Source organism: Ruegeria sp. AP7 (assembly GCF_056539905.1).
The window spans coordinates 281915-337589 of sequence record NZ_JBQFVT010000004.1 but is presented as its reverse complement, the minus strand read 5'-3'; the positions used below and the strand labels follow the sequence as shown (position 1 = coordinate 337589).

The window sequence follows — 55675 nt, the reverse complement described above, 5'->3', positions numbered from 1 at the left end:
AATGGATCGATGATCGTGGTCGAAACCCGGAACACATATCGGCCGCCATTCTATATCGCATTTGAATTTGCCGAATTTGACATGAACAACCTTGTGTTCACTCATCCGCGCGTATTCGATAATATCGTCAATACTGATCCGTCCTGCGTCGTCTAGCTACGACCTTTCGGCAAGCAGTCCGGTCAGTATCTCGGACATGAATTTGGTTTCGGCGGCGGCCGTCATTCCGCCGATACCAATGCGGCGCCCGACACGCCACCAAAGGCCTGGAAACCAGTCAAACGATCCTGCCGTGCGGGTTTTGACAATAAATCCATTCGATGGCTTGAACGCAAATACACCCCGGTCGACGGTCTCAACCTCTTCCACTTTGCAAATCACCTGCCCCGAGCTGGTGCGTAAATCGGTAGAGGTCAGTTCGATCCTGCCCTGAGTCGAATGCCACATGTGATGCGACAGCCAGAAAGCCCCAATTCCCACAACAAACAGGAATATCTGCCAACCAAGATCCGGAGGCGATGCTATCGCGACATAAATCACCAACGCTCCGACAGTGGCCAACATCCCTACTCCGGTCCATCGGCGCCCGGATGAGGCCTGAATAGAGGCCAGAACTTCGTCTTGCATGTCACTCTCCCCGTTACTCGTCTGCTCTAGCTGGTTTGATATGCAAAGAACAACACCCATGTCGCTGGTCTGAGCGTGATTGCACAGACTGCGTGTTCCTGCGCAAATTGATTACGCCGGGACTGGCCATAAATTGCGGCTAAGCAATCAGGAGGCTAGAATGTCCCTCAGACCGATCCTTGAGACGCGCACTTCGGTTCCAACAATGGAAGGCGCGGGTGTCAAACTTCATCGCGCATTCGGGTTTCAAGACCCCTCGGAACTGGACCCTTATCTGTTGTTTGATGACTTTCGGAACGACAATCCGCAAGATTTTGTGGCCGGTTTTCCATGGCATCCACATCGCGGCATCGAAACGATCACCTATGTCCTGTCTGGTTCAGTAGAACACAGTGACTCGCTGGGTAATAGCGGCACTTTAGGTGCTGGAGACGTTCAATGGATGACGGCCGGGTCCGGTATTCTGCATCAGGAAATGCCCAAAGGCTCGGACAGCGGCCAGATGCATGGTTTTCAACTATGGGGCAATCTTCCATCGGATCAAAAGATGACTGCCCCGCGCTATCAGGACGTCCAAAGTACCGATATTCCCGAGATTATCGAAGACGATGGTACGGCGGTCCGGGTAATAGTCGGCACATTCTGGGGCCGTACGGGTCCTGTCGACGGGATCGCTGCAGATCCGCAATATCTGGATATCAGTATACCGGCGGGCGTGAAAAAGACCTTTCCAATAGATACCTATCGTCGTGCCTTCGCCTATATCTTTGAAGGGAGCGCTGCCTTCGCGGATGCCTCTCGCCCTTCCGGAGTGCTTTTGGAAAAGGAAATCGCCGGGCAAGAGGTCAATATCCGCGACATGTCTGGAGACCGGACATTGGTTCGGTTTGGAACAGGGGATGAAATCACCGTTCAGGCAGGGCCCGATGGTGTGCGATTTCTTCTGATCTCTGGGGCTCCGATTAATGAACCTGTCGCATGGCACGGACCGATCGTCATGAACACGCAGGCCGAATTGCAGCAGGCCTTTCGTGAATTGCGCAACGGCACATTCATCCGCCCGGCCCATTGAGGGCCGGTCAGGCGGTGACGGCCTTGCGCACCATATCCCAATAGACCTGTTCAACCTCATCCAACGACAATCGCCCGCCGCTGCGGTACCAGGTGATCACGCCGTTGAGCATGGCGATCACCGCCAAAGTGGCGATTTTGGTATCGGTAACCGAGAATTGGTCCGATTGCTGTCCTATGCGCAAGATACTCTCCAGCGAGTCTTCGTAGCGGCGGCGCAGCGCTTCAATTTCGGTGAAATTTTCGGGCGTCAGATTGCGCAGTTCCATATAGGCGATAAATACTTCATCCGGGCGCTGAAGGTGAAAACGGATGTGGAACCCGACAAACTGGCGCAGCGCATCGTGTGGGTCGTCAAACTGCTCAAGCTCTTCATATGCAGCCAACAAATCCTGCATATGATCGCGCATAAGACGGAACAACAGGCTTTGTTTATCAGGGGTATAATTATACAGGGCTCCGGCCTGCACCCCCACCTCTCCCGCGATCTGTCGCATCGATACAGCGGCATAGCCGTGACGGGCAAACAACCCCAACGCTGCCTCGCGAATGCGAGGGCCGGTGATGTCTGAATGAGAGCCTTGTGTACGTGCCATGACCTTATCCTATATGAACGGTTGTTCAGATAGAACCCCGCTTGAACCAGCGCGGTAAAAGGTGCATCACATGAAAAACTCTGCAACCCAAAGGTCTGCGATGAAGCTTTTGCCGTCGATATTTCTTGTGCTCGCCACTGCGAGTTGCGCGAATATCCCCGAGTTGGAAGGCAGCGAAACCGCCGCATTGCGCAAGGCCCCCTATCCCAAACTCATTGCATTGGATCCGGTCCTCGGTGCCCCCACCGATCCCGTCAGCGAAGCGGAAGAGGTTGAAGAGGATTTGTCGACGCGCGGCGAAGCCTTGGCGAAAAAAGCCGAGGCGTTGCAAAATGCCGAGATTAACTAGGATTTTGGCTGCGCCTAAGCCTCCGAAAGATTAGACGGATTGCACCCTTGCCCTGAACCCGCTAAGGCAGCCCGCAAAGGACACTTCGCCATCGCGGGCGGCATTGCGAGCAGAAAGGACCCAAGGGAATGACACAGGCGCTGAGGCTTGGAATTGCCGGTCTGGGAACTGTCGGAGTGGGAGTGGTCAAAATCGTACGCCGGCATGCCGATCTTTTGCAGGCGCGCACCGGGCGCCCCGTTCAGATCACCGCTGTTTCGGCTCGCGATGCCAATAAGGATCGTGGCGTAAACCTATCCGACTACGCGTGGGAGACCGATCCGGTTTCCTTGGCAAAACGTGACGACGTCGATGTTTTTGTTGAACTGATGGGCGGTGAGAACGGTCCCGCAAAAGCCTCTGTCGAGGCGGCATTGGCTAGTGGAAAAGATGTCGTCACTGCAAACAAGGCGCTGCTGGCCATCCATGGACAGGACTTGGCGGAAAAGGCCGAAGCTGCAGGCCGCGTCATTCGGTTCGAGGCAGCCGTCGCGGGTGGTATCCCGGTGATCAAGTCTCTGACCGAAGGGCTGGCCGGTAATGAGATCACACGCGTCATGGGTGTGATGAACGGCACCTGCAACTACATCCTGACCCGGATGCAATCGCAGGAGTTGGGCTACAACGCTCTTTTCGAGGAATGCGCGCAGCTTGGGTATCTAGAAGCCGATCCCAATCTGGACGTTGGTGGCATCGATGCGGCGCATAAATTGGCGCTGCTGTCATCGATTGCCTTCGGCACCAAGCCGAATTTCGACGGGATTGAGATTGAAGGCATTCAACAGATCAGCCTGGATGACATCCATCAGGCTCACGACATGGGATACCGGATCAAGCTGTTGGGCGTGGCTCAGCGCACTGCCCGGGGACTAGAGCAGCGTATGCAACCCTGTCTGGTGCCGAGTGACTCTCCGTTGGGTCAGCTGGAAGGTGGAACCAACATGGTCGTGCTGGATGGCGATGCGGTTGAGCAGATTGTTCTGCGTGGCCCGGGTGCGGGCGAAGGGCCCACCGCAAGCGCTGTGATGGGCGATGTCTGCGATCTTGCACGCGGATTGCACATCCCGACATTTGGTCGCCCTGCCACCTCGTTGGAAGAGGCAAAACCTGCAGTTACTGGCCTGCCTGCGCCCTACTATTTGCGGTTGGGCCTGCAGGATAAACCAGGCGCGCTGGCCAAGGTTGCCTCTATTTTGGGCGATGCAGGCGTCTCGATTGATCGGATGCGTCAGTATGGGCATGCCGAAAGCACCGCGCCCGTGTTGATCGTCACCCATAAGACTACACGCGCAACTCTTGACGTCGCGCTTGAAGGCTTGCGCGACACGGATGTTATCGCGGGTGAGCCTGTCGCCTTGCGCATTGAAGAGGTTTGAGCTTGCGACCTGCATGAAACGCAAGCTATGCCGGTTGTTACGGCTTTATTGACCTGAGGATACGAAAATATGAGTGCTGCCAAGATCGATTTTAATGACCGCCTTCTGTCTTTGGGCCTTGCGCGGGTGGCGGAACAGGCCGCGCTTGCATCCGCCTCGTTGGTCGGACGTGGAGACGAAAAAGCCGCCGATCAGGCCGCGGTAAACGCGATGCGTGAGCAATTGAACCTGCTGGACATCGCTGGCGTTGTTGTCATTGGTGAGGGCGAACGCGACGAAGCACCTATGCTGTATATCGGTGAAGAGGTCGGCACGGGCAACGGCCCTGGCGTGGATATTGCGCTGGACCCGCTGGAAGGCACGACCCTGACCGCCAAGGATATGCCAAACGCCTTGACGGTGATCGCCATGGGACCGCGCGGCTCGATGCTGCACGCGCCTGATGTGTATATGGACAAACTGGCCGTTGGTCCCGGCTATCCTGAAGGCGTTGTCAATCTGGACATGAGCCCGCGCGAACGTGTCGAAGCGTTGGCCAATGCCAAGGGGTGTGGGCCTGAGGACATTACGGTCTGCATTCTGGAGCGTCCGCGTCACGAGGCAATGATCGCGGAAGTGCGCGCCACCGGTGCCTCTATCCGCCTGATCACCGATGGTGACGTCGCTGGCGTCATGCACTGCGCCGAAAGCGAAGTGACCGGGATCGACATGTATATGGGCCAAGGCGGCGCACCCGAAGGTGTTCTGGCTGCTGCTGCGCTGAAATGCATGGGTGGTCAGATCTTTGGCCGCTTGCTGTTCCGCAACGATGACGAACGCGGCCGCGCCGCCAAGGCAGGCATCACCGATCTGGACCGCGTTTATGCGCGCGACGAGATGGTGACCGCAGATGTCATCTTCGCTGCCACTGGCGTGACCGGAGGCTCTCTACTGCCGCGTATCAAGCGGGAACCGGGCTGGGTCGAGACAACCACGTTGCTGATGCGGTCCAAGACCGGCTCGGTCCGGCGCATGTCCTATCGCACTCCGATGTGGTCGCATACCTAAAGATGTCGGCTTGCGCCGCTGCCTTCGGCGAGAGTATTTGTAAAAAGATGAAAAGGCCGGGTCCGAAGGGGCCCGGCCTTGGCGCATGAGGTGAGATGTGGCGTTTCTGGGCGTAGAGCAATCGTTGACCGGTCGGCGTTGGGTTGGACCGGGGATAGAGGTCGAGCGTTCGGCTGAAATGATGGCGCAGCAGACCGATTTGCCGCGCGCCGTTTGTCAGGTGCTGGCGCGACGCGGTCTTCCGGTGATGGAGGCCTCGGGCTTTCTGGAGCCAAAGCTGAAAGAACTGCTGCCTGATCCGCGTTCGATGAAGGACATGGAGCTTGCCGCTTCGCGGTTTCTTGAAGCGGTGCGCAATCGTCAAAAAATCGCAGTGTTTGCCGATTATGATGTGGATGGGGGCAGTTCGGCTGCGCTACTGCTGGTGTGGCTGCGCCAGATGGGAATAGCCGCAACGCTCTATGTGCCCGACCGGATTGATGAGGGCTATGGACCAAATGTACCGGCGATGCAGGAATTGGCAGTTAGCCATGATCTGATCATTTGCGTGGATTGCGGAACACTTAGCCATGAACCTATCGCGGCGGCAAAGGGTGCTGATGTAATTGTTCTGGATCATCATTTGGGTGGAGAAACGCTGCCTGATTGCGTCGCAGTGGTGAACCCGAACCGGCAGGATGAAAGCGGTGATCTGGGCTATTTCTGCGCGGCTGCGGTGGTGTTTCTGATGCTGGTCGAGGCGGGCCGCCAACTCCGCGAGGCTGGCGTCAAAGGGCCGGATCTGATGGCCATGCTGGATCTTGTGGCGCTGGCTACGGTGGCCGATGTCGCGCCGCTGATTGAGGCCAACCGGGCCTTGGTGCGGCAAGGGCTGAAGGTAATGGCCCAGCGGCAACGGCCAGGGCTGGTGGCGTTGTCGGACGTGGCCCGCATGGATACTGCGCCCAACAGCTATCACCTAGGGTTTTTGCTAGGGCCGCGTGTGAATGCAGGTGGGCGCATCGGTCAGGCCGATTTGGGCGCGCGATTGCTGAGCACCGACTCGGTGACCGAGGCCAAAGCCCTATCCGAGCGACTGAATGCCCTGAACTCGGAGCGGCGTGAGATCGAGAACGCAGTGCGCGCTGCAGCACTGGCACAGGCGGAAGAACGCGGGCTTGATGCGCCGTTGGTGTGGGCTGCTGGTGAGGGATGGCATCCCGGTGTCGTAGGCATCGTTGCATCGCGGCTGAAAGAGGCCGCAAACCGGCCCGCGATCGTGATCGGGTTTGATGGAGATGAGGGCAAAGGGTCGGGCCGTTCCGTCTCGGGCGTTGACCTGGGCGCGTCGATCCAGCGTCTGGCAGCCGAGGGGTTGTTGGTCAAAGGTGGTGGACACAAGATGGCGGCAGGTCTGACGGTGAAGCGGGATCAGTTAGAGCCCGCCATGACGCGCCTGTCGGAACTGCTGGCCAAGCAGGGTGCGGGGCAAGCAGGCCCTGCCGATCTGAAACTGGACGGGGCACTGATGCCTGGCGCCGCAACAGTCGACCTGATCGAGCAGATCGAAAAGGCAGGCCCGTTCGGAGCCGGTGCCCCTGCCCCACGCTATGCTCTGCCCGATCTGCAGGTGCGATTTGCCAAGCGTGTGGGCGAAACACATCTGAAACTGTCACTATCGGATGGCATGTCCGGCGGACTGGATGCCATCGCCTTTGGTGCGTTCGATGGTCCGCTGGGGGATCGCCTGTCAAATCATGGCGGTGCCCGCTTTCATTTCGCAGGTCGGCTTGAGGTCAATTCCTGGGGCGGTCGGCAGAGCGTGCAACTGCGACTGGAGGATGCGGCAGAAGCCGTCTGACACCTTTTTCAACACGCCCTGCAACCAGTCAAAAAAGTTTCGTAGCCTTGCGTTTTTCGTCTTGCGGGGGGGGAAGGTAAACCGTAAAAGGCCCTCCACAAGCCAACGTGGCCCGTTCGTCTATCGGTTAGGACGCCAGGTTTTCAACCTGGAAAGAGGGGTTCGATTCCCCTACGGGCTACCATTTCGTTTGTTTGGTCTAAATGGCCCGTTCGTCTATCGGTTAGGACGCCAGGTTTTCAACCTGGAAAGAGGGGTTCGATTCCCCTACGGGCTACCATTTCCATACACTTTCAATGCTTTAGGAAGCCGGATCCGGACAACCCACGCGCACTATCGCTATTCGCGCAGACCGACATCGTCCAATGTCGTCAGCCCAGTCTGCGCCATAGCAATGCTCAATTCGTCGCTGAGAACATCCCAAAGTTGTTCCAGACCCGGCTCTCCGGCAGCGGCGATGGCATATTGCAGTATTCGTCCCACAAAGACAAAATCCGCTCCGACTGTCAGAGCCTTGAGGATATCTTCGCCGGATCTGATGCCGCTATCATAAAAAATCGGGAAGTCCGGCCCAAGCGCATCACGGATTTCTGGCAGCTTTTCGATGGGTGCAGGTGCAGAGTCCAGCTGCCTTGCGCCATGGCTGGAGACCTGAATTGCATCCACCCCTGCCGACACAAGTGTTCGGGCATCCTCGACATCCAATACGCCTTTTATCACCAGTTTTCCCGGCCAGGCATCGCGTAACCGGCTCAGCGTATCCCAATCGGCACGCGCGCGGCTTTCAGTTCGGTCAAAATCGTAACCTTCCGCATCGAAATTCGCCATCACAGGGCGGCCCTTGAACAAGGTGGTCAACGACCACCGAGGGTGCAGAGCAAAGTCGAGGAACTGGCGCGGTCCGATACGAAACGGCATCTTGAACCCATGGCGCAATTCGCGTGGACGCCGACCAACCTCGGGCACATCTACGGTCAGAACCAGAACGTCATAACCTGCGAATTTCGCCCGCTCGACCAGTTTGAACGTGCCTGAGCCATCTCCACTGAAATAAAGCTGAAACCAGGCATTGCCTTCGGCTTCGGCAATGATCTCTTCCATTGACGTTGATGCGACTGTGGATACGACATGAGGCACACGGTTGTGCGCTGCCAAACGCGCCAGCATCAGATCAGCGCCAGGAGCTGAAAGGTTGCACATCCCCATCGGGGCAATCCCAAAAGGCCGGTCTGATTGTTGGCCTAAAATCTGCGCCGACAGCGATCGCTGGCTTACATCCTTCAAGATACGCGGACGCAGAGTAATGGCATCCAAGGCAGCACGGTTTCGTGCCGCCCCGGATTCCTGTCCGGCAGCGCCGTCGATATAGTCAAACACCATCCAAGGCAGCCTGCGACGCGCCAGGCGTCGCGCGTCCTCGGCCGAATGAATGGTGCTGGCGGCCATCAGGCCTGAACGGCCTTCATGAAGCGGTCACGAATGACCACCGGGTCCATTGTAATCGGTGGCATCTTGGCATTGCCGCTTTCGCACTTGCTGACAATGATGGTCATCTGCTTCGCATCCAGGGCCTCTTGCAGGACACGACCTGTTTCTTCGGCCGCGCACTCAATCACACGTTCACATCCCGCGGCTTCGGCCATCTTCGTAAGCGAGGTTTTTTGACCCGCATAAGTCGGCTGGTCCCCCGTCGACCCGTAGGAACCGTTGTCCACAATCAACAGGATGTAGTTGTCCGCCACATTATTCGCGATGGTTGGCAAAGTACCCAGATTGGTCAGGATCGAGCCATCTCCATCAATCACGATCACTGGTTTGGGCTGCGACAACGCCAATCCCAACCCGATTGAAGAGGCCAATCCCATGGTTCCCAGCATATAAAAATTTGACGGTTGGTCGTCGATGGCGTGCAGTTCCTGACTGGGAATGCCGATGTTGCAGACAACCAGTTGATCACGCAGGATCGGAGCGATTTCCTTGAGAATTTCAGAACGGATCATTGGTCGCCATAGCCTCCCCAGAAATTGGCATCTGTCAAGATCGCGACCGGCTTATTGCACATGAACGTATATTTCAGGATCGCGTCCAGTTCTTCGACATCTGACTGATGGTGGAAATGATAAGTCGGTATGTTGAGCTGAGCCAAAAGGGCCTTGGTATGGACGGCCATTTCGACTTGACAGGCAATCGGTTCACGCAGCTCTCCGCGATATGAAATCAGCATAGGCAGTGGCATCCGATAATACTGAATCAAAGTCGCCAGCGTGTTGATGGTTACACCGATGGCCGTGTTTTGCATGATGATCGCCGGGCGTTTTCCACCCATCCATGCTCCGGCACACAGGCCCATGCCCTCGTCTTCTTTGTTCGACGGGATATGGAAAATCCCATCTCGCGCATCGATATGTTCGATTACGCCTGCAAGTTGCTTGCATGGAACGGTGGTCACAAACGAGATATCGTTCGCAACCAGGTCGTCTGTTATCTTTTTGTCTATGTCCATATCCGGAGTATCTGTCCTGTTTGGGGCGCATTGCGCGATTTGGCGTGTCAGTTTTGAGAGCTAGGATGTGCGACAGACATGAACCGCACAAGGTGCGTGTCGGATCACACGCGCAGCGGTGCTGCCAAGGAAAAAGTCGCTGAGGCCCGGTTTGTGCGAGCCAACAACGATACAATCCACATCATGTTTTTCAGCAAATTCAAGAATGGCGCGATAGGAACGTCCCTTGACCATTTCGGTTGTCACATCACCATGGCCGGCCGTTTTCTCTGCCAACCTCTGTTGGGCTTTATCCCACGCGCTGCGCACGGCCTCTTCATCGAGATACGCGCTGACAGAACTGTGTGGCGCCTCATAGACATGCAGCGCGGTGATCTGTCCGCCCGGATTGCATAAGGTTTTGGCGGCGGTGAGGGTTGTGCCGGAAACGCCGTGATCCAACGCCATGGGGACTAGAACTCTGTCGTACATGTGTGCTCTCCTTATTCTTGGGCAGGTGTCTTATGCCCAGGGATCGAGGATTATCTTGGGCGCAGCCACCGAACCAGAACGCAGGTCCTGAAAGGCGGTAGCACCGTCAGATAAAGGGCGCAACTCGGGCCAATCCAGCGGGCCGAGGCAACCATCGAAGATCGCGCGTGCGGTATCTCGGAAATCCTGTGCAGTGTAGGTATAGGTGCCGATGAACGTGATTTCCTGCAGCGTCATGCGGCGGATATCCAGACCTCCGGCATCCTCGCCTAGCCCAACATGTGCAATCACCCCCCCAGGCAATGCAACTGCAGAGGCCGTTGCGCGTGTTGCTGCAATTCCGACCGCATCTACAACCAGTGGCACAGTGCCTTGAAACACATCGACGGTCTGCTGGCCGCAACGCTCGGACAGATAAGCCCGACGCTCGGGGTTGGGTTCCTGAACGATCACGTCAGTCAAACCCATTGCGCGCAAGGCAAGAGCCGCCGCAAGTCCGATGGCCCCTCCACCAATGACCAGGGCGCGACGGTCCATTCCCGGGCTTAACGCTTGCAGCGCAAGACGCACAGCATGCCAACTGACCGCCAAAGGTTCCGTCAACGCGGCCTTTTCCAAGGGCACGTCATCCGGCACCGTAACCAAATTGCGATCCGGGATGGCCACATATTGAGCAAACGCGCCTTCGCGCGGGGGCATCGAGATGATCTGGCGGTTGGGACAGAGGTTTTCCCGACCTGACGCGCAAGCAGAGCAAGAACCACAGTTGACCAGAGGATTTATGGTCACACGCTGGCCATCGCGGGGCCCACCGGTAACAACACCGGCCGCTTCATGTCCCAGGATAAGGGGCGCAGGGCGGCGTGCGTCATGCCCCAGATAGGCATGCATGTCGGATCCGCAGATGCCAGAGGCTTGGATGCGGATCAAATGCTCTCCTGCCTGAGCGACCGGCATGGGCACATCGTGGAAAGCGAGCGTTTCATTACCTTCGTAAACCAGGGCTTTCATTTCGCCGTAAACCCCCCGTCAACCATCAGGATTTGACCCGTGACATAGGCAGATGCCTCAGAACACAGAAACAGCAGCGGCCCGTCGATGTCTTCAAGCCGACCATTGCGGCCAATGCAGGTTTGCGCCGCATTGCCCGCTGCACGATGCTCGTCGCTGAACACAGCTTGTGTGAGCTCGGTTGGAAAGAACCCCGGCCCAATCGCGTTTGCGGTGATCCCGAAGCCAGACCAAGCCTCTGCCATCGCGCGGGTCAGCTGACCGACCCCACCCTTGCTTGCCCCATAGGCGATGCCACCAGGGAAAGCGCGGAAAGATTGCAGCGAGGCGAAGTTAACAATTCGTCCCCAACCTTGCTGCCTCATTGCTGGCACCATTGCCTGACTCAGAAAAAACGGAGCAGATAGGTTCAGCGCGAGAGTTCTATCCCATTCGGCAACCGTGACCTCATCTGCTGGCTGCCGGGTGTTTATCCCGGCGGCATGTACCAGAATATCCGGGGCGCCGAAGGGTCGCGAAATCTCTGCGACCAACGCCTCTGTCTGACTTTGGTTTGCCACATCCGACTGCACATAGGCAGCATCCGCACCAATTTCCGCACAGAGGCTCTGCAAAGCTTCTGCCCTGCGTGCCACGGCCACAACCCGCGCCCCCGCCGCCGCAAGCGTAGTGGCCGCCTGTCTTCCCAGCCCTGAACTGGCACCGGTGACGCAAACGGTTCGTCCGGTTAGGTCAAACAATGCGCGTGGGTCAGCCATTCGCGGTCAGGTCAAAGGTTTCATCCGGGAAATACTTCGCCAATCTAACGTCAGCGGCACGCGCATGGCCCTCCATGCCCTCAAGTCGCGCAATTCGGGCGGTGGCTTCAGCGACCGGCTTTGAGCCGTCCCGTGTGGATCGCTGCCAAGTCACGATCTTCATGTATTTATGAACCGACAAGCCGCCAGTGTAGCTTGCCGCTCGTGAAGTCGGAAGCACGTGGTTGGTGCCCGCCGCTTTGTCACCGTAGGAAACCGTAGTTTCCTCACCCAGAAACAACGAACCGTAGCAAGTCAGCCGATCCAGCCACCAGTCCAGATCATCAGCCTGAACCGTCAAATGCTCGGGCGCATATTCGTCGGAACAGGCTGCCATTTCCTCGCGATCCGCACACAGAATGACCTCGGCATAGTCGCGCCAGGCTGCGGCTGCATTCTCACGATTCACCTCTGGCAAGTCGTTGATATAGGCTGGCACCAATCGCATGACCTCTTCCGCCAATGAACGGTTGTCGGTCACCAGCCAGACCGGAGAATTGTAACCGTGTTCGGCCTGACTCACCAAGTCGGTGGCCACAATTTGTGCGTCCGCCGTGGAATCGGCGAGGATCAGGCTGTCGGTCGGTCCGGCGATCATATCGATACCGACGCGACCAAACAGTATCCGTTTGGCTTCGGCAACAAACTGGTTGCCAGGGCCAACAAGAATATTTGCCTTTGGCAGCCCAAACAGGCCAAAGGTCATTGCCGCAACCCCCTGAACGCCCCCCATCGCCATAATTTTATCTGCACCGCAAATGTGGGCCGCATAGATGATAGCAGGCGCAACTCCTACCCCCGGGTGCGGTGGTGAGCAGGCCGTAATGTGCTTACAACCCGCCACCTTGGCCGTTGTCACGGTCATGATGGCGCTGGCGATATGACTATAACGGCCGCCCGGCACATAGCAGCCGGCAGCATCCACCGGGATCGCCTTTTGACCCGTAGTAAAACCCGGTGATATTTCGATCTGCACATCATGCACCGTGCTTTTCTGCAGCTCGGCGAACCGGCGCACATTGTTGTGCGAAAAGCGGATATCAGCCTTGAGCTTTTCCGGCACGAGCGCGCAAGCCGCCTCAATCTCTTCCGGGGTCAAAAGTACATTGCCCTCGTAATTGTCGAACTTTGCGGCATATTCCAGTGCTTTGGCGTCACCCCCACTCTCGATATCGTTCAGGATGTCCTGCACGATTTTGTGGGTCTCAGACGCGTCTGATTTTGGTGTCAGATCGGCCTTTTTCAGATATTCGCGAGTCATTACCGGGTAGTCCTATTTATAGATATCGGGAAGCAGCGTGGTCGAGATCGGTGGGAAATATGCAATCAACAGCACCACAATCAACATTGTCAGCACAAACGGCACAGCGCGCGCAGCAATCTTGAGTATGGACTCGCCCGTGATGCCCGAGACAACAAAGAGGTTCAATCCCAACGGAGGTGTTATGAATCCCACACCCAGCGCGGTGATCATCATGATGCAGAACTGAATCTCATTCATTCCGATATTGTCGGCCAGTGGCTTCAGGATTGGTGCCAGGATCACAATATTGGGCGTTGTTTCCATGACGCAGCCTGCGGCGATCAGAATACAGATCATCAGCAGGATCAACAGCATCGGATCATCAGTCAAACCAGTCACCGCCGTCACGAACCCCTGAGGAACTCCCATGATTGCCAGCGCTTCGGCCAACGGGGCCGAGAACGCGATGATTGGCAGGATTACCCCGTTCACTTTGGCGGAACTGACCAACATCGCCGGAAAGTCAGATAGCTTCAGAGTTCCCAAAATGAAGCCCATCACGATGGTGACGACAACCGCGGTCGCACCGGCTTCTGTCGGGGTCAGGCGGCCAGAGAAAATTCCGTAGAAGATGATCCCAGGTACAATGAAGGCGTACCAACCGGATTTTAGCGAATGACCAAGGTTACCGAGCCATTCGCTCAGTCCCATATTGCCCCCGGTTTCATAGGTATAGATCCGGTTCATAATAATATTGGTAATCAGGATCGAAACCAAAATCGCTAGGCCGGGGATCAACGCCGCAAGAAATAGGGTCGAGGCTGAAATTCCCAACACGAGGCCGATGATGATGTAGGCGATCGAAGGCGGAATCAGGATGCCGGTACAGGCGCCCGCAGCCACCAGCGCACAGGCATAAGGTCGCGGGTAACCGCTTTCGACGAGGCGAGCGATGGTCATCCGCCCCACCGCAGCAGCGCCCGCCGCATCAGAGCCCGAAATCGCGGCAAACATCCCGCAAACCAGCACCGTGGCTGACCCGAAACCTCCGCGCGTCCAACAGGTCAGCGCTTCGGCGACATCAAGGAATTTCTTACTAAGCCCAGTCCTTACAAGAACATCCCCGGTCAGGATGAAAAGGGGGACAGCTGTTAAGGCAAAGGCGTCTATTCCGGTGAACAGGCTTTCACCAACCGCGCTCAGCGGCAGATCCCCTGACATGACCAACATGACAATCGCAGCGGTGCCAATCGCCGCCCATACCGGTACGGCCAATGCGATCAGGCCAACGAACAGAATGACGGGCAAATAAAAATCCCAGCCGAGCTCGACCGTTTGATTGAGGGAATTCCAAAGCATTCGAGTTCTCCTCAGTCGAACAGTTTGTCGCCTTCGAAGACGGGTGTGCCGTCTCGAAGAGATTTGAAGTCGCGCATCAAGGATTGAATGAGACGCCAAATCATCAGCGCAAACCCGGTGGGGACTGCCATTAGAAACCAAACCTTGGACACGCGCAGCCCATCCGTGACCGAACCAAATTTGGCGGAGACATGGACGGCTTCATAGGACCAGTAGAGTGCGATGACTGCCACACCCAGCATCACCAGATCGCCGAATATATACAGAACCGCCTTTGGACGCTGCCCCATGTAGTGCATGAGCACGTCGATACGGATATGAGCACGTTCCTTGACCGCTGCCGCCGCGCCGATCCAGGCGAGATAGATGAAAGAGTAGCGAACGATTTCCTCGCCCCAGATCGAGGAAAAGGCAAATACCTCGCGCCGCAGCACCTCGATCGCCATGGTGACGACAAGCATCACGTAGAACACCAGTAGCAACCAGCGTTCGGCGTCGCGGTTGATCTTTTGCAATAAGGTCATTTCCAGCCCCGATCCCTGGCAGCGCTCAATTTTGCCGGCCCAAAGGGACCGCTGCCATCTGGTTGAATGGGAAAAAGTGGGCGAAAGGCTTTTGCCCCTCGCCCAACTAAATTACGCGTCGTGGACGTAGTATTTACCCTGCGTACCAGCCGCTTCGACCAGTTTCTCGAAATTCTCCATCGAGCCTGCCAGTTCGGTCTTGAAAGGATCCCATTCCGAACGCTGGTAGCCACCGGCATCTTGCCACTCGGCCAATTGATCGTCAGACAGCGAATGGAATTGCACGCCCGCCTTGTTGAGTTCGGCCATTGCAAAGGCCCTTGCCGAGGGAACCTTGGACAGATTCTGATGACTGGTCATTTCAGAACCCCACATGATCCCTTCCTGCACGTCGGCTGGCATGGAATTGAACCACTCAAGGTTACAGGAATAGACCTGACTGTCAGGCACCGCCTGCGTGAAGGTGACATTGCTGAGGATATCTTTGAATCCAAAGACATACAGTGCTCCAACCGATGGGTCGAGCGCATCCGCAACACCCTGTTTGATCGCCGATGGCGTCTCACCCCAGGCAACCGGTGTCGGATTCGCACCGACCATCCGATAATATTGCTGCAACATTTTTGATCCCGGCACGCGGAATTTTACACCGCGCATATCAGACGGTGTCATGATCGCGTTCCCGCCCTGCCGCACAGCGACAACACGCGGATCGATGACAACGTAGAACAAGGCCTTGAACCCAGCAGCTTCGACCTTGGGGTGAACTTCATTGGTCCAAGTGTCCGAATGTACCAGGTTTGTGAACCGCTGGTTCGAGCCGCAGAGATACGGCATGTTGATCAGGTCAACGGTTGACGCAAAGGGCGCAAAGTTTGACAGCGAATGCTGGGCCGCCTGAATTGTTCCACCCTGAACTTTCTGGACCAGTGCGCCGCCTGCACCCAATTGGCCACCTGGGGCAAGCTTGACATATACCTTGCCGTTGGTGGCGTTCTGGATGTTCTCTTTCAGATCCAATTGCATAATCGGATAGCTGCGCGAAGCGCCCAAAACATAAGCTGTGGCAACAGTCATTACGTGATCAGCCGCTTTTTCGCGTTCTTTTTCTTCTTTGGCGGTCTGCGCCGCCGCCTCTGATGACCACAATACGCCACCCGCACCAGCCACAAGCGCCGCTGTGAACGAGCCGGTTGAGGCCAGTTTCAGAAAATTCCGGCGCTCAGCAGATTTGAGGCCATCCTTGCCATTCGTCATTGTCTTCCTCCCATGAAATCCGTCAGCTGCCGTTTTTGTTTTTATGGTCAGCTTCTTGCTTGAGAATGGCCACCACGAACAAAATCGAGGCGGCAAACAAAACCAGCATTTCCCCGACATCCCCCAGAAACGCACCACCGCCAAAGGCGCCCAAGGCCACGTTGGCAAAGAACACGATAAACACAGCGGCAGCAGCCCAGAGGAACATCACGGAATCCCAGTTCGTTATCTCAAATACATTTGTAAGCGCTTACATTGATAATGCAAGCGCTTACATGAATAGATGGCAAATGGGCATTTTTGTGATAAGACGGGCGTCAGATCAGATGCAGGCACAGTATGGGAAAAACCCGTTCAGCTCCGACACTTAACGACGTCGCAAAGGCGGCGGGCGTATCGACCGCCACAGTCTCGAGATGCCTGAACTCACCGGAAAGAGTGGTCGAATCCACGCGCAAGCGTGTGATGCAAGCAGTCGAATCGCTGGGCTATACACCGAATTTCGCGGCCCGCGTGATGGCAGCGAATCGCAGCTTTACGATCGGTGCGATAATCCCGACAATGGACAACGCGATCTTCGCCCGCGGGCTACAGGAATTTCAGGATCAGCTTCGCGAAAGCGGATATACGCTTTTGGTCTCAAGCTCGGCCTATGATCCCGAAGTCGAGCGAGAACAAATTCGCACTCTTGTCGCGCGCGGTGCAGACGGGTTGCTGCTGATTGGATATGCACGAGATGCAGAGATCTACAATTATCTCGAACAGCACCAGATTCCGTCGTTGGTTGCCTGGTCTTACGATCCAATGGTGCAGCGCCCTTCGGTCGGTTTCAGCAATACCGCAGCAATGGGAGAACTGGCCCGAAAGGTGATTTTGGCCGGTCACCGACAGATTGCAATGATTTCGGGGAAAACCAAAGGCAATGACCGTGCTCAAAGTCGGGTTGAGGGTGTCAGACTTGCCATGACGGAAAACAGCCTCGATCCTGACACCCTAACGCTGATCGAAACCACATACGAAATTGAAAAGGGTGCTGAGGCCCTTCGTAAACTCATGAACCTGAGCCCAAGGCCGACGGTGGTGATTTGCGGCAACGACGTCCTTGCCGCCGGGGCCCTGCGTGAAGCACGTAACCTTGGCGTTCAGGTTCCAGAGCAGCTTTCGATAACTGGATTTGATGACATTGAGTTGGCCGAAATTGTAAGCCCGTCCCTGACGACAGTTCACGTCCCTCATCGCGAAATGGGGCGCAAGGCTGCACAGGAACTTGTAGAAATGGTTGAAGGTAGGTCAGAAGGCCGATCAGTCTGCATAGATACTAGGATGGTCGTTCGTCACTCGTTGGCTGGGCCGCCTGATTTGCTCTAGAGATCGCGCCAAAGCGCGTCCGGAATATTCAAGACCATGGGATGACTGTTGAGCGCCCTGATCTTCAATTGAGTTGCTGTCCAACGCTACCGGGTCACAGGTGCGAAAGACAGCGACATCAATTCATCAGAATCAAATCGATACGGGGCTTCCAAGGTGACAACATCAGCCGGATCGATGTCTTTCGGTGCTTTTCGACCTGCAACCCAAACACGGAGCGACGGAGCAGATACACTCACGCGGCGTTCGCCGTGAATTGATCGATCCGGGGCCAGATAGGCCATGTTGCCAGCCAGCCAGTTATGGGCAACGATCGCGATATCAGGCGGGGTCTGATCCAGTATCTGAGGGGTAAGCGCAGCAAACGGAGCCGCACGCTTTGCGTTTCCGGCAAGATTATGATGCAGCATGGCCACGACGATCAGCACAGCTAGCCCGCCCGAGATCTGGCAGAAGCGCCGGGTTCCAGCTCGGCCAATCTTGGGTAGAAGCCACAGCATAGTGGCTGGACCTGCAAATATCAGGATGGGTTGCAGCCAGCGATCCTTAATATTGGTACTGCCACTGATGATCACGATCAACGCCATCAGGACCAAAGCCCAAAACACCGTCCGCAGCATAAAACGCAATAGGTCATCTGCGACACCGGGCGCCCCTTGCCGCCGGTAGATCAACCAGAGAATGCTCATAATCAGGGATAGCAGCGCCACAAAACCCAGCGCCGCCATCCACAGCTCGGCTGCGCCGCGCAAGGCCGCCGAATAGGTGGGCCCATCGCTAGACATGTCGAGTTTGCGCGCGCTGTCAAAGGCAAGGGCCGAATGGTTTAGAATCCACACCATCGGAGCAGCAATCAGAGCCGCAGCGATACCGGCCGACAACAACAACCTCACCGATAAGAAAGGTTTACGCGTCTCTCGCGCACTGAGCGCCGCCAGAAGCATAGCCAGGAACGCAATAGCGTAATTGTACTTGGACAGCCCACCCGCCGCCATCACCACGCCTAGCAGGACATAGCCTTTGGTCGTGGGATTGCGGATCAATCCCCAGATCACCGCGAAACTCAGCGCAGAACAGAGATTGGCGAGAACCGTGTGCGTCAGCGCGCGCTGCGCTTCCCAACTGAATTGATAAAGCATCAACAACGACAGCACCGACACCCCCGCGGCTACGGGATTTTGTCGGGTCCGAATAGTCATATAAAGAGTGGCGACGGTCGCTAACAGTAACCCGTTCTTCAGCAGCGACAGCCCAAGTATGCTTGGGCCGGTGATCTGGAAAACGGCCCATTGCAACCATGCATACAGTGGTAGTTGGGGGCCGTAACCCCATTGAAGTTCGCGGGCATCCAGCAAAATCTCGGCCTCGTCCAGACCGAGCGCACCTCCGGTGGCGAGCCGAACAACAACGTGCAGCAAGAAGTATCCGCAAAATAACCAAAGCCAAAATCTGTCAGTTTCAGCCAACTGCTGAATCCACCCGGGATTGGTGGATAGCTGGCAAGGATCCGTCTGGGATTGGCTCATGATACGCCCCGATTCCACCGGTGCGTCCCTATCCTGTCGAACTACCGGATTGCTTCCTCGCCGAAGCTAGACCCGATGCAGTCAGACATGTCCAGTTTTTTCACATTCTCGTGTCGAATGCGGTTTAACGACCGCCCATGATGGGCAATCAGGCTGTGCGCTGCGTTTCAGACTGGTTCAGACCGTCAAGCCAATCAGTCAGGCAACCGAGGTCCGGTTCGAGCGCTTCGGCCATCCCGCCCGCGAACTCCTGAAACCGTTCTATATTCAGTTTGTTGAGCCCTACCAGGACCGGTATCCCACGTCCCAACGCATCTGCTATGAGAGGGCGAAAGCCGCGCCCGTCGGCCTCATGCTTGCCGAACTTGTTGATAATCAGCAACTGCGGAGCGTTATCCAGAGATTGGGTCACCAATCCGACAGCGCGTTCCAGCTCGGCCGGGTCCAAACGACACCCACGCGCATTCTTACCCAGCGATTGCGAGATGCGAATAGTTTCTCCGGTCGGCAACACCCTTAGGTCCATATCGCATTTATAGCCTTCGGCGCATTCGGTGTTGGTTTGCACCACACCCGACAACGCGGTGCCCGTATCTGTCAGCGCCTCGGCAAAAGCACTGAGCAGGCGATCGGTGGCACCGCGATCGGTGGTTGTGACATAAGCGAGATGCATTTGGAGACCTCAAGACTTCGAATGGTGATAGATCAGATAGCACGGGCCGGACAGATCGACCACTCCCACGTGTCAGGGCATCGGTGAGACCCCGATCACGGCTTCGTGCAGATGGAAGATAACTGCGTACGAAGCGAAAGCGGCAAGCCAGACCCAAAAGTGTGGCCATGGACGAGGCACGCGCAATGAGATACGCGCGGTATTTCGAGATAGGCGATGCCAATCCGACCCCATGTAACGGGCTGTGCGGCGGTCGATCAGAACCATTCCCATCGCAGCGAAGCCCGCGAACAATCCGAACAGGATGACATGTGACAGACTGCCATTTGCCAGTAGGTGGGCAACGGCCCAAAGCATCAGCGCCACTAAGATCGGATGGCGCGTAGTGCGCAGGATGCCGGGGGATTCTGGATCAAAGGAACGATGCCCTAATCCTCCAAAAGAAAATGGGTTCTGGATCGAGAGGCCCGCAATGGCCAGCCAACAGACTATCGGCATAACGAGAAGTGGCGCCCAACGGAAGATGGTGAGCGGCGGAATGACCTCGAGATATGGTGCATTGGCAGCGGCGACGATGAGCCAGCCCAATACCACAAGCGAGATCAGTGAGTAGGCAGCGAAGTACCCTGTGCGCCCGAGTGTGCCTATCAGCCAGCCGCGCACCGCTGGCCGCGCCGGGATCATGTGGCTGAGCAGAAAGGTCACGAGTGCTGCGAGGAAATAGCCCCAACCGGTCATTTTTATCTCCGAACATGTTGCACCCGGATTACGTCGTGATCACGTGTGGGTCTTTGTCCGAAATCAAGTGCGGCATGGGGCGGTTGCCCGCCCCAGCCCTGTCTTAGAGGCCCAGCGCCTTGCGGCGTTCTTCGGCAAAGCCCTGCACCATGCGATCGGCGATCAGCGCGAGGATAGCCATCGCCGCCCCAGCCGAGATGCCAAGCCCCACATCAGCCTGCCCCAGTGCCAGATAGATCGACTGACCCAGACCGGTCGTGCCGATCAATGCGGCGATCACCAACATGGCAAAGGCATAAAGGATGGTCTGGTTCAAACCCAGCAGGATGGTCGGTGCAGCATAAGGCGCGCGAACATCGCGCATGATCTGCCACTCAGTCGCGCCGCTGGAGATCGCGGCCTCCATCATTTCCTCGGGCGTGTTGACCAGCCCGTGCCGCGTGTAGCGGATCATCGGGACAATCGCATAAGCACAGATCGCAAGGAAAGCCGAGAACTCTCCTATCTGGAACACCATCAGGACCGGGATCAGGAACACGAAAAGCGGGATCGTCTGCAGCATATCGCAGATCGGGCGCACAACGGTCCAGACCGGAGACCAGACCGCACTGGCCAGCCCGATCAGACCACCAAGCACGGCGCAGAAGAACACTGCAGCGCCGCTGAGATAGAGCGACAACAGGGCGCGTTCCCACAGGCCTGAGACAAGGATGGTGCAGAGCAGACCCACCGACAACGCCGCCAGACGCCAGCCGCCTGCGACCCAGCCCAGTGCGGCAGCCCCGGTCAGTACAAAGGGCCATGGCAGGTTGGCGATGCCGGTTTCCAGCATGCCGATCAGGATCAAAACTACCAGCCCTCCGGTCAGGTGACCGCGCCAAGCCATCAGTAGCGCGATTGCGGCCCCAGCGGCGAAGAGACCCCAGCTCATGTTGGGGGTCCACTGGAAGCCCCATGTGAAAGGCAGCACCGCCTGATCCAGCCCGATCCGCAGCGGCAGCAGCACATAGAACAGTGAGTTGTTCTTGAGCGCATCCAGCCACGGCCCGTTGGCCTGCGTGAACGCGGTCAGGCCACTGTCAATGGCCCCGGCCATCGGGTCCAGCGCGGTCAGCTCGGACGGGTTGGGAAGCCACGCCCAGAAGGCGGCTGTGAACAGAACGGCAAAGCCCAGCACCGCCCAGACAACACGACTGTCATAGCGTTTGCGTTCGGTCGCCAACGTGCCGCTCATCCGGTCAATGACGACCGCAAAAACGACGATGACCAGACCGGCCATCAAGGATTCGCCGAACTGTGCTTTGCGCATGGTCAGCAGGACTTCCCAACCAATGTCGTTGAAGCCACCGATGACGGCAGCGATGATCACCATTGACAGGGCCGCCATCAGGCATTGGTTCACACCGACCATGATCTGCGTGGTGGCCGCCGGAATCTCGACCTGAAACAGTTGCTGCAGGCGGGTGCCGCCGGACATGATGGCGGCTTCCTTGATCTCGGATTCCACCCGTTCCAGCCCTAGCATCACGTTGCGCGCCATCGGCGGTGCCGCATAGATGGCCGAGGCGATCAGGCCAACCACCGGACCAAAGCCAAACAGCAGCAGCAGCGGCGTCAGATAGGCGAATGTCGGTACCGTTTGCATGATGTCCAGCACCGCCTGCACGAATGACTTCACCCGCGGCACCTCATTGGCGAGGATGCCGATCGCGCCGCCCATAATCAGCGCCACGGGCACCGACACGGCGACGAGGGCGAGCGTGTTCATGCTCTCGGCCCAATAGCCCGAGGCCAGAACGAAGCTGAGGCCGATAAAGCCCAGCGCCGCCATGGGCAAGCCACCCAGATACCAGCCCAGAGCGGTGACGATACCGATGAGGATCGGCCACGGGGTGTTCCCCAGCACATAGTTGGCAGCATTCATCGGATAGGTCATCAGGTCCGAAAACAGCCGCATGGCCGGTTTGATGCCGTTCAGAAACCAATCCAGAAATGCCCCAACCCATTGAGTTGCGGGCAATTCCCACGCGGCGGGCCATTTGACCAGCCACGGGGCAACGCCTTCCAGCGCAAGGCAGACCGCGCCGACGATCACTGTAATCAGCGCAGCTTGCGCCCCGGCTGTCAGGCGAACCTGTTGCGCGGGAGTGTCCGTCACCGCGGTCATGTCTCATCCACCTGCAAGGCTGCAGCCAAATCAGACGGATGCACGGTGCCGACAATATTGCCGTCTGCATCGCGCACGGGCACGGGTTCATAAAGCTCCATGCAATGCGCAAGTGCTGCATCCAATGTCATTGATGTGGTCAGGCCCGGATCATCTGGCCCACGTTCCCCATCATCGCGCATGACCGAGGCGACCTTGGCGTGCTGGCCTTTGGCAACATCCTTTGAGAACTCGCGCACATAGTCGTCCACCGGGCGCAGCACGATATCCGTTGGTGTGCCGATCTGCACGATCTTGCCATCGCGCATGATGGCGATGCGGTCGGCCAGCTTCAGAGCCTCTTGGATATCATGAGTGATAAAGACGATCGACTTTTTCAACGTCGCCTGAATACGCAGGAACTCATCCTGCAGCTGACGGCGGATCAATGGGTCGAGGGCCGAGAACGGCTCGTCCAGAAACCAAATGTCCGGATTCACGGCAAGACTGCGCGCGATCCCCACACGCTGGCGTTGGCCGCCTGAAAGCTGCCGGGGGAAACTGTCTTCGCGCCCTTCCAGACCGACCAGAGAGATCACTTCTTGCGCGCGCGCCAAACGTTCTTTTTTACTCACGCCCTGAACCCGCAGCGGGTATGCTACGTTTTCAGCCACAGTCATATGTGGAAACAAGCCGAAATGCTGGAACACCATGCCTAGCTTTTTGCGCCGAAGATCGGTCAGCACCTTCTTGGATGCACCGATAACGTTCTCGCCATCCACGCGGATTTCCCCGCCCGTACCAGGCAACAGTTGCGAGATGCAGCGGATCAGCGTCGATTTGCCCGAACCCGAAAGTCCCATGATGACGAATAGCTCGCCTTCGCGAACTTCGAAATTGGCGTCTTGTACAGCGGGAATAAACCCGTGTTCCCGAAGATCAGTTGCGGCTTTGTCGGCGTCATTCCCTGACCGAGACAGCGCGTCGGTCAGAGCTTTCTCAGCGCCGGGGCCAAAAACCTGCCAGAGATTCTGGCAGGCAATGGCTGGCGTATTGGCGTCAGTCACTAAAGCGGGCTCACTTGGTTGCCGCGTCAACCACCGGACGCCACTTGCCTTCGTTCTCGGCCATCCATGCAGCGACCACCTCTTCGACTGCACCGCCATCTACGTCGATCGCACCCATCATTGGCTGCTGGTCTTCGACCGCCAGTTGATAGTTGGTCAGGATTTCATAGGCTGCAGGCCACTTCTCTTCCATGCCGCTCCAACCGGCCTTGAAGATACGGGACGGTGAGAAGTCGCAATCGTTGACCGCATTTGGGTTCGGGCCCCAGGACGGATCGTTAAAGCACGCTTCTTCGCCCGCAGGCAGTTCAACAAACTGCACATCATAGGCCGACATCGCCCAGTGCGGCTGCCAGAAAGTGATCAGCAGCGGCGACTTGCGCTCGGTCGAGGCGCGCAATTCCGCGATCAGAGCACCTTCGGAACCTGCAGGAACCGCTTTGAACGGCAGTTCAAGACCGGTCATGCGGTCCGCGCCAGGTGTGCCCCAATCCGCAGGATAGTCGACAAGGCGACCACCAGGCAGTGTTTCGGCAGTGGCGAAGACCTGCGCGCAGTCTTTCAACGCCTCCCACGCAGGCAGGCCCGGGCACAGCTCGGCGACGTGCGCAGGGTAGGCAATACCTTCTTTCGCATCGAGGCCCAGATCGCCAATTTCGACAACAGTGCCTTCGTCAATCTTCTTGGCATACTCGTCTGACACGTTAGAGGACCAGATTTCCAGCGTCGCATCGATGTCGCCATCGGCCAGTGCCTGGAACTGGTTCATCATGCCGGCGGTCACATATTCCACGTTATAACCCGCAGCCTTCAGCATCTCGCCTGCAACATGCGTGGTAACGTGCTGACCAGTCCATTCATTGATTGCCAGCTTGATCGGTTCATCCACAGCGCCCATGTCTGCCGCATGGGCTGAACTGGCGACCAAGATAGCTAACGCGCTTACGCTAAGCTTTTTCATTGTTTTGACTCCCTGTCTTTTTCATTTGCCTTTTTTGAGCTTTTTACAGCCCATCCAGTATTTCCTCGTTCACGGTGCGATCGAAACATGCACAATTCTGGTCGAAATTGAACAGGCAGCTGTTGTTTTTAGCCAGATCATCCGCCCCCGCCAATTCTAACTATTGCTCCGGCCCCTTTTCGTCCGGTGTTCCCCATACGCAGCACCCTTCATACCACAAAGTGAAAGAACTTGATTGACTAGTCAATAAAAACATCTCGGTTTTTCGGATTGCGCACTGGTTTTTACTTGCCAAACGAACAGGATGTATCAGCATTTGCGCAACGGAGGGCCTAAGATGCGTCACTTTGATGAAATCTATGAGCTGGCAGCAGACCGCCATAGTGGACCCGAAGCGCTGGAAAACAAGCTAACCAAACCGACCCCCCTAATTGAACTGGCGGAGATGGCTGATGACCGTTGGTTATCGATAATCACGAAAACGATTTTTCAGGCCGGGTTTAACTGGAAAGTGATCGAGGCAAAGTGGGACGGGTTTGAAACAGCCTTTGACGGCTTCGACCTCGGTCGTTGTGCATTCATGGATGATGAAAAGTTCGACGCCTTGCTCCAAGATACTCGCATCGTACGAAACGGCACTAAAATCGCTGCCGTTCGGGACAATGCGGCCTTTCTTCTGGAACTCCGCTCCGAGGGTGGCGTTGGTCAAATTTTGGGCGGTTGGCCGTCACAGGACTATGTCGGATTGCTGCAGATGCTGGCCAATCGCGGATCGCGGCTCGGCGGTGCATCAGCCCAATACGCCCTGCGATTTGCTGGCCGAGATAGTTTTATTCTGTCACGCGACGTGACGGCTCGTTTGGTTGCCGAGGGCATCATCGACAAACCCGCGACTTCCAAAAAAGCCATGGCTGCGGTGCAAACCGCTTTCAACACTTGGATGGAACAATCCGGGCGTTCGCTTACAGAAATCAGCCGGGTTTTGGCGATGAGCCTTTGAAAACGGCTTGCAGAGCCAAGCTTCCACATTAGGCTTGTTGATATGCTCCGTACCCTGATGATTTCAGCTCTGTTTCTGTTTGCTTCCTGTGGCCGCCCCCTTACCGATCAGGAACGCACCTTCGCTGGCAAAATTCATGGCGAAACGCTGAATCTCGACCGCGTGCGCTTAGTCGAGGGCGCACCGGTTGCCGCAGTAACATTTACCCGCAAAGCCCGCCCTCGGGTTGCCTGTCGAGAGCGTATATTACCTCCCATCAAAGAGGAAACCGTGACAGGAAAACCAGCGGGTGTCGCCCTGTTTAATCACGTGTACTTTACGAAAGACTGGTATCTGGACGACTACATGAGCCAATACCCTGAGCAGATGAACCTGATTGCGGCCATGCTGCTGGCGCATGAACTGACCCATGTCTGGCAATGGCAGAATCGCAAGACGACCGGCTATCACCCGCTGCGCGCAGCGGCTGAGCACGGGCGCCAGAATGATCCGTATCTGTTCGATCTGGATACCTCACCTGATTTTCTTGCCTATGGGTTTGAACAACAAGGCGCGATTGTCGAAGAATATGTCTGCTGCCGCGCTCTCGACCCCGAGGCACCGCGAACCAAACGCCTGCACGATATGTTAAGCGTACATTTCGATGTCTCAAAACTCCCCGGAAATAAGCGCGAAAGCGATGTGTTGCTGCCTTGGTCGGGCGTGAAAGTGCAAGGTATCTGCCGTTGAGCCTTCTAGCCCTCCTGTAGAGTTTTCAGGAATGCCACCAGATCCACAATCGGCTTGCTGGTCAGAATCGGCTGCCCATCGGGCGTCTTGATTGCGGTGTCATTCCCTTCGAAATAAGGCCCATATACTGGCATCGGGCTTCCATGGCTGACCAACGGATCGCGTCCATCAATCCGGGCGACCACGCGCGCGGTCGGAAAATCTCCATCAGCATCCAGCAGCGCTTTCAGGTTCGTTGGCTGGATCACCAGCACCCCAGCCATCGGGCCATGCCCGGTTGCGTCCAACCCATGACAGGTCGCGCAGTGATGCTGATACAGCTTGGCCCCAGCCTCGGCATCCTGTGCGAAAACGGGCGACGAAATCGCAGTGAGTACCGACAGCGAGACTAAGCCAAGTATTGATCGGACCATCGCTTTTCTCCTTTCTGCCTGACAATTCCAGACTTGCCCGACGGCCACACTGGCGCAATGATCCAGATCAACGAAACGAGCGCAGGGATACAGGGCCATGACACAATACGCAGCAATAATGCTGGCCGCCGGGATCGGCGTTCCCATCCTTGCCGCCCTGAATGCAGCCTTGGGCCGACTGATCGGATCGCCGACCGCTGCGGCCGTGATTCTGTTCGCGATTGCCTTTGTGTCCTCGGCCCTGGCGCTTTTGATCCTCGGAGGAAGTGAGGCCTTTGCCAAAATCGCACAAGCTCCGCGTCACTTACTGTTGGGCGGCGTGCTGATCGCGTTTTACGTGCTATCAATTACCCATGTAGCCCCACATTTCGGAGTGGGGAATGCCGTGTTTTTCGTACTGCTGGGCCAGTTGATCAGCACAGCTGCGATTGACCATTTCGGCCTGTTCGGTGCTCAGGTCACACCGCTGACATTGATGCGGGCGGGAGGCATTGCGATAATGGCGATCGGTGTCGCAATCACTCAGCTGGCCTGAGCACACCGCCTTCCAGCCGCAACATCCGGTCCATCCGCGCCGCCAGATCGAGGTTGTGCGTGGCGATCAGCACCGATAGCCCTTCGTCCCGCACCAGCGCCATGAGGGCTGCAAAGACCTGATCCGAGGTTTCGGGGTCCAGATTGCCGGTCGGCTCATCCGCTAGCAGAACACGGGGCTTGTTGGCCAATGCCCTGCAAAAAGCCACGCGCTGTTGTTCTCCGCCTGACAATGCGGCTGGCCGGTGTTCCGCGCGGGCCGAAACGCCAACACGATCGAGCAACTGGATCGCTCGTACCTGCGCCGCTTTTTCGGATGTGCCATTCGCAAGTTGCGGCAGAATGATATTTTCCAGTGCCGTGAATTCGGGAAGCAGGTGGTGAAACTGATAGACGAATCCCACATCACGCCGCCGGATCGCTGTACGTGTGCGATCCCCTTTGCCCATTGCCCCCTGACCAGCGATTTCAACCTCGCCGGTATCGGGCGTATCCAGAAGACCTGCGATGTGCAGCAAGGTCGACTTCCCTGCGCCTGATGGCGCCACCAGCGCGACCGCCTCCCCGGCACGCAACTCCAGATCGGCACCTCGCAACACCTGAATCTCACCTGGCGTGCCTGGAAGATATGTCTTGCACAGACCGCTGAGCCTTAACGTCACATCATTCATAGCGCAGCGCCTCAACCGGGTTCAGCCGCGCCGCGCGGCGGGCCGGGAAATAGGTAACAAGGAAGGACAGGCCCAGCGAAAGACCGATGGCTTTCAAGACATCTGACAAGTGCAACTCGGCAGGCAAAGCATAGATACCTCGAATGGAAGGATCCCAGACGCCGCCACCCATGATGTAGTTCACGAACGAGAAAATCGGGTCGATATAGATTGCAAACAGGCAGCCTAGAAAGACCCCCATTGCGGTCCCGATGATGCCCGTGAACGCTCCGCAGATGAAGAAAACCCTAAGCACTGACCCTTCGCTAAGGCCAATGGTGCGCAAGATACCGATGTCGCGACCCTTGTTCTTCACCAGCATGATCAAACCCGAAACGATATTCATTGCCGCGATCAACACAAGGATCGAAAGGATGATGAACATAACGTTGTCTTCGACTTCCAATGCTCGCAAAAAACCGCCTGAAGCATCCTGCCAAGTCCATATCTGACTACGCTCTCCAGCTGCCTCGATAATCGGGATCAAGATCGGGGTCAGCTCTTCGGGGCGTTCGACCATCACCTCGATCTCATCCGCCACTCCTTCACGGTTGAAGAAGCTCTGCGCCTCGGTGAAGGGCATGTATACGCGGGTACGATCGATGTCAAAACGCCCGGCCGAAAAGACATAGACCACTTCATAAGCATTCACGCGCGGCGACGTACCAAAGGCGGTTTTCACACCATTGGGCGAAGTCAGCTTCACTCGATCTCCAACAGTCGCCCCGATCGCACGCGCCACGCCCGAGCCGATGGCAATGCCCTCCGGGAATCTGGACAGATCGCCATAGGCTTCTTCGCTTTCAGCAATACCCGACAGATCAGCCAGATCGTCAGGACGCATGCCAAAGACCTGCACACCAGAGCTGCGGTCAGCATTGGTGATCAACACCTGCCCTTTAACCAGCGGGGCGGCGCGCTCAACCCCGGGCACCTGCGCGATCCGCTCGGCCATACCATCGAAATCGCTGATGGTGCGATCCAGCCGCCCCTGTGCATCAATCTCTCCGGCGGAATAAACGGTGACATGGGCGTTGGCCCCCAGAATGGTGCCCACGAATTCGGAGCGAAAACCAGACCTGACCGCCAACGTGGAGATCAATGCGAACACGGCTAGCGTGATCCCGATCAGCGAGATCCAAGTCATCACACTGACGCCGCCATCCGCACGGCGGGCACGCAGATAACGCCAGGCAATCTTCCATTCAAAAAGAGCGAAGGGCGGTGGTGTTTTGGCCATTCCTGCCTCGGGTTCAGATTTTTCGCGACCCTCTCGACATTTGGTCAGATGGTCAAGCCGGTTATCGCGCGGATGTCCGATTGGCGCTTCTGCAGCCGACGCGGGTATGAAAAGAACAGTCTGAAACGAATCATTCGCCCTCAGGTCAGCGCTTCACCGTCAAAGCGAGAATCACCTCCACTTCGATACACCAAAGGTTGTGAACCTCTTCACAGACAAAGGCTTATTGTTTCAGGTATGAAGTCAATGTGAGATATCCGTACCTGACTGAGTCACAATCGCAACATTTGGGCGCGAAATATTGTTTCACAAATTGATAAGTGTAGGAAATTTTGTCACCCTTTTTGTGTGGGGGACACATTTTAAGAGTTTAAGGGCGGAGGTACGCTCATGGGTATTCAAGAACATATGAAAGGCACGGGCCCAATATTAGCCCGTTCGGCAGCAACAGAACTGGATTGCGAAAGCGCAGCTTTGTTGCGCGCGGCAATCAGGCCAATTTTCTTAAGTGCCGCTAGCTGGGCCGGTTTGACTGACATTCTACGAGACAAAGGCTATCGCCTTGCTTTCCGGCAAGGGCGTCTGTGCATTTCAGATCGCGCCACAGACGAACGAATCTGTGGATTGCGGTTTCTTGGCTTTGAACTCGCCGAGCTCGTGCGCCGCTTTGGTCGCCCAATCGTGGTCGCTCGAGGCAGTGAAGCGGACGGCGATATCCTGACCGACCGCCCGACATCAGCAAACTGAGCTAAGTCTCAGAAAGTACATCGCCTTGTTCAGGCGATACCCTCGTAGATTTCTGCGATCTTGGTGACAGCTGCCTTGGGGCTCAACTCTTCACTCTCACCAGTTCGGCGACAAGTCAGTTCGACAACACCATTCTTCAGACCGCGCGGCCCGACAGTGATACGCCAAGGCAGACCAATCAGGTCCATAGTGGCAAACTTGCCCCCTGCCCGTTCTTTCCGATCATCATAAAGCGGCTCAAGCCCCAAAGCTGTCAGCGCGGCATAGAGCTTGTCGCAGGCCGCATCAGCCTCTTCATCACCTTGCTTCAAGTTCACGATTCCGCAATGGAACGGTGTGACGCCTTCGGGCCAGATAATGCCCTTGTCGTCATGGCTGGCCTCGATGATCGCACCGATCAGGCGACTAACACCGATGCCGTGACTGCCCATATGCACCGGAACCGGCTTGCCATCCGGCCCTTGAACGGTCGCGCCTAAAGGTTCGGAATACTTGGTTCCGAAATAGAAGATTTGGCCAACCTCGATCCCGCGCGCTACCCGGCGACGTTCTTCAGGTATCTGATTAAACAAAGCCTCATCATGGGTTTCGTCCGTACGAGCGTATTTCGATGTGAATTCTTCGAGGATCGCCTGACATTGGTCACGGCTATCATAGTCGATCTCGCGGTCACCAAAGGTCAGGTCAGTGACGGCGCTGTCATAGAAGACCTCGGATTCACCGGTATCAGCTAGCACGAGGAATTCGTGCGTGTCATCGCCCCCAATGGGGCCAGAATCAGCGCGCATCGGTATGGCTTGCAGGCCCATGCGTTCATAGGTGCGCAGATAGCTGACCAGATGGCGGTTGTAGGCGTGCAACGCGTCTTCTTTGGTCAGATCGAAGTTATAGCCGTCCTTCATGTAGAACTCACGCCCCCGCATCACGCCAAATCGCGGGCGGATTTCGTCGCGGAATTTCCACTGAATCTGATAGAGCGTCAGCGGAAGATCCTTGTAGCTGCTGACGTGGCCGCGGAAGATATCCGTTACCAATTCCTCGGCGGTCGGCGTGTACAGCATATCGCGACCGTGGCGGTCCTGCATCCGCAGCATTTCTTGACCGTAGTCATCATAACGTCCGGATTCGCGCCACAGGTCCGCCGATTGCAGGATCGGCATCTGGATCGCAATATGCCCTGCCCGCGCCTGCTCTTCGTGGACGATGTTTTCCAGCTTGCGCAGAACTTTAAAGCCCAACGGCAACCAGGAATAAATCCCGGCAGCAGCCTGTTTGATCATCCCGGCCCTTAACATCAGCCGGTGGCTGACGATCTGAGCCTCCGAAGGGTTTTCCTTGAGAACGGGCAGAAAGTAACGGCTGAGGCGCATAACGTAACCTTACGGGTGAGAATTTCGCTGCAAGGTGATTATGCCAAAGCCCCGCCGGGGGCAATCACGCAATGGCGTTTTTACGACCCCGCCGCTGTCGGTTTTTCGATTGACCGCAACGCCGTGTTTTTCAATGTTGGCGCAAACGTTCAATCGCGAGGCAACAATGCGAACAATCACCGAACCCGCCCGCCAGATCCCTGTTGTTCACCAGACAGATGTTTTGGTTGTGGGCTCTGGCCCAGCAGGATTGTCCGCTGCGCTTGCCGCCGCACGCGCAGGGGCCGAAGTTTCCTTGATGGACAGGTTCGGTTGCATGGGTGGCAACATTACGGCCGTTGGCGTCGAAGGCTTTGCCTGGTATCGCCACGAACAAACCGTCGAGGCCGGGGGCATCGGCCTGGAATTCGAGACCCGCGCAAAGGAAATGGGCGCAGCCGTGCCTGAAAGCCAATCGCTCAGCTATGAACTGGACAGCGAGGGCTTCAAGCTGGTGGCCGACAAGCTGGTCGAAGAGGCGGGCGTTCATCCGATGCTGCATCGACAATTCGTCGCCCCGATCATGGACGGGGATCGCATCACCGGCGTGATCACCGAATCCAAAGCGGGGCGGGAGGCGATCTTGGCCAAGGTTGTTATCGACGCAACGGGGGATGCAGACGTCGCACATCGTGCAGGTGCCCCGACCCACAAGACACCTCGTGAGGACATGATGGCAGCCTCGGTCATGTTTCATCTGGCCGGCGTTGACAAACGGGCCTTTATGGAAGGTATCAAAGCCGACCCGCAGACCTACAAGGACTGGGGCGGTGGCGGCGAATGGAATATCGAAACCTCTGGCAAAGAGGACGGCATGTTCTCGCCATTTGTCAAGAAACCCTTCCAGCAGGCCATTGATGAGGGCTTAATACCAGCGCATCTGAACACGATCGCCGGCACCTGGGGGGCGATGCACGATACCGGAGAACTGACCTATATGAACCTGATCCATATGGATCAGATCGACGGGACCGACCCCGACAGCCTGACATTTGGCGAGATCGAAGGCCGTCGCCAGGCGATGCTGGCCATTGATGCTCTGCGCCGTTTCATGCCGGGCTGTGAAAACGCACGCTTGCGCAATTTCGGTATGACTATCGGCATTCGAGATACGCGCAAGATCGATGCAGTCTACAACATGACCGAAACCGATGCCCGCCATCAGGGCAGGTTCGAGGATTCCATCGGTATTTACCCTGAATTCATTGATGGTTACGGCATACTGATCTTGCCGACCACGGGGCGATATATGCAGATACCATATCGCTCGATGCTGCCCAAGGGGATCAAGGGTTTGTTGGTTGCGGGCCGGTCCCATGGCGCGGATCGGGTCGCGCACGCCGCGACGCGCAACATGTCCTGCTGCGCGGTGATGGGTCAGGGCGCAGGGATTGCGGCGGCCTTGTCGCTGAAAAGCAATCAGGAACTCGACAGCATGAACCTTGCGCCTGTGCATCAGGAATTGGAACGGCAAGGCGTGAGAATTACTTAATGGAGCGTATTCCAACTATTGATATCAGCCCGCTGACCAATCCCGCCGGACCACTGTATCGGTCAACGGTCGCGCAGATCATGGATGCCTGCACCAGTATCGGGTTTCTGTCGATCACCGGGACAGGCATTGCGCCTAATCACATTGATCAGGTGCGCAGCTGTGTCAAAGCGATCTTTGATATCGACGAGGCCCGAAAATGGGATCAGGCCATCACCCGCGAGAACTATCGCGGGTACATTCCGATGGGGTTCTTCACGCCCAATGATGGCACGGGCACGGCAGATAAGTACGAAGGGTACAAGCTGCATTTCGAAGCAGCCAAAGATGCCCCGATCCGGGCTGAATGCGCACTTTACGGCCCGAATATCTGGCCCCGAGAGGTGCCGCAGGCGCGTACGGTCATACTGGATTATTGGCAACAGCTTGATGGCGTGACCGATCTTTTGCTCGGTGCCCTAGAGGTTGGCTTAGAGATCCCACCCAACACTCTGCGCGACGCCTTCCGCGACCCGATGACCAACATGACCCTGCTGCATTACCCACCGCAGGTATCAGAAGAACGTGGCTATGGCATACATCCACACAAAGACACCGATGCGCTGACAATAATCGCACCCGATCCGGTCGGCGGGCTTGAGGTACAGACCCGCACCGGAGGCTGGATCACACCGGACTGCCCTCCAGGCGGCTTCGTGGTCAATATCGGCGACATGCTGGAACTGTGGTCAGGCGGGCGATTGAAATCGACCCCGCATCGCGTAGTCAATCGATCCGGGCATGAACGCTATTCCTTTCCGTATTTCGCCGTTCCGCGCCACGATGTGGTGGTCGCGCCGCTGCTGCCTGCCCTGACCGGCTTTGATCGCCCCGAGGTGCATTGCGGCCACTGGTCGGCAGAAATCTGGCGCACCAACTGGCCTGATGAACTGGCTACAGGAGATACTCCGGAACTGGGTACACTGACAGACTAGGGCGTAAAAATCGCGCACCATGAACCGCTTGCATCGCCGGGCGTCATGGGCCAAGAACACGGCAATGCTGTGCAAACGAGGGATTGCGCTATGGCCTTGCCGGTGAAGGATCAGCTTAGATACTGGGGCATTGCCACTGTCGTATTCGTGCTGCTTTTGTACCTGTTGGGTGATGTCTTGCTACCCTTCGTGATCGGTGGTGCGATTGCCTATTTCCTTGATCCTGTTGCGGACCGCCTGGAAAAACTGGGTCTATCGCGAATGGCGGCGACCGCGATCATAACCGTGGTTGGAGTGCTGGGCTTTGTATTGATGATCTTGATGGTCGTTCCGGCCCTGATCACTCAGCTACTGGATCTGATCGATACTTTACCTAGCCTTTTCAAGCAACTGCGCGCATTTATTGAACAACAATTCCCCGCTCTTCTGGACCGGGAATCGAACACGCACCAGATGTTGGTGTCTTTCGGCGAAACGCTGAAATCCAAAACCGGAGATGTTTTGCAGACGGTTCTGGCTTCGCTGGGATCGGCCATAAACGTTGTCGTATTGCTGGTCATCGTGCCGGTTGTTGCAGTCTATCTGCTGATGGACTGGGACCGCATGATTGCCCGGATCGGAGAGCTGCTGCCCCGCGATCACGCCCCTACGATCAAGCGGCTGGCTGGTGAGATTGATGCCGTTCTGGCCTCATTCGTGCGCGGAATGGGCACTGTCTGTCTGATCCTTGGTACATATTACGCAGTTGCGCTGATGCTGGTTGGTTTGCAATTCGGCCTGATCGTTGGCTTCATCGCCGGGCTGGTCACGTTCATTCCTTATCTCGGTGCCTTGATCGGAGGCTCTCTGGCCATTGGTCTCGCTCTGTTTCAGTTTTGGGGGGACTGGGCGCATATCGGTTTGGTCGCGGGCATATTTGCCATCGGACAGGTGACCGAGGGCAACTTCCTGACCCCTAAGTTGGTAGGCAGCTCAGTCGGTTTGCACCCCGTCTGGCTGCTGCTGGCGTTGTCAGTCTTCGGCGCACTATTTGGCTTTGTCGGAATGCTGGTCGCAGTTCCAGTCGCTGCAGCCTTGGGTGTTTTGGCCCGGTTCGCGACCGAGCAATATCTGAACAGCCGTCTTTATACCGGGCTTGAAGGGCTCGAACAGGACGACGAGTAAATGGCCACTCAGCTAAGCTTTGATCTGCCGTCCAAGACCGCCTTGGGCCGCGAAGATTTCTTTGTCTCGCCCGCCAATGCGTTGGCCGTCGCGATGATCTCAGCGACCTCATGGCCAGGAAACAAGCTGGTGCTAAGCGGCCCGGCAGGATCAGGGAAAACCCACTTGGCCCATGTTTGGGCGGCGGAAACAGGCGGCCGCATCGTGCAGGCCACTGATTTGCGCTACGAAGAGGTTCCCAACCTCGCACGCACCTCGGTCGCAATCGAGGATGTTCCCCTAATTGCAGGTGATCTTGAACAGCAAAAAACACTATTTCACCTGCATAATCTGGTGCTGGCCGAAGGGAACGCCTTACTTATGACCGGACGCGCCGCGCCAAAGCTATGGCGCCTGCCGTTGGCCGATCTGCAAAGTCGCGTGGAAGGAGCGCACCATGTGGCCTTGGAAGCGCCGGATGACGCTCTGTTAGGTGCAGTGCTCGCAAAGCTCTTCACTGACCGTCAGCTAAGCCCCGGCCCGGATGTCATCGCGTATCTGGTCAAACACATGGATCGCAGCTTTGAAGCTGCAGCGAAAGTGGTTGACGAATTGGATCGCATTGCACTCGATGAAAAGCGCGATATCACCCGTGCGCTGGCGGTGCGTCTATTGAACACAGAACTCGAACAATCTGATGCCCACGATTGACCCAACACAGGTGATCCCGCATCCTGCGCCCAAAACATCTGGGGACACAATGACACAGACTGCCGAGACCGATTTCCCCGATCACGGGCTGTTTGGAAAGCCCATTTTCGAAGATCCTGGGGCTCGGGCGCTGTCTCGGGTTGGTGTTGTCGATATCGGGTCAAACTCGGTCCGCATGGTGATCTTCGATGGCGCAGCGCGCTCTCCGGCTTATTTCTACAACGAAAAGGTCATGTGCGAATTGGGGGCAGGCCTATCCGAAACCGGGCGTCTTAACCCGTTGGGACGTGTACGCGCGCTGGCTGCATTGCATCGCTTCAAATATCTGGCGGAAGACCTCGGGTTACCCACCCTGCACGCCGTCGCCACTGCAGCGGTGCGTGAAGCAAAAGATGGTCGCGATTTCTGCGAACAGGTAAAAGCGGAAACAGGATTGATCATCAATGTGGTCAATGGCGAAGAAGAAGCCCGCCTGTCAGCGCAGGGCGTATTGTTGGGATGGCCCGGCGCGTATGGTTTGATCTGTGACATCGGAGGCTCGTCAGTCGAACTGGCAGAAATCGGAGGCGGCAAGGTCGGGCGTCGCATGACCTCGCCTTTGGGTCCGCTCAAACTGCGCGATATCAAAGGCGGTCGTCGGGCGCGTAAAGAGCATATTAAGAAGACCATGGAAGAGATGCGCGATAAGATGGGCCCCCAGCGGGATCGCCTGTTTCTTGTTGGCGGCAGTTGGCGCGCCTTCGCGCGCCTTGACATGCTGCGCCGAGGCTACCCGCTGAACGTGCTGCACGAATACCGTATGACTCAGAGTCAAGTTCGCGAGACCATCAAATTCATCGAACAGAATAACGCGGATGAATTGCGCAGTCAGGCTGGTGTATCTGGTTCGCGTATGGCGCTGATCCCTTATGCAATGGATGTGCTTTCCCGCTTGATTCGCACTTTCAAGCCCAAGGACATCGCGATATCCAGCTATGGCATTCGCGAAGGATTACTGTACGAGCAGATGCCGCAACGCTTGCGCGACCGCGACCCATTGATTGAGGTCAGCCGCTTTGCCGAAGCCAAAGATGCACGCCTGCCCGGGTTCGGAAAACACTTGTTCGATTTTGTCATGCCTCTTTTCCGCTCGGCGCCAGAGCAGCGGGTGCGGCTGATCAAAACCGCCTGTCTGCTGCACGACGTCAGTTGGCGCGCGCACCCGGATTACCGGGCCGAGGCCTGTTTCGAATATGTGACCCGTGCCAACATGAGCGGGATCAAACACTCTGAGAGAGTTTTTATCGGCCTCGCTTTGCAGCACCGATATCGGAACAAGCGTGAAGGTAGCCGATTTAATAAGCTCTATGAGTTGCTGGATGAGCGCGGTCAGGAACAGGCCGAAATACTGGGCAAAGCACTTCGCTTTGGCGCAATGCTTTGGATGCAGCATGACGCGGCTATGGGTAAGTTGCGCTACTATCCGAAGAAGCAAAAGCTTGAACTGCGCTTGCCCAAATCAGCAGGTCCATTGTTCAACGAAGTTGCCGAAGCGCGGTTCAACTCATTGGCTAATGCGGTGAATTCTGAACCCAAGGTTATCCTGAGGGGCTGATCAAATATCAGTCAAGCCATCGGATGGAATGTCATCTTGCGGAACCGATTCTTCGGGTCGTTCCTGTGCCGGCTTTTTACGGATGATAATATCGCCGTTGGGCAACATTTCGGGCGTTTCATAGGCCGTCCAATCCTGAACCTGAGTGGCGAGTTCAGCCAGCGCTGGCCCCATCTCCTGCAGGAATGATTGCAATGCCGGGCCGAACTGCTCGGCGAAACCGCGCAAATCCCCGATCGTGGGCTCCATTTCCTGCCGTAGACCTTCCAGAAAAAGCTCGGCACCTCGCTCCATCAAGGACTTGCTGTCCTCTTCAGCATGGGCGGGTATTGCCACCAGTGCGCAGGTTGCGCAGATCTTCAACACAAGTCGCATGGTAGAAATATAAGAGGTGACCGATGCAGTTGAAAGGCTACAGATCTATATCCAGCGTCACAGGAAAGTGGTCTGATGCTGCCAGCAAAGCATCGCGCAACTCGGGGGTGCCCCAGCATGCGGCGTCCCGAAATGGATGCCAGATGCGCCAGACCGGGTCATGATCACGCAGATCATTGCTGATCATGATGTAGTCGAGCAGCGCCTCAAGATACCTTCCCTCCTCCCGACGTTCAAAACGCGCCGTAGCCGGTATTGATCCGGGACGCGGGCGATGCGCTTGCGCGGCGTGAGGATCATAAAGCCCTGCCTGCAATAGAATCTCGACCGAAGATCGCCCGAACAGATGCTCAAACTCATCCAGCCCCGGGCCATCGTTCAGATCACCAAGCAAGATAACCGGCTCGTTGGCGTTAATGTGGTGTTCAACGCGTCGCGCCAACCAAACCGCCTGCGCCAGTTGTTTGCGGCGGTTGGCAATGGACAGACGGATCATTTCGTCCCGTGACCCGGCACCATGGGGGGCTTTGGATTTTAGATGTGCCCCTATCAGGCGGAGGATCGATCCATTGGCCATCTCAATGGCCAGTTCCATTGGCGGTTTCGAGAACTCGACCCGATCTTCGGTCGCATCGATGTCCAGATCAATGCGGAACACGCCATCGAACCGAGGAGCGGCTAGATCACTCAGTTGTCCAACTGGCTCGTGGCGTGCTTTCAAGACATCCGGATCGAACAACAGCGCCAGTTCCTGATGCGTATCATTGGCAAATCCCATCACTGCATGGGACGTGCGCAGATTGAATGTTTCGGCAAACCGTTGAAGGGCGCGGACGGTATTTTGCGTTTTGCCTGTATTTGGGGCCTCAACGATTAATACAGCATCGGCATCAACGGCGGTCAGAACCTTGGCCACCGCTTCGATCTGCTGCACTCTGGTTATGTCACGCCGTCCTGACCAACTATCGTCGGCAACCAGATTATCATCGCGATCAAACAGATTGGCGAACCATTCGATATTGTAGGTCGCCAGCCGCACCGATCACACCCGAGCGCCGTTTATTTCATCCCAGGCGCGATTGATATCGATCATCTTTTTCTCGGCCAGACGCACCGCTTCCTCGGGCACGCCGCGTGCCATCATCGCATCGGGATGAGTCTCTCTCACCAACTGCCGCCAAACTTTGCGTATTTCGGGCAGTGACGCATTCCGCGCAACGCCCAACACTGTGTACGGGTCTTTTGGTGCGTCCGGCACAAATCGCGCACGCAAGGCCATGAATTGAGCGTCAGTCTGACCAAAAATTCGGCTGACCTCTTCAAGAAATTCATTCTCGTTTGGGTGATAGAACCCATCTGCCATAGCGATGTGAAAGAGCCCTTCCATCAAATCGCAAAGCGTGGTGCTGTCTTCCGCAAACATTCCCGCGATCTTGCGCGCGTAATCTTTGTATCCAGCAACATCGGTTCGGGCCATGTCAAAGACCTTGGCTGCGCCGTCTTCGTCTTCGGGCGCGATCTGGAACACTTCGCGGAAGGCTGTGACCTCATCGCGTGTCACCTGACCATCGGCCTTGGCCATCTTTGCCCCTAGTGCCACAACGGCAATTGCAAACGCGACCGAACGTTCGGGGGGCGTACGCAGCTTTTCAAATACTGCGGTCAGGCTTTCGCCCTGGGCAAGCGCATTCAGCGCATCAGCTATTCTGGTCCAGATCGACATGGCCGCACCCTAGCGCGCCTTTGCGCGACTGTCAGGTGCGACAGATGACTGCGGGGCAAGTATTTTCTGCATCAGAACAAGATCCAAGCGCTGCCCCCATTTAAACCCCACTTCGGGCATATGCCCCACCTGTTTGAAACCGATTGCCGAATGGAAAGCGACGGCTGCTGGGTTGGCCGAGGAAATACCCGCAACAAGAACATGCACATTGTTTGTTTTGGCGATGGCCTCCAAGGCCTGCATCAATGCGCGCCCCGTGCCCTCCCCTCTAGCCTCAGGCGCCAACTGGATCGAATGCTCGCGGCACTGCGCATATCCGGGGCCCGACCGGAATAAGTTGTAAGTTGCAAACCCCTCGACCATCCCATCGCGCTCGGCGACCAGAAAAACCGGCCCACGGGTTTCTATCTCTGCCGTCACTTTTTCCACGCTGCGTTCATCGGTGGTGAAAGTTACCAGCGTGTCACGAATGATCGCGTTTGCGATCTCGGTAATCGCGGGCGCGTCTTCGACCGTTGCCTGTCGGATGATCATTCCAGCACGCGCAGCCCATGTGGAGTTTCAATTTCTGCGCACAATGCTGCCGGACCACTATCAAAAACGACATAATCCAACGCCCCCAAGCCTTTGGCTAGATCGAGAGCATCCGGGTGGCACACAATCAAGCGTTGCAGCTGGCAGCCGCTGTCCTGCAACATTTGTGCAGGATGCAGATCACCCTGCCACTGGATGAGCGCGGGAAAGAGGTTATCAAACGGCAGACGCCCGTTTGGTGGAACCGCCATGCGCCAGCGCAGCGCGCCTCGGTTCAGATCGATGGGCTGACCAACACCGTCAGGAAAGACGGTCAGCGAAGCCTCGATATCGGGAACCTGGCAAATCCAGTTGGTCAGACGGGGTGATCCGGCGAACCGGTCCAGATCGAACCAGCGCGTCCTTTGCGGATTGGGCGCATCGGGATCGATGGCGATAGCCTCTAAGTACAAGCCCTCCCGCAAGCCCAACAGGCGGTTATACGTCCCGAATTTCTCGTGCTTGCCGCCATCCTGCAATCGAACACCCAACGCCTGTTCGATATGGTCAGAAGCCTCTTCCAGCGTTTCACCTGCAACAGCCAAATGGTCCAACAACATTAAGACGCTCTCCCAAAAAACATGCGACCAGACAAGAAGTGTCTGGCCGCATGTTTTCCTCAAAGGTTCCGGATCACAAGATTTTTCGTACGAAAAATCTTGACCCAACTCAGGCTTTGGCTTCACCGATCAAACGCAAGATATCTTGTGCCGCGTCAGGGATGTTCGTTCCCGGACCAAAGATCGCCTTTACACCGTGATCGTAGAGGAACTGGTAATCCTGTTGCGGGATGACGCCACCACAGATGACGATGATGTCTTCGGCCCCGGCCTTTTTCAGCTCTTCAACCAACTGGGGTGCCAACGTCTTATGCCCAGCAGCCTGCGAAGAGATCCCGATCACATGCACATCATTGTCTACCGCGTCCTGCGCGGCTTCTGCGGGAGTCTGAAACAGAGGGCCGACGTCCACGTCAAACCCGATATCAGCAAAGGCGGTGGCAATCACCTTCGCCCCTCGGTCGTGGCCGTCCTGCCCCATCTTGACCACCAGCAGACGCGGGCGACGGCCCTCGGCCTCGGCGAATTCTTCTATCGATTTCTGGATCGCGGCAAAGCCTTCGTCACCTTCATAAGCCGCGCCATAAACACCGGCCAGGGTTTTCACTTCGGCGCGGTGGCGACCGAATTCCTTTTCCATTGCCATGCTGATCTCTCCTACGGATGCACGGGCGCGGGCGGCCTCGACGGCGGCGGCCAGCAGGTTACCACCCTCACGGGCAGTGGTGGTCAGCGCGTCCAACGCCTGCTGACATGCTGCTTCGTCACGTGTGGCGCGAATGCGTTCCAACCGCGCCACCTGCGCCTCGCGCACGGCGACATTGTCGACGTCCAAAATGTCGATCGGGTCTTCCTGTTCCTTGCGGTATTTGTTGACGCCAACGATGACCTCTTCGCCCCGGTCGATCATGGCCTGACGACGGGCCGCGCTTTCTTCGATCCGCAGCTTGGGCATGCCAGAAGCAACCGCCTTGGTCATGCCGCCCATCTCCTCGACTTCTTCCATCAAAGCCCAGGCTTTTTCGACCAATTCATTGGTGAGGCTTTCGACGTAGTAAGAGCCCGCAAGCGGATCGACCACATCTGTCACGCCAGTCTCTTCCTGCAGCACCAATTGCGTGTTCCGTGCGATGCGGGCAGAAAAATCGGTGGGCAACGCAATCGCTTCGTCCAGCGCGTTGGTATGCAGCGACTGGGTGCCGCCCAGTACCGCGCTCATCGCCTCATAGGCGGTGCGGATCACGTTGTTATAGGGATCCTGCTCCTGCAGTGACACGCCCGAAGTCTGGCAGTGGGTGCGCAGCATCTTCGACCGTTCGGATTTCGCTCCGAACTCGGTCATTACCCGATGCCAGAGCGTGCGTGCTGCGCGAAGCTTCGCAATCTCCATGAAGAAGTTCATGCCGATAGCAAAGAAGAACGACAGACGGCCCGCAAACTGGTCCACATCCATGCCCGACTGAGTCGCGGCACGCACATATTCGCGGCCATCGGCCAGCGTATAGGCCAGCTCTTGCACCAGGTTCGCCCCGGCCTCTTGCATGTGATAGCCCGAAATCGAGATCGAGTTGAACTTCGGCATCTCGTTCGAGGTGAACTCGATAATGTCCGAGATGATCTTCATCGATGGCTCGGGCGGGTAGATATAAGTGTTGCGCACCATGAACTCTTTCAGAATATCGTTCTGGATGGTGCCCGACAGCACGGCCTTGTCATGCCCCTGCTCTTCTCCCGCAACTATGAAACTGGCCAGAACCGGGATCACCGCCCCGTTCATCGTCATTGAGACCGAAACCTTGTCCAGCGGGATGCCGTCGAACAGGATCTTCATGTCCTCGACGCTGTCGATGGCCACACCGGCCTTGCCCACATCACCGACCACGCGCGGATGGTCGCTGTCATAGCCCCGGTGCGTCGCCAGATCGAAGGCCACAGATACACCCTGCTGACCGGCGGCCAGATTGCGGCGATAGAAGGCGTTCGATTCCTCGGCGGTCGAGAACCCCGCATACTGACGGATGGTCCAAGGACGACCCGCATACATCGTCGCCTTCACCCCACGGGTAAACGGGCCGAAGCCAGGCAGTGACCCCATATGCGGCAGGTCTGCGGTGTCGTCCTGCGTATAGAGCGGTTTGACATCGATGCCTTCGAGCGTTTCCTTGGTCAGATCGTCCAACGGACGCCCGCGCAGTTCTTTTTCGGCCAGCACCTGCCAGTCGTTGGTGTCGGTCATGTCGATTTCCTCTGTTCCAATCGGGGTTCCGCGGGGATGACCCCGCGCGCATCTCTTTCTGTCCGGCAGACAAGCTCGGCCAAGCCGTTTGCGCCGGAGGCAAGCCATTCCAGATCATCCGCATAATCGGACCACAGCTTCATTGCCTGATCTGCGTTTAGGCCGTGAGGGGCAGGATTGGGCGCGGCATTCAGCGAAAAGCCGTCGTTGTCCTCGGGTGCCTCGCGCCCGGTCAAAGCCTCAAGTTGTTCCCGCTGATGGCCCGCAAAATCTTCGAAGGGCAAGACTAGCAACGGAACGCCCGGCAACGCGCGGCTCATCTCAGTAATCACATTGCGCCAGCTGCGCTTGCTCTGTGTGATACGTTTCCATTTGGCGGGCTCGATCGGCTCACTTCCGCGTTTGAATTTATAGGCTGAAACGGAAGACCAATACATATCCAACGCCCGGATATTCAGAGCCAATTTGCCAACCCCGTCATAAAAGGCCTTCGCGAGCAGCAGACCACGCTCGTGCATGCTGGGATAAAGCGAGGCTAATGCAATACTACGCTCCATAGAACCTACGAAGTTCTCTTGACTTACCAATAGCTGCTTGGCACCCGCACGCCGACACGCATCCAGATCACGGCGTAGCGCGTCACAAACATCTGGCGTCAATTTATTCAGGCTATTCAAACCGTTGGCACGTGTGCGTTCAGGCCCCCAATAGACCAACCCTTGCTCAGCCAGCGTGTTCTCATTCCTGCTTAGATAGTTTTGAAAGCTGGTGGTTGCGCACCTGTGTGCGCCGCAATGCAGGATGATCTCCATCGCCCTACCCTCCCCACCGAAAGTCTTCAGGAACAACCTGTATTCTCGGCACTTGGATAGGTGCGGATGAGACGGGATCGAGCCTGAGGTACAATTTTTTGATGTCCGTAGACATTTCGCCAGTCGCATTCGTCCGCGCAGAGGCTATATTCAACAGAACAGGAGGCCATATGACACGCACGCTTGCCCTTGTTTTCTCGGCACTATTCCCGCTGGCCGCCTTGGCTGCGGACGCGAATGCCCCTGCGGATGACAGCTTTGTGCGTCCCGTATATGACAGCGATCTGAGCGATTTTCTCTGGACCCATCGCCCGATCGTTGTATTTGCCGATACCCCTGCAGACCCAAGGTTCCAGCAACAGGTTGACATGCTGTTGGAGGGCGAAGCGGCGATGCGTGATCGCGACGTAATCGTATTGACCGATACCGATCCGTCGGCACGATCTCCGATACGGTCAAAACTGCGACCGCGCGGTTTCCAGATGGTATTTGTCGACAAGGATGGCGTCGTGAAACTGCGCAAACCCAGCCCATGGAGCGTGCGCGAGATAGGCCGCTCGATTGACAAGACGCCCTTGCGTGAACGCGAAATTCGCGAACGACGCGAAGGCGGCTGAACACCTGCAACTTGCCTTAAAGTCCCGACGGAAGCCGCCGAGAACCTTGAAAGGTATGAAACAGGCGCGCGCATGATCATTCGAACTCGATAATCACATCGTCAACGGCGAGACTGTCGCCGGGACCAGCATTGATTTTGGAGACAACGCCTTTCTTCTCAGCGCGCAGGATGTTCTCCATCTTCATCGCCTCGACGGTGCAAAGCGCCTGACCCTCCTGTACCTCCTGCCCCACTTCGACATCGATCTTCACGATCAGGCCGGGCATCGGGCAGAGCAGCATCTTGGATGTATCAGGCGGCAGCTTCTCGGGCATCATCCGGGCCAATTCGGCCTGACGTGGGGTGCGAACATGCACCTTGAGATCCGCGCCGCGGTTGCGGATGCGGAAACCGCCCGACACTTTGCCGACCTTCAGAACCAGTGGACTGCCATCGACATCGAGCACTGCAAGCTGATCGCCCGGTGTCCAATCGGAGGCGACGCGGTGCTTCGTGCCATCTGCAAAGGACACGGTGGAGCCATCCTGATCGGCCTCTATCGCAACCTCGAACTCTTGCCCTTGCAGCGAGACGACCCAATCGGTTCCAACCTTGCGTTCATGATTGTCCATCCGCCCCGACACCCGTGTACGACGAATCTCGGCCACCCGGTGCATCGCCGCGCACGAGGCAGCGACTCGGCGCAGATCAGTTTCAGGCAATTCAACACCCTCAAATCCGTCAGGATACTCCTCGGCGATGAAGGCGGTCGTCATATCACCGCTAACGAATTTCGGGTGGTCCATAACCGCTGACAGGAACGGTAGATTGTGACCGATGCCTTCAACCTCAAAACTGTCGAGCGCCACACGCATGGCTTCGATCGCCTGCTCGCGGGTCGGGGCCCAAGTGCACAGTTTGGCGATCATCGGATCATAATACATACTAATTTCGCCGCCTTCATAGACGCCGGTATCGTTACGTACAGCGCTACCCCCTTTGGGCGCATCGCCTTGCCATTTGTCATTCACCAGCAACGGGCCAGCGGCGACTTCCTGCGGTGGGCGATAACGGGTCAGGCGGCCAATCGAGGGCAAGAAGCCGCGATACGGGTCCTCGGCATAAAGACGGTTCTCGATGGCCCAACCCGTCAAGGTCACGTCATCCTGAGTGATGGTCAGCTTTTCACCAGCAGCCACACGGATCATCTGTTCCACCAGATCAACACCGGTAATCAGCTCGGTCACCGGGTGTTCCACCTGAAGGCGGGTGTTCATTTCAAGGAAGTAAAAGTTCTTTTCCCCATCCACGATGAATTCAACCGTTCCAGCACTGGCATAGTCCACGGCCTTGGCCAGCGCGACCGCCTGTTCTCCCATCGCTTTTCGGGTTTCAGGATCAAGGAAGGGGGAAGGCGCCTCTTCTACAACCTTCTGGTTCCGGCGTTGGATCGAGCATTCACGCTCGCCCAAATAGATGCCGTTGCCATGACTGTCGCACAGGACCTGAATTTCGATGTGGCGCGGTTGGGTCACGAATTTCTCAATGAAAATCCGGTCGTCTCCAAAGGAATTTGCAGCCTCGTTCTTGGAAGATTGGAAGCCTTCCCGCGCTTCTTCATCATTCCACGCGATCCGCATGCCCTTACCACCGCCGCCAGCGCTGGCCTTGATCATCACCGGATACCCGATATCGTTCGATATCTTCACCGCCTCATCAGCGTCTTCGATCAGCCCCATGTAGCCGGGGACGGTTGAAACCCCGGCCTCCTGTGCGATCTTCTTCGAGGTGATCTTATCACCCATGCTTTCGATCGCACCAACCGGTGGGCCGACAAAGGCGACGCCTTCGGCATCCAGCGCTTCAGCAAACTTGGAATTCTCGGACAGAAAGCCATAGCCGGGGTGGACAGCCTGCGCACCACTTTGACGGATTGCGTCCATTACCTTGTCGATGACAATGTATGACTGATTGGCCGGTGGTGGACCAATATGCACGGCCTCATCCGCCATCGACACGTGCAGGGCGTTCCTGTCAGCATCAGAATAGATGGCGACCGTACCAATGCCCATTTTGCGGGCAGTCTTGATGACCCGGCAGGCAATCTCGCCCCGGTTTGCGATCAGGATCTTGTTGAACATGGAACGTCCTTTGGATTGAAGTTCTGGAAACGCAAAACGCCGCCGCAGGGTGTTGACCCCACGACGGCGTGATGCGTGATGACGGACGGGGCGTTGGCTGCCCCGATAAATTCAGCGTTAGTTACAGGTGTTTTGGGTTTTGCAGTACAGCACGTTCCCCGCAGCACCGACCGCTGCGCCAAACAGCGGGTCGGCATTGAGGACCGCAGCCCCAACCGCGCCTGCGCCGCCACCAAGGATCGCCTGCTCGCCTGTCGTGTCACCGCAGGCCGCAAGGCCGGCGCATGTCGCCAACGCAAGGAAGAATCGTGATTTTTGCATGTTTTCTGCCCTTTTAGGTTTCTCAAAGTCTTTGAGGGCAGATGCCGAATTCCGGTATTGTTATGCAATAACAGAGGTTGCAAACCACAGAATTGCGCAGTTTCTTGCCGTTTTTGGACTGTGTTCGCCAAAAAGAAAACCGCGGACAGAGCTCTGTGGGGAACACAAGCCTGCCCGCGGAAGGAAGGGGTACGGAATAGTAGGTGCTTGTGCGACGCAGGCAAAGTAGAGCCGCACGGCCCCATCACTGTGCACAGCACAATTTGCAGCGCAAACCCATCTTCGTTTCCGTTTGAGATTCCGGCTAAAACTTGCCCACCGGCAGCGCGCCCGCGCAACTTTGCGCCGACACTATTTCGCCCTGCCCCCCCGATTTCCCGGCTCATGCTCGTCACGTTCATGTTACGACATGCGGCCGGATGATGGCCAACACGGCGGTTTACCTCACGCGTTGCTTCCGGAAGTCCACTAAAAAAATCTACAGGGGCCAGGCGCTTATCTTGAGCTTTCAACGAGCTGTGAAAGCACGAGCCATTCTTGACACGGTTACTTGAAAAACTGCGCAGAATTCCTCGCAGATTGGTGATTTTCCTCGGGCTCTTATGCGTGAAACGGTGCCGGTGCACACTCGCATACAAGGAAATATCCCCATGATAATAAAGGGCAAAACTGCTAGCCTGCTTGCTGCCAGCACGCTTTCCGTGACCGGAATGCAGACCTTGGCTCAAGATGCACAAACTCAGGCTGAACTCGATGCGCTTCGCGCAAGAGTCGAGGCTTTGGAATCGTCCAAGCCCGGAGCCGGAACCGGTGATCTGAGGATCGGAAACACCACGCTGGACGTCTATGGCTATGTCAAAGCCGATTTCTTTTACGACTTCGAATATGATCAGGGCGACACAGCGTTTGTGAATGTCATAGGTGAGCCCTCGGCCGAAACCGATGGCACATTTGGCGCCACCGTTCGGCAATCGCGAATCGGACTGCGTACCAACACACCAAGCGGCATTGGCGACATCCAGGGTCAGATCGAAGTGGATGCTTTCGGCTCGGGCGGTACAGCAGAATTCCGCATTCGCCACGCGAATATCCGGATTGGGGAACAATGGCTCATCGGTCAGTACTGGACCAATTTCCAGCCTCTGGACACCTACCCCACAACAGTTGAGTTCAATGGACCGGTCGGCATCCCTTTTGCCCGTGTTCCTCAAGTTCGATACACTAACGGCTTCGGATCGAATACCACCATTGCTGTTTCTGTAGAGGAAAACGTCGGAGGTTCGAACTCGGATGATCCGGTGCTGACTGGTGCGGTCGAGTATAACGACGGCAAATACCTGGCGCGCGCCTCGGTTTTGTACGGCAAAGCCCAATCCGGCGATGTCGAAGTGGATCAAACCGGCTTTACCCTTTCTGGGTCGATCCGTCCCTGGCAAGGTGGCCTGTTCCAAGTCAACTACGTCAATGGTGAAGCGATCGGCCCCTACCTGATCGGTTTGGGTGACGCGATTGTTGGCGGTCAGGCGAACGATGTCGACGGGTATACCATCGAGTTTCGTCAAGATTTGACCCCCAAATGGAACGTGGGCATCTCCTACGGTAAGGAAGATTACGACTTGCCCACCTCGACAGGAAGTTTGTCCTTCACCGAGCTTGAGACCATCCATGTCAATGCGTTCTACAAAGCAACTGACAATCTGACATTGAGCGCCGAATACATCTATGGCGAGCGGAACGATACGATTTCGGGCGACACTTTCGATGGCAACCGTATTCAGTTGGCCGCACAGCTGAACTTCTGACTTGCCCCAAGTGCCCTGCCTGTTCTCGGGCAGGGCTCCACCAATTTGGGTTGGTCGAACTTGATATGCAGCTGCGGTGGACAAATTCAGCGCACCCCGTCGAAGATTTCTGGAAACGATTGACGAGCAACGTCCGGGTCGATCACCAACAGCGCGTCATAGCTGGCGGGATCAAACGGATCTTCGGCGGCGATCACTTCCCGCTCGAACAGCCAACTCAGTCGGCCTGCATCCAGGTTACCACGCTCGAACGGCTGATCACCAAACTGCGCCCATAACGCTTCCATGAATGCGGCATCTGCACGCCTATCTGCAGGCTTGCGATCCCGAAAACGTTCGCGCCTGGTCAAGGGAGTCACTCCCTTGGGATTGGCGCGCCGGATCGTGAACTGAAAGTCAGTTCCGGCCAAGCGGCCGGGGAAGCCACGGTGTTTCAACATTTCGACACCTCGCCGGTTAAGGCATTGAAATTACATGGGTGCAGACGACCCTGCCGGGATGAAAACACGATATGAACCTCCGATTTGTATATGGGCACCCTGTGACCGAGATCGCGTACTCTCATGGTCAAAGTCCTTCCCAGATACATTGGGATTGTTCCAGCCGATAGGCCTCAAAAAACTGAGTCGCGTCAGGCTCGGACGTGCCGAACTCCAGCGGTCGATCTGAGAAAGAAATCACGACACGCGCAGGATCCAGATCGTGCTTCGCCACGTAAGGGACCGCCAGCGTCTGACACAGATGCTCCATGTCGATCACGGCGACATCGTACGTGATGCGGCCCACGGTCGCCCCGATATTGGGAGCAATGAACCTGAAACGAACCCAGAGTTCCCCGGGATTGGTATCAAGCAGAACATTGCTGAGCTCTACTGGCTGACCCGATGGCACGGGTAATAGATTACTCGCCTGAACCGAACTAGTCATTGACATCGCCAATACCAGCGCGCTCCCCAGGAAGCGTCCAGCGCGAGCCAACCCCTCCGAAGTTGCTTGCGCGGCAAACGCGCTTTTATGTCCAATCAAGTCGATCATGAAGCAAATTGGTTTGTTCCATCTAACCCCTAGAGCGGGATATTATCGTGCTTTTTCCATGGGTTCTTCAGCTGCTTTCCGCGCAGACTGGCAAAGGCACGCGATACGCGGCGACGGGTTGAGTGTGGCATGATCACTTCATCGATAAAGCCACGCTCGGCAGCGACAAAGGGATTGGCAAACCGGTCTTCGTAATCCTGCGTGTGTTTCGCGATCTTATCCGCATCTCCAAGATCAGCACGATGGATGATCTCGGTGGCGCCCTTTGCACCCATCACTGCGATCTCGGCCGTGGGCCATGCATAGTTGAAATCCCCGCGCAGATGCTTCGATGCCATCACGTCATAAGCACCGCCATAGGCTTTGCGCGTGATCACGGTGACCTTTGGCACTGTTGCCTCTCCATAAGCAAACAGCAGTTTCGCGCCATGCTTGATCACGCCGCCATATTCCTGTGACGTCCCCGGAAGAAAACCCGGCACGTCGACGAGCGTAAAGATCGGAATTTCAAAGCAATCGCAAAACCGTACAAAACGCGCAGCTTTGCGCGAGCTGTCGATATCAAGACACCCGGCAAGAACCATCGGTTGGTTTGCCACAACGCCTACGGTTTGTCCTTCAAGACGGATAAAACCGGTGATGATGTTCTTGGCGTAATCTTCCTGAATCTCGTAGAAATCGCCCTCGTCCGCGACTTTGGTGATGAGCTCCTTCATGTCGTAGGGCGTGTTAGGATTATCTGGGATCAGAGTGTCCAGCGACGTCTCGATCCGACCCGGCTCATCAAAGAAGGGACGAACCGGAGGCTTTTCGCGATTGTTGAGCGGCAAGAAATCGACCAACCTGCGGACCTCGGCCAGCGCCTCAACATCGTTTTCGAACGCCCCGTCCGCAACCGAGGATTTTTTGGTGTGAGTCGAAGCCCCACCCAGTTCCTCGGCAGTAACGACCTCATTCGTGACAGTCTTTACGACATCCGGACCAGTCACAAACATGTATGAGGTGTCTTTGACCATGAATATAAAGTCGGTCATCGCAGGGCTATAGACCGCACCACCAGCGCATGGCCCCATGATCACACTGATCTGAGGCACCACGCCCGAGGCCATAATGTTGCGTTGGAAAACTTCGGCATACCCCGCCAGCGAGGCAACGCCTTCCTGAATGCGCGCGCCACCCGAGTCATTGATCCCGATCACCGGCGCTCCGTTTTGAACCGCCATATCCATGATCTTGCAAATCTTCTGCGCATGGGTTTCGGACAGCGAGCCACCAAACACGGTAAAGTCCTGACTGAAGACATAGACCATCCGGCCGTTGATCGTGCCCCAACCAGTGACCACGCCATCACCGGCTGGCTTTTGCTTTTCCATTCCGAAATCGGTGCAACGATGGCTGACAAACATGTCAAACTCTTCGAAGCTGCCTTCATCCACCAGCAGCTCGATCCGCTCGCGCGCTGTCAACTTGCCTCGAGCATGCTGTGCGTCAATGCGCCGTTGTCCACCCCCTAAGCGTGCATCGTTGCGGCGGCCCTCGAGTTCGGAAAGGATGTCTTTCATGACGGTAGTCTCCCATGAGATTTTGCGGGACCATAACGATACGAATACCGAGACCAAAGAAGTTTTCGGCAAATTTGCAAACATAAGAAAATCAAGCAGGTGGTAATTGCAAATTTGTAAAGTTATGTGACATCACAAACCCGCTCTTGGCATTCCCCCAAACTAAGTTCTAAGTGTGAACCATGCAGTTCAGTTCAACATCCATCAGCCGGACACCCCCGACCCTTACAACGCTAATATTGTTGTCGGGCCTGTCAGCGCTAAGCATGAACTTGTTCCTACCCAGTCTCCCCTTCATGGCCGTCTACTTTGAGGCAGACTACAAGCTGATGCAGCTATCGATCGCATTGTATCTTTTGGTCAACGCGGTCTTACAGATCATAATCGGCCCCATCGCCGACAAGGCGGGGCGCCGGCCTGTTCTTCTATGGGGCCTCGCATTGTTCCTGCTGGCGACTCTGGGCTGCATCTACGCACCAACGATCGAGGTCTTTCTGGCATTCCGTATGAGTCAGGCCGTGATTGTCGTTGGCATCGTTCTTAGCCGTGCAGCGGTGCGGGACATGTACACTCAGGACAAAGCCGCATCGATGCTTGGGTATGTCACAATGGGCATGGCGGTCGTCCCCATGATCGGACCTGCAGTTGGCGGTCTGCTTGAAGAGGCGTTCGGCTGGAAAGCGAATTTCTGGCTGCCCTTTGCGTTGGGCGCACTGGCCCTGTTGCTCACCTACCGCGATTTTGGTGAAACCGCCGCTGCCAGCGGCAAAACCTTGGTACAACAATTCCGCGAATATCCCGAGCTTTTGGCCTCCCCCCGATTCTGGGGCTACTCGCTTTCTTCTGCGTTTTCGTCTGGGGCGTTCTTCGCATATCTCGGTGGAGCACCTTTCATCGGAACCGAAGTGTTCGGCATGACAGCAGCAGAAGTTGGCATATATTTTGGCGCGCCCGCACTTGGCTACTTCTTCGGAAACTTTATCAGTGGTCGTTATTCCGTACGCTTTGGCGTCAACCGAATGGTCCTCTGGGGTTGCTGGCTGAACGCTATCGGCGTAGCCATTTCCGCTTCCCTATTTTTAGCGGGCATTGGCACCGCGCTCAGTTTCTTTGGCCTGATGACCTTTGTTGGGCTTGGCAACGGCATGTCGATACCCAATGCGACAGCCGGGTCATTGTCTGTCCGGCCTCATCTGGCAGCCACCGCATCAGGCCTCAGCGGAGCGATCATGCTCGGCGGCGGCGCTGCCCTCAGCGCGTGGGCGGGCGCATTGCTGACACGCGAGACAGGTGCAATGCCATTGCTCTGGCTGATGCTGGGGACGTCTATTCTGGCGATTTGCGCTATCAGCAGCGTAATCTGGCGCGAGAAGCAATTGGGGCTTTAGAGGGCTTGCGCCAATAGGTTTGCAAAGTTAACTTGAGCAATCAGTTAAGTTGCAAAGAACCAACATGGCTACTCAAAAACTCTATGCGGGTGCAAAACTGCGTGAGATGCGGACCCGGTTATCTCTGACCCAAAAGGAGTTTGCAACAAAACTAGGCGTTTCTCTGCCATATTTAAACCAGATGGAGAACAACAACCGTCCGATTTCAACGACAGTTGTATTGGCGCTGGCGCAAGAGTTCGGCATGGACGTGACCGAGCTTAGCACGGGCGATAGTGAGCGCCTGGTCTCGGACATGCGCGAGGCGCTTGCCGATCCGGTTTTTGCTGACACCATGCCCCCATTGGCTGACCTGCGGCTGACCGCATCGAATGCCCCTGCGCTGGCCCGCGCATTTATTGAATTGCATCGAAGCTATCGCCAAACTCATGAACGTCTGGCTTCTTTGGACGAAGCATTAGGTCGGGAAGACGCCCGCATTCAAGCCAGCCCTTGGGAAGAAGTGCGTGATTTCTTTCACTATTGCGACAATTACATTGACGCCGTTGACCGGGCAGCCGAACGGTTCGCCAGTCGCGCTGATGAATTCGGTGGCATTCGTCAGGCAGCGATCAACAGCCTGACCGAACGAGGAATCCACGTCACCTTCACCGATACCGAGACCCTACGTAGCTACAACGCGGATGATAAGACACTGCGCCTTTCTTCACGCGCAGCTCCGCAGACACAAGTCTTCCAGCTTTTGCTGCAGGTCGCGCTGATCAGTCAGGACAAACTGCTTGAGGCGACGCTCGACTTCGCGCGCTTCCAAAGTGAAGAGGCCCGTGCGATTGCCAAGATTGGCCTCGCAAACTACTTCGCCGGGGCGTCCCTGATGCCATATGGTCTGTTCTTAAGTGCTGCGCAGGACTATCGTCACGATCTGGAATTGCTCAGCAATCGGTTCGGGGCATCCATCGAACAGGTCGCGCACCGTCTTTCCACTTTGCAGCGACCGGGGGCCAAAGGCATTCCGTTCTTCTTTGTCCGGGTCGATCAGGCAGGAACGATCACAAAACGCCATTCGGCCACTCGGCTTCAGTTCGCACGATTCGGCGGGGCCTGCCCCTTGTGGAACGTTCACCGTGCCTTTGAAACTCCGGGCCACTTTCTGCAGCAGCTGGCAGAAACACCAGACGGTGTACGATATATCTCACTGGCGCGCGATGTATCGAAATCCGGCGGCTCCTTCGGCGCGCCTGTTCGTCGCTATGCCATCGCATTGGGGTGTGAAGTACGCCATGCTGAAGCATTGGTTTACGCCGACAATCTCGATATTAACAATGCCGGTGCCTACGAACCGATCGGCATCTCCTGTCGCATATGCGAACGCCAGACCTGTCATCAGCGTTCAGTACCGCCACTCGAACGCCGCCTGACCATCAACTCCGATATCCGCAGTATCCTTCCATACGAAGTCACCTGATCTTCATCTGGCCTGAAATACTCAGGAGGAGTCGCGGCTTGCCGCGACGGGGGCAAAGCCCCCGCCTGTTCGTCAGCTTTTCGACAGAATCGCCCAGATTTGATCCTTGAGCACAGCTCGTTTCTTGCGCAACTCAACCTCGGCCAACTCTTCCATTGGCTCAACATTGGTTTCAGCTCGATGCACTACGCGATTGACCTCATGATATTCATCCGCAAGCCTCGCAAAATGGGCGTCCGTTTGCTTGAGCTGGCTTATGGTGTCGATCTTATCGGGAAACTCTTCAGCCAGTTCATGCGGGGTGTGCGACATCCTGTAAACTCCTCAATGTTGCGTTACAACGGAGAGATAAACATGGTTGTCTCACACCGCTTTGACGCCAATCAAATTCCTTGAGAATTCTTTGCGTAATACTTCAATTGGTGGAACCGGATCAACGTTGCGCCGTGGCCCATCTCGGGCTGATCCAAGGCGCGTCATTTGCTTTGGCCAATGGCTCCTTGTCCAGCAGGTGATCCGACATTTTTTCCCCTACCATAATCGAAGGCGCATTCAGGTTTCCGTTGGTAATCTGAGGGAAAATCGAACTATCCGCGACGCGCAGCCCGTCCACCCCAATCACACGACCATGCGGGTCAACAACTGCAGTCTTGTCATCCGCGCGCCCCATTCGGCAGGTTCCACAGGGATGATAGGCGCTTTCCGCGTGCTCCGCGATAAACGCGTCAAGCTGCTCATCCGTCTGTACGTCTTTGCCCGGTTGAATCTCCTTGCCGGCAAACGGCTTGAAAGCATCCTGCCCGAAGATTTCGCGCGTCAGACGTATGCAGGACCGAAAATCCTCCCAGTCCTTATCATGGCTCATGTAGTTGAAACGGATCACTGGGGCATCCTCAACCCGTGCCGAGCGCAGTGTGACAGCCCCCCGAGACGGCGAACGCATTGGTCCCACATGCGCTTGGAAACCGTGCCCCTCAGCCGCTGCCTGACCGTCATAACGCACCGCGATAGGGAGGAAATGGTACTGAATGTCGGGATATTCGACACCAGGTTTCGAGCGAATGAACGCCGCACTCTCGAACTGGTTCGACGCGCCTAGGCCGGTTTTTGTGAACAGCCACTGCGCCCCGATCAAGCCTTTGCTGATCAGGTTCCAATGTTTGTAGAGCGTGATCGGCTGCAGCGAGGCTTGCTGGATGTATAGCTCAAGATGGTCCTGCAAATTGGCGCCGACACCAGGTCGATCCGCGACCACTTCGATTCCATGTTCGGTCAAATGCGCCGCCGAACCGATCCCCGACAGCATCAGCAACTTGGGAGAATTGATAGATGACGCGGCCAATATGACCTCACGCCTTGCCGTAATAATTTCTTTCTTGCCGCCACGGATCAATTCGACGCCGGTGGCGCGGCCGTCATTGATGACCACGCGGGCGGCGAGACCCCGAACAATGTCACAATTTTCGCGTTTCAAAGCAGGCTTCAGATACGCATTTGCCGCCGACCAACGCCGTCCTTTCCAGACGGTCTGCTCCATCGGCCCAAAGCCTTCTTGTTTTTCACCGTTGTAATCTCCGGTGACCTCATATCCCGCCTGCTGCCCCGCATCGACAAAGGCTTTGAACAGCGGGTTTTCGCGGGGTCCGCGCGACACATGCAATGGCCCGTCAGTCCCGCGCCATGCGTGATCGCCACCATGACCACCATCATGCCAGGTTTCCATGCGTTTGTAGTACGGCAGCACATCCGCATAGGACCAACCATCCGCACCCATATCCGCCCAGGTGTCGAAATCCCGT

57 protein-coding genes and 2 tRNA genes (2 of these 59 cut by a window edge) are annotated in these 55675 nt (G+C 56.5%); 22 read left to right on the top strand and 37 right to left on the bottom strand.

Annotated elements, in window-relative coordinates:
• A protein-coding gene (locus ACR0KN_RS10910) for a hypothetical protein (RefSeq protein WP_480606587.1) crosses the window boundary here: on the top strand, positions 1-156 show its 3' portion. Its footprint begins 360 nt before the window's first position; only the last 156 of its 516 coding nucleotides appear in the window; its start codon lies off the left edge, out of view; its stop codon occupies positions 154-156.
• Here the strand turns inward: ACR0KN_RS10910 and ACR0KN_RS10905 are convergent, their stop codons facing one another.
• Positions 157-627: a hypothetical protein gene (locus tag ACR0KN_RS10905; protein ID WP_480653444.1), complete on the bottom strand. Its 471-nt coding sequence runs from the start codon at positions 625-627 to the stop codon at positions 157-159.
• A 160-nt stretch (positions 628-787) separates the two neighbouring features.
• Between ACR0KN_RS10905 and ACR0KN_RS10900 the strand changes: the two genes are divergently transcribed.
• On the top strand, positions 788-1699 hold the full coding sequence (locus ACR0KN_RS10900; protein WP_260022692.1) for a pirin family protein: 912 nt from the start codon (positions 788-790) through the stop codon (positions 1697-1699).
• 7 nt (positions 1700-1706) lie between these two features.
• Here the strand turns inward: ACR0KN_RS10900 and ACR0KN_RS10895 are convergent, their stop codons facing one another.
• Entirely contained in the window at positions 1707-2294 is a 588-nt protein-coding gene (locus ACR0KN_RS10895; RefSeq protein WP_170540813.1) for a TetR/AcrR family transcriptional regulator, read from the bottom strand.
• Positions 2295-2364: 70 nt separating this feature from the next.
• Here ACR0KN_RS10895 and ACR0KN_RS10890 point away from each other — a divergent pair, with 70 nt between their 5' ends.
• The 6 genes from ACR0KN_RS10890 to ACR0KN_RS10865 all read left to right on the top strand — a co-directional run bounded on the left by ACR0KN_RS10890 (position 2365) and on the right by ACR0KN_RS10865 (position 7225).
• On the top strand, positions 2365-2643 hold the full coding sequence (locus ACR0KN_RS10890; protein ID WP_480653442.1) for a hypothetical protein: 279 nt from the start codon (positions 2365-2367) through the stop codon (positions 2641-2643).
• A 128-nt stretch (positions 2644-2771) separates the two neighbouring features.
• A complete protein-coding gene (locus ACR0KN_RS10885; RefSeq protein ID WP_170540819.1) occupies positions 2772-4058 on the top strand; it encodes a homoserine dehydrogenase in 1287 nt (428 codons plus the stop codon).
• Between the two features lie 69 nt (positions 4059-4127).
• Complete coding sequence (gene glpX / locus ACR0KN_RS10880) at positions 4128-5105, top strand: class II fructose-bisphosphatase (protein ID WP_170773027.1); 978 nt, start codon at positions 4128-4130, stop codon at positions 5103-5105.
• Between the two features lie 97 nt (positions 5106-5202).
• The gene (gene recJ, locus ACR0KN_RS10875) at positions 5203-6945 is read left to right on the top strand and encodes a single-stranded-DNA-specific exonuclease RecJ (protein ID WP_480653440.1); all 1743 of its coding nucleotides are present in this window, start codon (positions 5203-5205) and stop codon (positions 6943-6945) included.
• A 109-nt stretch (positions 6946-7054) separates the two neighbouring features.
• A tRNA-Glu gene (locus ACR0KN_RS10870) sits at positions 7055-7129 on the top strand.
• A gap of 21 nt (positions 7130-7150) precedes the next feature.
• Positions 7151-7225, top strand: a tRNA-Glu gene (locus ACR0KN_RS10865).
• 59 nt (positions 7226-7284) lie between these two features.
• On the opposite strand, the gene ACR0KN_RS10860 is transcribed toward ACR0KN_RS10865, so the two are convergent.
• From ACR0KN_RS10860 to ACR0KN_RS10810, 11 genes are all read right to left on the bottom strand, one after another.
• Positions 7285-8391 (bottom strand): alpha-hydroxy acid oxidase, encoded by a 1107-nt coding sequence (locus tag ACR0KN_RS10860; RefSeq protein WP_480653438.1) that lies wholly within the window; start codon positions 8389-8391, stop codon positions 7285-7287.
• Positions 8391-8945 (bottom strand): sulfopyruvate decarboxylase subunit beta, encoded by a 555-nt coding sequence (gene comE, locus ACR0KN_RS10855; RefSeq protein WP_010441978.1) that lies wholly within the window; start codon positions 8943-8945, stop codon positions 8391-8393. Before comE ends, ACR0KN_RS10860 begins: the two co-directional genes overlap by 1 nt.
• Entirely contained in the window at positions 8942-9448 is a 507-nt protein-coding gene (comD, locus tag ACR0KN_RS10850; protein WP_170472438.1) for a sulfopyruvate decarboxylase subunit alpha, read from the bottom strand. Before comD ends, comE begins: the two co-directional genes overlap by 4 nt.
• Before the next feature lie 60 nt (positions 9449-9508).
• A complete protein-coding gene (locus tag ACR0KN_RS10845) occupies positions 9509-9919 on the bottom strand; it encodes a universal stress protein (RefSeq protein WP_010441976.1) in 411 nt (136 codons plus the stop codon).
• Between the two features lie 30 nt (positions 9920-9949).
• Entirely contained in the window at positions 9950-10930 is a 981-nt protein-coding gene (locus ACR0KN_RS10840) for an alcohol dehydrogenase catalytic domain-containing protein (protein ID WP_480653435.1), read from the bottom strand.
• Complete coding sequence (locus tag ACR0KN_RS10835) at positions 10927-11688, bottom strand: SDR family NAD(P)-dependent oxidoreductase (protein ID WP_480653433.1); 762 nt, start codon at positions 11686-11688, stop codon at positions 10927-10929. Before ACR0KN_RS10835 ends, ACR0KN_RS10840 begins: the two co-directional genes overlap by 4 nt.
• Positions 11681-12988 (bottom strand): histidinol dehydrogenase, encoded by a 1308-nt coding sequence (gene hisD, locus ACR0KN_RS10830; RefSeq protein WP_170472447.1) that lies wholly within the window; start codon positions 12986-12988, stop codon positions 11681-11683. The genes ACR0KN_RS10835 and hisD overlap by 8 nt, the downstream gene beginning before the upstream one ends.
• Before the next feature lie 12 nt (positions 12989-13000).
• The gene (locus ACR0KN_RS10825) at positions 13001-14329 is read right to left on the bottom strand and encodes a TRAP transporter large permease (protein WP_170472449.1); all 1329 of its coding nucleotides are present in this window, start codon (positions 14327-14329) and stop codon (positions 13001-13003) included.
• An 11-nt stretch (positions 14330-14340) separates the two neighbouring features.
• Entirely contained in the window at positions 14341-14853 is a 513-nt protein-coding gene (locus tag ACR0KN_RS10820; protein ID WP_480455691.1) for a TRAP transporter small permease, read from the bottom strand.
• 111 nt (positions 14854-14964) lie between these two features.
• The gene (locus ACR0KN_RS10815; RefSeq protein WP_480653430.1) at positions 14965-16110 is read right to left on the bottom strand and encodes a TRAP transporter substrate-binding protein; all 1146 of its coding nucleotides are present in this window, start codon (positions 16108-16110) and stop codon (positions 14965-14967) included.
• A gap of 22 nt (positions 16111-16132) precedes the next feature.
• Complete coding sequence (locus ACR0KN_RS10810; RefSeq protein ID WP_010441969.1) at positions 16133-16318, bottom strand: hypothetical protein; 186 nt, start codon at positions 16316-16318, stop codon at positions 16133-16135.
• Positions 16319-16449: 131 nt separating this feature from the next.
• On the opposite strand from ACR0KN_RS10810, the gene ACR0KN_RS10805 reads away from it, so the two are divergent.
• Positions 16450-17478 (top strand): LacI family DNA-binding transcriptional regulator, encoded by a 1029-nt coding sequence (locus ACR0KN_RS10805; protein WP_480653428.1) that lies wholly within the window; start codon positions 16450-16452, stop codon positions 17476-17478.
• A gap of 86 nt (positions 17479-17564) precedes the next feature.
• Here the strand turns inward: ACR0KN_RS10805 and ACR0KN_RS10800 are convergent, their stop codons facing one another.
• The 6 genes from ACR0KN_RS10800 to ACR0KN_RS10775 form a co-directional block, all read right to left on the bottom strand.
• Positions 17565-18896 (bottom strand): ArnT family glycosyltransferase, encoded by a 1332-nt coding sequence (locus ACR0KN_RS10800; RefSeq protein ID WP_480653426.1) that lies wholly within the window; start codon positions 18894-18896, stop codon positions 17565-17567.
• Between the two features lie 256 nt (positions 18897-19152).
• Complete coding sequence (locus ACR0KN_RS10795) at positions 19153-19677, bottom strand: DUF2478 domain-containing protein (protein ID WP_480653424.1); 525 nt, start codon at positions 19675-19677, stop codon at positions 19153-19155.
• A gap of 72 nt (positions 19678-19749) precedes the next feature.
• The gene (locus ACR0KN_RS10790) at positions 19750-20415 is read right to left on the bottom strand and encodes an NnrU family protein (RefSeq protein WP_480653422.1); all 666 of its coding nucleotides are present in this window, start codon (positions 20413-20415) and stop codon (positions 19750-19752) included.
• A 103-nt stretch (positions 20416-20518) separates the two neighbouring features.
• Positions 20519-22582, bottom strand: coding sequence for an ABC transporter permease (locus tag ACR0KN_RS10785; protein ID WP_480653420.1), 2064 nt, complete (start codon positions 22580-22582; stop codon positions 20519-20521).
• Entirely contained in the window at positions 22579-23628 is a 1050-nt protein-coding gene (locus ACR0KN_RS10780) for a quaternary amine ABC transporter ATP-binding protein (protein ID WP_010441963.1), read from the bottom strand. The genes ACR0KN_RS10785 and ACR0KN_RS10780 overlap by 4 nt, the downstream gene beginning before the upstream one ends.
• Before the next feature lie 10 nt (positions 23629-23638).
• A complete protein-coding gene (locus ACR0KN_RS10775) occupies positions 23639-24589 on the bottom strand; it encodes an ABC transporter substrate-binding protein (RefSeq protein ID WP_170472466.1) in 951 nt (316 codons plus the stop codon).
• Between the two features lie 337 nt (positions 24590-24926).
• Between ACR0KN_RS10775 and ACR0KN_RS10770 the strand changes: the two genes are divergently transcribed.
• Both ACR0KN_RS10770 and ACR0KN_RS10765 read left to right on the top strand, forming a co-directional pair.
• Positions 24927-25589 carry a DNA-3-methyladenine glycosylase I gene (locus tag ACR0KN_RS10770; RefSeq protein WP_480653417.1) on the top strand — a complete coding sequence of 221 codons (663 nt, stop codon included), beginning with the start codon at positions 24927-24929 and terminating at the stop codon, positions 25587-25589.
• Between the two features lie 42 nt (positions 25590-25631).
• On the top strand, positions 25632-26318 hold the full coding sequence (locus ACR0KN_RS10765; protein ID WP_170472470.1) for a hypothetical protein: 687 nt from the start codon (positions 25632-25634) through the stop codon (positions 26316-26318).
• A 5-nt stretch (positions 26319-26323) separates the two neighbouring features.
• Here the strand turns inward: ACR0KN_RS10765 and ACR0KN_RS10760 are convergent, their stop codons facing one another.
• A complete protein-coding gene (locus ACR0KN_RS10760; RefSeq protein ID WP_170472472.1) occupies positions 26324-26731 on the bottom strand; it encodes a cytochrome c in 408 nt (135 codons plus the stop codon).
• Positions 26732-26828: 97 nt separating this feature from the next.
• Here ACR0KN_RS10760 and ACR0KN_RS10755 point away from each other — a divergent pair, with 97 nt between their 5' ends.
• A complete protein-coding gene (locus ACR0KN_RS10755; protein ID WP_170773000.1) occupies positions 26829-27266 on the top strand; it encodes a DMT family transporter in 438 nt (145 codons plus the stop codon).
• Here the strand turns inward: ACR0KN_RS10755 and ACR0KN_RS10750 are convergent.
• Both ACR0KN_RS10750 and ACR0KN_RS10745 read right to left on the bottom strand, forming a co-directional pair.
• A complete protein-coding gene (locus ACR0KN_RS10750) occupies positions 27250-27936 on the bottom strand; it encodes an ABC transporter ATP-binding protein (protein ID WP_480653415.1) in 687 nt (228 codons plus the stop codon). The genes ACR0KN_RS10755 and ACR0KN_RS10750 overlap by 17 nt on opposite strands.
• Positions 27929-29215 (bottom strand): lipoprotein-releasing ABC transporter permease subunit, encoded by a 1287-nt coding sequence (locus ACR0KN_RS10745; protein WP_480653413.1) that lies wholly within the window; start codon positions 29213-29215, stop codon positions 27929-27931. Before ACR0KN_RS10745 ends, ACR0KN_RS10750 begins: the two co-directional genes overlap by 8 nt.
• A gap of 390 nt (positions 29216-29605) precedes the next feature.
• Between ACR0KN_RS10745 and ACR0KN_RS10740 the strand changes: the two genes are divergently transcribed.
• Complete coding sequence (locus tag ACR0KN_RS10740) at positions 29606-29962, top strand: hypothetical protein (RefSeq protein WP_170540871.1); 357 nt, start codon at positions 29606-29608, stop codon at positions 29960-29962.
• Positions 29963-29991: 29 nt separating this feature from the next.
• Here ACR0KN_RS10740 and proS read toward each other — a convergent pair whose 3' ends face one another.
• On the bottom strand, positions 29992-31332 hold the full coding sequence (proS, locus tag ACR0KN_RS10735; protein WP_480653411.1) for a proline--tRNA ligase: 1341 nt from the start codon (positions 31330-31332) through the stop codon (positions 29992-29994).
• A 133-nt stretch (positions 31333-31465) separates the two neighbouring features.
• Here proS and ACR0KN_RS10730 point away from each other — a divergent pair, with 133 nt between their 5' ends.
• The 5 genes from ACR0KN_RS10730 to ACR0KN_RS10710 all read left to right on the top strand — a co-directional run bounded on the left by ACR0KN_RS10730 (position 31466) and on the right by ACR0KN_RS10710 (position 37285).
• Entirely contained in the window at positions 31466-32863 is a 1398-nt protein-coding gene (locus ACR0KN_RS10730; protein ID WP_480653409.1) for an FAD-dependent oxidoreductase, read from the top strand.
• Positions 32863-33837 (top strand): isopenicillin N synthase family dioxygenase, encoded by a 975-nt coding sequence (locus tag ACR0KN_RS10725; protein WP_480653407.1) that lies wholly within the window; start codon positions 32863-32865, stop codon positions 33835-33837. The genes ACR0KN_RS10730 and ACR0KN_RS10725 overlap by 1 nt, the downstream gene beginning before the upstream one ends.
• Positions 33838-33927: 90 nt before the next feature.
• Entirely contained in the window at positions 33928-35001 is a 1074-nt protein-coding gene (locus ACR0KN_RS10720; RefSeq protein WP_170473373.1) for an AI-2E family transporter, read from the top strand.
• The gene (locus ACR0KN_RS10715) at positions 35002-35691 is read left to right on the top strand and encodes a P-loop NTPase family protein (RefSeq protein WP_480653405.1); all 690 of its coding nucleotides are present in this window, start codon (positions 35002-35004) and stop codon (positions 35689-35691) included.
• Between the two features lie 49 nt (positions 35692-35740).
• Positions 35741-37285, top strand: coding sequence for a Ppx/GppA family phosphatase (locus tag ACR0KN_RS10710; RefSeq protein ID WP_480653403.1), 1545 nt, complete (start codon positions 35741-35743; stop codon positions 37283-37285).
• Here the strand turns inward: ACR0KN_RS10710 and ACR0KN_RS10705 are convergent, their stop codons facing one another.
• The 7 genes from ACR0KN_RS10705 to ACR0KN_RS10675 all read right to left on the bottom strand — a co-directional run bounded on the left by ACR0KN_RS10705 (position 37286) and on the right by ACR0KN_RS10675 (position 43564).
• Positions 37286-37660: a hypothetical protein gene (locus tag ACR0KN_RS10705; protein ID WP_480653401.1), complete on the bottom strand. Its 375-nt coding sequence runs from the start codon at positions 37658-37660 to the stop codon at positions 37286-37288.
• Positions 37661-37697: 37 nt separating this feature from the next.
• A complete protein-coding gene (locus ACR0KN_RS10700) occupies positions 37698-38699 on the bottom strand; it encodes an endonuclease/exonuclease/phosphatase family protein (RefSeq protein ID WP_480653400.1) in 1002 nt (333 codons plus the stop codon).
• 3 nt (positions 38700-38702) lie between these two features.
• Positions 38703-39383, bottom strand: a complete 681-nt coding sequence (locus ACR0KN_RS10695) for a TerB family tellurite resistance protein (protein ID WP_480653398.1) — start codon at positions 39381-39383, stop codon at positions 38703-38705.
• Between the two features lie 9 nt (positions 39384-39392).
• Positions 39393-39917: an N-acetyltransferase family protein gene (locus tag ACR0KN_RS10690; protein ID WP_480653396.1), complete on the bottom strand. Its 525-nt coding sequence runs from the start codon at positions 39915-39917 to the stop codon at positions 39393-39395.
• Complete coding sequence (locus tag ACR0KN_RS10685; protein ID WP_480653394.1) at positions 39914-40516, bottom strand: VOC family protein; 603 nt, start codon at positions 40514-40516, stop codon at positions 39914-39916. Before ACR0KN_RS10685 ends, ACR0KN_RS10690 begins: the two co-directional genes overlap by 4 nt.
• Positions 40517-40625: 109 nt before the next feature.
• The gene (gene scpA, locus ACR0KN_RS10680; RefSeq protein ID WP_480653392.1) at positions 40626-42752 is read right to left on the bottom strand and encodes a methylmalonyl-CoA mutase; all 2127 of its coding nucleotides are present in this window, start codon (positions 42750-42752) and stop codon (positions 40626-40628) included.
• A complete protein-coding gene (locus tag ACR0KN_RS10675) occupies positions 42749-43564 on the bottom strand; it encodes a hypothetical protein (protein ID WP_480653390.1) in 816 nt (271 codons plus the stop codon). Before ACR0KN_RS10675 ends, scpA begins: the two co-directional genes overlap by 4 nt.
• Positions 43565-43734: 170 nt before the next feature.
• Here ACR0KN_RS10675 and ACR0KN_RS10670 point away from each other — a divergent pair, with 170 nt between their 5' ends.
• Positions 43735-44181, top strand: coding sequence for a DUF4174 domain-containing protein (locus tag ACR0KN_RS10670; protein WP_480653388.1), 447 nt, complete (start codon positions 43735-43737; stop codon positions 44179-44181).
• 76 nt (positions 44182-44257) lie between these two features.
• Here the strand turns inward: ACR0KN_RS10670 and ACR0KN_RS10665 are convergent, their stop codons facing one another.
• Both ACR0KN_RS10665 and ACR0KN_RS10660 read right to left on the bottom strand, forming a co-directional pair.
• Positions 44258-46303, bottom strand: coding sequence for an ATP-binding protein (locus ACR0KN_RS10665; RefSeq protein ID WP_480653386.1), 2046 nt, complete (start codon positions 46301-46303; stop codon positions 44258-44260).
• Positions 46304-46420: 117 nt separating this feature from the next.
• Positions 46421-46624, bottom strand: a complete 204-nt coding sequence (locus ACR0KN_RS10660) for a hypothetical protein (protein ID WP_170472510.1) — start codon at positions 46622-46624, stop codon at positions 46421-46423.
• 650 nt (positions 46625-47274) lie between these two features.
• Between ACR0KN_RS10660 and ACR0KN_RS10655 the strand changes: the two genes are divergently transcribed.
• Positions 47275-48426: a DcaP family trimeric outer membrane transporter gene (locus tag ACR0KN_RS10655; protein ID WP_480653384.1), complete on the top strand. Its 1152-nt coding sequence runs from the start codon at positions 47275-47277 to the stop codon at positions 48424-48426.
• Between the two features lie 86 nt (positions 48427-48512).
• Here ACR0KN_RS10655 and ACR0KN_RS10650 read toward each other — a convergent pair whose 3' ends face one another.
• The 3 genes from ACR0KN_RS10650 to ACR0KN_RS10640 all read right to left on the bottom strand — a co-directional run bounded on the left by ACR0KN_RS10650 (position 48513) and on the right by ACR0KN_RS10640 (position 51023).
• Positions 48513-48866, bottom strand: coding sequence for a hypothetical protein (locus ACR0KN_RS10650; protein ID WP_170472514.1), 354 nt, complete (start codon positions 48864-48866; stop codon positions 48513-48515).
• A 127-nt stretch (positions 48867-48993) separates the two neighbouring features.
• Entirely contained in the window at positions 48994-49461 is a 468-nt protein-coding gene (locus tag ACR0KN_RS10645; RefSeq protein WP_480653382.1) for a DUF6497 family protein, read from the bottom strand.
• Between the two features lie 29 nt (positions 49462-49490).
• Positions 49491-51023: an acyl-CoA carboxylase subunit beta gene (locus ACR0KN_RS10640; protein ID WP_480653380.1), complete on the bottom strand. Its 1533-nt coding sequence runs from the start codon at positions 51021-51023 to the stop codon at positions 49491-49493.
• 182 nt (positions 51024-51205) lie between these two features.
• Here ACR0KN_RS10640 and ACR0KN_RS10635 point away from each other — a divergent pair, with 182 nt between their 5' ends.
• Positions 51206-52411, top strand: coding sequence for a multidrug effflux MFS transporter (locus tag ACR0KN_RS10635; protein WP_170472518.1), 1206 nt, complete (start codon positions 51206-51208; stop codon positions 52409-52411).
• Positions 52412-52475: 64 nt separating this feature from the next.
• A complete protein-coding gene (locus tag ACR0KN_RS10630) occupies positions 52476-53876 on the top strand; it encodes a helix-turn-helix transcriptional regulator (protein WP_170540926.1) in 1401 nt (466 codons plus the stop codon).
• Between the two features lie 72 nt (positions 53877-53948).
• Here ACR0KN_RS10630 and ACR0KN_RS10625 read toward each other — a convergent pair whose 3' ends face one another.
• Positions 53949-54188 carry an HP1242/YdcH family protein gene (locus ACR0KN_RS10625; protein WP_010441930.1) on the bottom strand — a complete coding sequence of 80 codons (240 nt, stop codon included), beginning with the start codon at positions 54186-54188 and terminating at the stop codon, positions 53949-53951.
• A 121-nt stretch (positions 54189-54309) separates the two neighbouring features.
• Positions 54310-55675, bottom strand: the 3' portion of a protein-coding gene (betA, locus tag ACR0KN_RS10620; RefSeq protein WP_480653377.1) for a choline dehydrogenase. 293 nt of this gene lie beyond the right edge of the window; 1366 of the gene's 1659 nt are visible here — the last part of the coding sequence; its start codon lies beyond the right edge, outside the window; its stop codon occupies positions 54310-54312.

Bases quoted from the DNA above. Each gene is read 5' to 3' on its own strand.
- ACR0KN_RS10905 (WP_480653444.1), bottom strand. From the start codon at position 627: ATGCAAGACGAAGTTCTGGCCTCTATTCAGGCCTCATCCGGGCGCCGA.
- ACR0KN_RS10900 (WP_260022692.1), top strand. From the start codon at position 788: ATGTCCCTCAGACCGATCCTTGAGACGCGCACTTCGGTTCCAACAATG.
- ACR0KN_RS10895 (WP_170540813.1), bottom strand. From the start codon at position 2,294: ATGGCACGTACACAAGGCTCTCATTCAGACATCACCGGCCCTCGCATT.
- ACR0KN_RS10890 (WP_480653442.1), top strand. From the start codon at position 2,365: ATGAAAAACTCTGCAACCCAAAGGTCTGCGATGAAGCTTTTGCCGTCG.
- ACR0KN_RS10885 (WP_170540819.1), top strand. From the start codon at position 2,772: ATGACACAGGCGCTGAGGCTTGGAATTGCCGGTCTGGGAACTGTCGGA.
- glpX (WP_170773027.1), top strand. From the start codon at position 4,128: ATGAGTGCTGCCAAGATCGATTTTAATGACCGCCTTCTGTCTTTGGGC.
- ACR0KN_RS10860 (WP_480653438.1), bottom strand. From the start codon at position 8,391: ATGGCCGCCAGCACCATTCATTCGGCCGAGGACGCGCGACGCCTGGCG.
- comE (WP_010441978.1), bottom strand. From the start codon at position 8,945: ATGATCCGTTCTGAAATTCTCAAGGAAATCGCTCCGATCCTGCGTGAT.
- comD (WP_170472438.1), bottom strand. From the start codon at position 9,448: ATGGACATAGACAAAAAGATAACAGACGACCTGGTTGCGAACGATATC.
- ACR0KN_RS10845 (WP_010441976.1), bottom strand. From the start codon at position 9,919: ATGTACGACAGAGTTCTAGTCCCCATGGCGTTGGATCACGGCGTTTCC.
- ACR0KN_RS10840 (WP_480653435.1), bottom strand. From the start codon at position 10,930: ATGAAAGCCCTGGTTTACGAAGGTAATGAAACGCTCGCTTTCCACGAT.
- ACR0KN_RS10835 (WP_480653433.1), bottom strand. From the start codon at position 11,688: ATGGCTGACCCACGCGCATTGTTTGACCTAACCGGACGAACCGTTTGC.
- hisD (WP_170472447.1), bottom strand. From the start codon at position 12,988: ATGACTCGCGAATATCTGAAAAAGGCCGATCTGACACCAAAATCAGAC.
- ACR0KN_RS10825 (WP_170472449.1), bottom strand. From the start codon at position 14,329: ATGCTTTGGAATTCCCTCAATCAAACGGTCGAGCTCGGCTGGGATTTT.
- ACR0KN_RS10820 (WP_480455691.1), bottom strand. From the start codon at position 14,853: ATGACCTTATTGCAAAAGATCAACCGCGACGCCGAACGCTGGTTGCTA.
- ACR0KN_RS10815 (WP_480653430.1), bottom strand. From the start codon at position 16,110: ATGACGAATGGCAAGGATGGCCTCAAATCTGCTGAGCGCCGGAATTTT.
- ACR0KN_RS10810 (WP_010441969.1), bottom strand. From the start codon at position 16,318: ATGTTCCTCTGGGCTGCTGCCGCTGTGTTTATCGTGTTCTTTGCCAAC.
- ACR0KN_RS10805 (WP_480653428.1), top strand. From the start codon at position 16,450: ATGGGAAAAACCCGTTCAGCTCCGACACTTAACGACGTCGCAAAGGCG.
- ACR0KN_RS10795 (WP_480653424.1), bottom strand. From the start codon at position 19,677: ATGCATCTCGCTTATGTCACAACCACCGATCGCGGTGCCACCGATCGC.
- ACR0KN_RS10790 (WP_480653422.1), bottom strand. From the start codon at position 20,415: ATGACCGGTTGGGGCTATTTCCTCGCAGCACTCGTGACCTTTCTGCTC.
- ACR0KN_RS10785 (WP_480653420.1), bottom strand. From the start codon at position 22,582: ATGACCGCGGTGACGGACACTCCCGCGCAACAGGTTCGCCTGACAGCC.
- ACR0KN_RS10775 (WP_170472466.1), bottom strand. From the start codon at position 24,589: ATGAAAAAGCTTAGCGTAAGCGCGTTAGCTATCTTGGTCGCCAGTTCA.
- ACR0KN_RS10770 (WP_480653417.1), top strand. From the start codon at position 24,927: ATGCGTCACTTTGATGAAATCTATGAGCTGGCAGCAGACCGCCATAGT.
- ACR0KN_RS10765 (WP_170472470.1), top strand. From the start codon at position 25,632: ATGCTCCGTACCCTGATGATTTCAGCTCTGTTTCTGTTTGCTTCCTGT.
- ACR0KN_RS10760 (WP_170472472.1), bottom strand. From the start codon at position 26,731: ATGGTCCGATCAATACTTGGCTTAGTCTCGCTGTCGGTACTCACTGCG.
- ACR0KN_RS10755 (WP_170773000.1), top strand. From the start codon at position 26,829: ATGACACAATACGCAGCAATAATGCTGGCCGCCGGGATCGGCGTTCCC.
- ACR0KN_RS10750 (WP_480653415.1), bottom strand. From the start codon at position 27,936: ATGAATGATGTGACGTTAAGGCTCAGCGGTCTGTGCAAGACATATCTT.
- ACR0KN_RS10745 (WP_480653413.1), bottom strand. From the start codon at position 29,215: ATGGCCAAAACACCACCGCCCTTCGCTCTTTTTGAATGGAAGATTGCC.
- ACR0KN_RS10740 (WP_170540871.1), top strand. From the start codon at position 29,606: ATGGGTATTCAAGAACATATGAAAGGCACGGGCCCAATATTAGCCCGT.
- proS (WP_480653411.1), bottom strand. From the start codon at position 31,332: ATGCGCCTCAGCCGTTACTTTCTGCCCGTTCTCAAGGAAAACCCTTCG.
- ACR0KN_RS10730 (WP_480653409.1), top strand. From the start codon at position 31,466: ATGTTGGCGCAAACGTTCAATCGCGAGGCAACAATGCGAACAATCACC.
- ACR0KN_RS10725 (WP_480653407.1), top strand. From the start codon at position 32,863: ATGGAGCGTATTCCAACTATTGATATCAGCCCGCTGACCAATCCCGCC.
- ACR0KN_RS10720 (WP_170473373.1), top strand. From the start codon at position 33,928: ATGGCCTTGCCGGTGAAGGATCAGCTTAGATACTGGGGCATTGCCACT.
- ACR0KN_RS10715 (WP_480653405.1), top strand. From the start codon at position 35,002: ATGGCCACTCAGCTAAGCTTTGATCTGCCGTCCAAGACCGCCTTGGGC.
- ACR0KN_RS10710 (WP_480653403.1), top strand. From the start codon at position 35,741: ATGACACAGACTGCCGAGACCGATTTCCCCGATCACGGGCTGTTTGGA.
- ACR0KN_RS10705 (WP_480653401.1), bottom strand. From the start codon at position 37,660: ATGCGACTTGTGTTGAAGATCTGCGCAACCTGCGCACTGGTGGCAATA.
- ACR0KN_RS10695 (WP_480653398.1), bottom strand. From the start codon at position 39,383: ATGTCGATCTGGACCAGAATAGCTGATGCGCTGAATGCGCTTGCCCAG.
- ACR0KN_RS10690 (WP_480653396.1), bottom strand. From the start codon at position 39,917: ATGATCATCCGACAGGCAACGGTCGAAGACGCGCCCGCGATTACCGAG.
- ACR0KN_RS10685 (WP_480653394.1), bottom strand. From the start codon at position 40,516: ATGTTGTTGGACCATTTGGCTGTTGCAGGTGAAACGCTGGAAGAGGCT.
- scpA (WP_480653392.1), bottom strand. From the start codon at position 42,752: ATGACCGACACCAACGACTGGCAGGTGCTGGCCGAAAAAGAACTGCGC.
- ACR0KN_RS10675 (WP_480653390.1), bottom strand. From the start codon at position 43,564: ATGGAGATCATCCTGCATTGCGGCGCACACAGGTGCGCAACCACCAGC.
- ACR0KN_RS10670 (WP_480653388.1), top strand. From the start codon at position 43,735: ATGACACGCACGCTTGCCCTTGTTTTCTCGGCACTATTCCCGCTGGCC.
- ACR0KN_RS10665 (WP_480653386.1), bottom strand. From the start codon at position 46,303: ATGTTCAACAAGATCCTGATCGCAAACCGGGGCGAGATTGCCTGCCGG.
- ACR0KN_RS10660 (WP_170472510.1), bottom strand. From the start codon at position 46,624: ATGCAAAAATCACGATTCTTCCTTGCGTTGGCGACATGCGCCGGCCTT.
- ACR0KN_RS10655 (WP_480653384.1), top strand. From the start codon at position 47,275: ATGATAATAAAGGGCAAAACTGCTAGCCTGCTTGCTGCCAGCACGCTT.
- ACR0KN_RS10650 (WP_170472514.1), bottom strand. From the start codon at position 48,866: ATGTTGAAACACCGTGGCTTCCCCGGCCGCTTGGCCGGAACTGACTTT.
- ACR0KN_RS10645 (WP_480653382.1), bottom strand. From the start codon at position 49,461: ATGATCGACTTGATTGGACATAAAAGCGCGTTTGCCGCGCAAGCAACT.
- ACR0KN_RS10640 (WP_480653380.1), bottom strand. From the start codon at position 51,023: ATGAAAGACATCCTTTCCGAACTCGAGGGCCGCCGCAACGATGCACGC.
- ACR0KN_RS10635 (WP_170472518.1), top strand. From the start codon at position 51,206: ATGCAGTTCAGTTCAACATCCATCAGCCGGACACCCCCGACCCTTACA.
- ACR0KN_RS10630 (WP_170540926.1), top strand. From the start codon at position 52,476: ATGGCTACTCAAAAACTCTATGCGGGTGCAAAACTGCGTGAGATGCGG.
- ACR0KN_RS10625 (WP_010441930.1), bottom strand. From the start codon at position 54,188: ATGTCGCACACCCCGCATGAACTGGCTGAAGAGTTTCCCGATAAGATC.